General features: G+C 71.2%; 52 protein-coding genes and 1 pseudogene (1 of these 53 running past the window's edge). 24 read left to right on the top strand and 29 right to left on the bottom strand.

The window, feature by feature from the left end; translation table 11 throughout:
* Positions 1 to 1626 carry the 3' portion of a 2-oxoacid:acceptor oxidoreductase subunit alpha gene (locus tag IF09_RS0121410; protein WP_030298095.1) on the top strand. 318 nt of this gene lie to the left of the window's left edge, so the window shows 1626 of its 1944 coding nt (coding positions 319-1944); the start codon falls outside the window, past its left edge; the stop codon is at positions 1624 to 1626.
* Positions 1619 to 2686, top strand: coding sequence for a 2-oxoacid:ferredoxin oxidoreductase subunit beta (locus IF09_RS0121405; protein WP_030298093.1), 1068 nt, complete (start codon positions 1619 to 1621; stop codon positions 2684 to 2686). The genes IF09_RS0121410 and IF09_RS0121405 overlap by 8 nt, the downstream gene beginning before the upstream one ends.
* 41 nt (positions 2687 to 2727) lie before the next feature.
* Here the strand turns inward: IF09_RS0121405 and IF09_RS0121400 are convergent, their stop codons facing one another.
* Positions 2728 to 3090: a winged helix-turn-helix transcriptional regulator gene (locus IF09_RS0121400; protein WP_030298092.1), complete on the bottom strand. Its 363-nt coding sequence runs from the start codon at positions 3088 to 3090 to the stop codon at positions 2728 to 2730.
* A 125-nt stretch (positions 3091 to 3215) separates the two neighbouring features.
* Here IF09_RS0121400 and IF09_RS0121395 point away from each other — a divergent pair, with 125 nt between their 5' ends.
* The 3 genes from IF09_RS0121395 (at position 3216) to IF09_RS0121385 (ending at position 6684) form a co-directional block, all read left to right on the top strand.
* Positions 3216 to 4070, top strand: coding sequence for an SDR family oxidoreductase (locus tag IF09_RS0121395; RefSeq protein WP_030298091.1), 855 nt, complete (start codon positions 3216 to 3218; stop codon positions 4068 to 4070).
* Positions 4071 to 4194: 124 nt separating this feature from the next.
* Positions 4195 to 5145: an EamA family transporter RarD gene (rarD, locus tag IF09_RS0121390; RefSeq protein WP_030298089.1), complete on the top strand. Its 951-nt coding sequence runs from the start codon at positions 4195 to 4197 to the stop codon at positions 5143 to 5145.
* A 222-nt stretch (positions 5146 to 5367) separates the two neighbouring features.
* The gene (locus tag IF09_RS0121385; protein WP_030298083.1) at positions 5368 to 6684 is read left to right on the top strand and encodes a M28 family metallopeptidase; all 1317 of its coding nucleotides are present in this window, start codon (positions 5368 to 5370) and stop codon (positions 6682 to 6684) included.
* A 24-nt stretch (positions 6685 to 6708) separates the two neighbouring features.
* Here IF09_RS0121385 and IF09_RS0121380 read toward each other — a convergent pair whose 3' ends face one another.
* From IF09_RS0121380 to IF09_RS0121365, 4 genes are all read right to left on the bottom strand, one after another.
* Positions 6709 to 7128, bottom strand: a complete 420-nt coding sequence (locus IF09_RS0121380) for a hypothetical protein (RefSeq protein ID WP_234321106.1) — start codon at positions 7126 to 7128, stop codon at positions 6709 to 6711.
* Entirely contained in the window at positions 7125 to 7328 is a 204-nt protein-coding gene (locus IF09_RS0121375; RefSeq protein WP_225884906.1) for a ribbon-helix-helix domain-containing protein, read from the bottom strand. Before IF09_RS0121375 ends, IF09_RS0121380 begins: the two co-directional genes overlap by 4 nt.
* Before the next feature lie 105 nt (positions 7329 to 7433).
* A complete protein-coding gene (locus IF09_RS0121370; protein ID WP_030298080.1) occupies positions 7434 to 8660 on the bottom strand; it encodes a LolA family protein in 1227 nt (408 codons plus the stop codon).
* Positions 8661 to 8838: 178 nt separating this feature from the next.
* Positions 8839 to 9849, bottom strand: a complete 1011-nt coding sequence (locus tag IF09_RS0121365; protein ID WP_030298078.1) for a polyprenyl synthetase family protein — start codon at positions 9847 to 9849, stop codon at positions 8839 to 8841.
* Positions 9850 to 10166: 317 nt separating this feature from the next.
* Between IF09_RS0121365 and IF09_RS0121360 the strand changes: the two are divergent.
* The 3 genes and pseudogenes from IF09_RS0121360 to IF09_RS0121350 form a co-directional block, all read left to right on the top strand.
* Positions 10167 to 10589 (top strand): annotated as a pseudogene (locus IF09_RS0121360) (MFS transporter); the annotation flags it as partial.
* Positions 10590 to 10636: 47 nt separating this feature from the next.
* A complete protein-coding gene (locus tag IF09_RS48505) occupies positions 10637 to 10768 on the top strand; it encodes a hypothetical protein (RefSeq protein WP_418953067.1) in 132 nt (43 codons plus the stop codon).
* 21 nt (positions 10769 to 10789) lie between these two features.
* Positions 10790 to 12787 (top strand): CocE/NonD family hydrolase, encoded by a 1998-nt coding sequence (locus tag IF09_RS0121350; protein WP_030298074.1) that lies wholly within the window; start codon positions 10790 to 10792, stop codon positions 12785 to 12787.
* Positions 12788 to 12923: 136 nt separating this feature from the next.
* On the opposite strand, the gene IF09_RS0121345 is transcribed toward IF09_RS0121350, so the two are convergent.
* Positions 12924 to 13745, bottom strand: a complete 822-nt coding sequence (locus IF09_RS0121345) for a Cof-type HAD-IIB family hydrolase (RefSeq protein ID WP_030298072.1) — start codon at positions 13743 to 13745, stop codon at positions 12924 to 12926.
* A 141-nt stretch (positions 13746 to 13886) separates the two neighbouring features.
* Between IF09_RS0121345 and fahA the strand changes: the two genes are divergently transcribed.
* The 8 genes from fahA (at position 13887) to IF09_RS0121305 (ending at position 22989) form a co-directional block, all read left to right on the top strand.
* Entirely contained in the window at positions 13887 to 15110 is a 1224-nt protein-coding gene (gene fahA / locus IF09_RS0121340) for a fumarylacetoacetase (RefSeq protein WP_030298066.1), read from the top strand.
* A gap of 151 nt (positions 15111 to 15261) precedes the next feature.
* Positions 15262 to 16032, top strand: a complete 771-nt coding sequence (locus tag IF09_RS0121335) for a GntR family transcriptional regulator (RefSeq protein ID WP_199920461.1) — start codon at positions 15262 to 15264, stop codon at positions 16030 to 16032.
* A 36-nt stretch (positions 16033 to 16068) separates the two neighbouring features.
* Complete coding sequence (locus IF09_RS0121330; RefSeq protein WP_030298062.1) at positions 16069 to 16296, top strand: 4Fe-4S dicluster domain-containing protein; 228 nt, start codon at positions 16069 to 16071, stop codon at positions 16294 to 16296.
* 14 nt (positions 16297 to 16310) lie between these two features.
* Positions 16311 to 17663 carry an ABC transporter substrate-binding protein gene (locus IF09_RS0121325; RefSeq protein ID WP_030298060.1) on the top strand — a complete coding sequence of 451 codons (1353 nt, stop codon included), beginning with the start codon at positions 16311 to 16313 and terminating at the stop codon, positions 17661 to 17663.
* Positions 17660 to 18499 (top strand): ABC transporter permease, encoded by an 840-nt coding sequence (locus IF09_RS0121320; protein WP_030298058.1) that lies wholly within the window; start codon positions 17660 to 17662, stop codon positions 18497 to 18499. The genes IF09_RS0121325 and IF09_RS0121320 overlap by 4 nt, the downstream gene beginning before the upstream one ends.
* A gap of 66 nt (positions 18500 to 18565) precedes the next feature.
* Positions 18566 to 19324 (top strand): ABC transporter ATP-binding protein, encoded by a 759-nt coding sequence (locus IF09_RS0121315; RefSeq protein WP_030298056.1) that lies wholly within the window; start codon positions 18566 to 18568, stop codon positions 19322 to 19324.
* Positions 19325 to 19368: 44 nt separating this feature from the next.
* Complete coding sequence (locus tag IF09_RS0121310) at positions 19369 to 22290, top strand: fumarate reductase/succinate dehydrogenase flavoprotein subunit (RefSeq protein WP_030298054.1); 2922 nt, start codon at positions 19369 to 19371, stop codon at positions 22288 to 22290.
* 99 nt (positions 22291 to 22389) lie between these two features.
* Positions 22390 to 22989 carry a Uma2 family endonuclease gene (locus IF09_RS0121305; RefSeq protein ID WP_106975107.1) on the top strand — a complete coding sequence of 200 codons (600 nt, stop codon included), beginning with the start codon at positions 22390 to 22392 and terminating at the stop codon, positions 22987 to 22989.
* Between the two features lie 60 nt (positions 22990 to 23049).
* Here the strand turns inward: IF09_RS0121305 and nuoN are convergent, their stop codons facing one another.
* From nuoN to IF09_RS0121235, 14 genes are read right to left on the bottom strand one after another with little or no spacing between them, the layout of a single operon-like run.
* Positions 23050 to 24696, bottom strand: a complete 1647-nt coding sequence (nuoN, locus tag IF09_RS0121300) for an NADH-quinone oxidoreductase subunit NuoN (RefSeq protein ID WP_030298051.1) — start codon at positions 24694 to 24696, stop codon at positions 23050 to 23052.
* A 5-nt stretch (positions 24697 to 24701) separates the two neighbouring features.
* A complete protein-coding gene (locus IF09_RS0121295; protein ID WP_030298049.1) occupies positions 24702 to 26303 on the bottom strand; it encodes an NADH-quinone oxidoreductase subunit M in 1602 nt (533 codons plus the stop codon).
* A gap of 1 nt (position 26304) precedes the next feature.
* Entirely contained in the window at positions 26305 to 28245 is a 1941-nt protein-coding gene (gene nuoL, locus IF09_RS0121290; RefSeq protein ID WP_030298047.1) for an NADH-quinone oxidoreductase subunit L, read from the bottom strand.
* 12 nt (positions 28246 to 28257) lie between these two features.
* Entirely contained in the window at positions 28258 to 28557 is a 300-nt protein-coding gene (gene nuoK, locus IF09_RS0121285; RefSeq protein WP_030161991.1) for an NADH-quinone oxidoreductase subunit NuoK, read from the bottom strand.
* Positions 28554 to 29363, bottom strand: a complete 810-nt coding sequence (locus IF09_RS0121280) for an NADH-quinone oxidoreductase subunit J (RefSeq protein ID WP_030298044.1) — start codon at positions 29361 to 29363, stop codon at positions 28554 to 28556. Before IF09_RS0121280 ends, nuoK begins: the two co-directional genes overlap by 4 nt.
* Positions 29360 to 29968 carry an NADH-quinone oxidoreductase subunit NuoI gene (gene nuoI, locus IF09_RS0121275; RefSeq protein ID WP_030298043.1) on the bottom strand — a complete coding sequence of 203 codons (609 nt, stop codon included), beginning with the start codon at positions 29966 to 29968 and terminating at the stop codon, positions 29360 to 29362. The genes IF09_RS0121280 and nuoI overlap by 4 nt, the downstream gene beginning before the upstream one ends.
* On the bottom strand, positions 29961 to 31331 hold the full coding sequence (gene nuoH / locus IF09_RS0121270) for an NADH-quinone oxidoreductase subunit NuoH (RefSeq protein WP_030298040.1): 1371 nt from the start codon (positions 31329 to 31331) through the stop codon (positions 29961 to 29963). The genes nuoI and nuoH overlap by 8 nt, the downstream gene beginning before the upstream one ends.
* Entirely contained in the window at positions 31328 to 33844 is a 2517-nt protein-coding gene (locus IF09_RS0121265) for an NADH-quinone oxidoreductase subunit G (protein WP_030298039.1), read from the bottom strand. Before IF09_RS0121265 ends, nuoH begins: the two co-directional genes overlap by 4 nt.
* Entirely contained in the window at positions 33841 to 35205 is a 1365-nt protein-coding gene (nuoF, locus tag IF09_RS0121260; RefSeq protein WP_030298036.1) for an NADH-quinone oxidoreductase subunit NuoF, read from the bottom strand. The genes IF09_RS0121265 and nuoF overlap by 4 nt, the downstream gene beginning before the upstream one ends.
* Positions 35205 to 35930 (bottom strand): NADH-quinone oxidoreductase subunit NuoE, encoded by a 726-nt coding sequence (nuoE, locus tag IF09_RS0121255; RefSeq protein ID WP_037635623.1) that lies wholly within the window; start codon positions 35928 to 35930, stop codon positions 35205 to 35207. Before nuoE ends, nuoF begins: the two co-directional genes overlap by 1 nt.
* Positions 35931 to 35980: 50 nt before the next feature.
* Positions 35981 to 37336 carry an NADH-quinone oxidoreductase subunit D gene (locus IF09_RS0121250; protein WP_030298034.1) on the bottom strand — a complete coding sequence of 452 codons (1356 nt, stop codon included), beginning with the start codon at positions 37334 to 37336 and terminating at the stop codon, positions 35981 to 35983.
* Complete coding sequence (locus IF09_RS0121245) at positions 37336 to 38082, bottom strand: NADH-quinone oxidoreductase subunit C (protein WP_030298032.1); 747 nt, start codon at positions 38080 to 38082, stop codon at positions 37336 to 37338. The genes IF09_RS0121250 and IF09_RS0121245 overlap by 1 nt, the downstream gene beginning before the upstream one ends.
* Positions 38079 to 38633, bottom strand: a complete 555-nt coding sequence (locus IF09_RS0121240) for a NuoB/complex I 20 kDa subunit family protein (RefSeq protein WP_030298030.1) — start codon at positions 38631 to 38633, stop codon at positions 38079 to 38081. Before IF09_RS0121240 ends, IF09_RS0121245 begins: the two co-directional genes overlap by 4 nt.
* A gap of 15 nt (positions 38634 to 38648) precedes the next feature.
* Positions 38649 to 39008: an NADH-quinone oxidoreductase subunit A gene (locus IF09_RS0121235; RefSeq protein WP_030028256.1), complete on the bottom strand. Its 360-nt coding sequence runs from the start codon at positions 39006 to 39008 to the stop codon at positions 38649 to 38651.
* A 759-nt stretch (positions 39009 to 39767) separates the two neighbouring features.
* Between IF09_RS0121235 and IF09_RS0121230 the strand changes: the two genes are divergently transcribed.
* Both IF09_RS0121230 and IF09_RS0121225 read left to right on the top strand, forming a co-directional pair.
* Complete coding sequence (locus IF09_RS0121230) at positions 39768 to 40601, top strand: C40 family peptidase (RefSeq protein ID WP_030298027.1); 834 nt, start codon at positions 39768 to 39770, stop codon at positions 40599 to 40601.
* A 195-nt stretch (positions 40602 to 40796) separates the two neighbouring features.
* Positions 40797 to 41090, top strand: coding sequence for a hypothetical protein (locus IF09_RS0121225; RefSeq protein WP_030298025.1), 294 nt, complete (start codon positions 40797 to 40799; stop codon positions 41088 to 41090).
* 228 nt (positions 41091 to 41318) lie between these two features.
* On the opposite strand, the gene IF09_RS0121220 is transcribed toward IF09_RS0121225, so the two are convergent.
* A complete protein-coding gene (locus tag IF09_RS0121220; protein WP_030298023.1) occupies positions 41319 to 42602 on the bottom strand; it encodes a geranylgeranyl reductase family protein in 1284 nt (427 codons plus the stop codon).
* 100 nt (positions 42603 to 42702) lie between these two features.
* Between IF09_RS0121220 and IF09_RS0121215 the strand changes: the two genes are divergently transcribed.
* Entirely contained in the window at positions 42703 to 43233 is a 531-nt protein-coding gene (locus tag IF09_RS0121215; protein WP_030298021.1) for a GNAT family N-acetyltransferase, read from the top strand.
* A 45-nt stretch (positions 43234 to 43278) separates the two neighbouring features.
* On the opposite strand, the gene IF09_RS0121210 is transcribed toward IF09_RS0121215, so the two are convergent.
* Together IF09_RS0121210 and IF09_RS0121205 are read right to left on the bottom strand one after the other, a co-directional pair.
* Positions 43279 to 44190, bottom strand: a complete 912-nt coding sequence (locus tag IF09_RS0121210) for a glutaminase (RefSeq protein WP_030298020.1) — start codon at positions 44188 to 44190, stop codon at positions 43279 to 43281.
* A gap of 5 nt (positions 44191 to 44195) precedes the next feature.
* Positions 44196 to 44888, bottom strand: coding sequence for a demethylmenaquinone methyltransferase (locus tag IF09_RS0121205; RefSeq protein ID WP_030298018.1), 693 nt, complete (start codon positions 44886 to 44888; stop codon positions 44196 to 44198).
* A gap of 242 nt (positions 44889 to 45130) precedes the next feature.
* Here IF09_RS0121205 and IF09_RS0121195 point away from each other — a divergent pair, with 242 nt between their 5' ends.
* Entirely contained in the window at positions 45131 to 46039 is a 909-nt protein-coding gene (locus IF09_RS0121195; protein ID WP_051832721.1) for a DUF3152 domain-containing protein, read from the top strand.
* Positions 46040 to 46101: 62 nt separating this feature from the next.
* Positions 46102 to 46371, top strand: a complete 270-nt coding sequence (locus IF09_RS0121190) for a response regulator transcription factor (RefSeq protein ID WP_030298013.1) — start codon at positions 46102 to 46104, stop codon at positions 46369 to 46371.
* Positions 46372 to 46392: 21 nt separating this feature from the next.
* On the opposite strand, the gene IF09_RS0121185 is transcribed toward IF09_RS0121190, so the two are convergent.
* From IF09_RS0121185 to IF09_RS0121165, 5 genes are all read right to left on the bottom strand, one after another.
* On the bottom strand, positions 46393 to 47043 hold the full coding sequence (locus IF09_RS0121185; protein ID WP_030298012.1) for an imidazolonepropionase-like domain-containing protein: 651 nt from the start codon (positions 47041 to 47043) through the stop codon (positions 46393 to 46395).
* 45 nt (positions 47044 to 47088) lie between these two features.
* A complete protein-coding gene (mqnC, locus tag IF09_RS0121180) occupies positions 47089 to 48288 on the bottom strand; it encodes a cyclic dehypoxanthinyl futalosine synthase (protein ID WP_030298011.1) in 1200 nt (399 codons plus the stop codon).
* Positions 48289 to 48382: 94 nt separating this feature from the next.
* Positions 48383 to 50170: a serine/threonine-protein kinase gene (locus IF09_RS0121175; protein ID WP_030298009.1), complete on the bottom strand. Its 1788-nt coding sequence runs from the start codon at positions 50168 to 50170 to the stop codon at positions 48383 to 48385.
* Between the two features lie 79 nt (positions 50171 to 50249).
* Positions 50250 to 51098, bottom strand: coding sequence for an MBL fold metallo-hydrolase (locus tag IF09_RS0121170; protein WP_037635622.1), 849 nt, complete (start codon positions 51096 to 51098; stop codon positions 50250 to 50252).
* Between the two features lie 278 nt (positions 51099 to 51376).
* Positions 51377 to 52240 (bottom strand): menaquinone biosynthetic enzyme MqnA/MqnD family protein, encoded by an 864-nt coding sequence (locus IF09_RS0121165; protein ID WP_030298005.1) that lies wholly within the window; start codon positions 52238 to 52240, stop codon positions 51377 to 51379.
* Between the two features lie 237 nt (positions 52241 to 52477).
* On the opposite strand from IF09_RS0121165, the gene IF09_RS0121160 reads away from it, so the two are divergent.
* Positions 52478 to 52681, top strand: a complete 204-nt coding sequence (locus IF09_RS0121160; RefSeq protein ID WP_030162033.1) for a cold-shock protein — start codon at positions 52478 to 52480, stop codon at positions 52679 to 52681.
* A 224-nt stretch (positions 52682 to 52905) separates the two neighbouring features.
* Here the strand turns inward: IF09_RS0121160 and IF09_RS0121155 are convergent, their stop codons facing one another.
* Positions 52906 to 54591, bottom strand: coding sequence for a lytic transglycosylase domain-containing protein (locus IF09_RS0121155; protein ID WP_234321105.1), 1686 nt, complete (start codon positions 54589 to 54591; stop codon positions 52906 to 52908).
* A 291-nt stretch (positions 54592 to 54882) separates the two neighbouring features.
* Here IF09_RS0121155 and IF09_RS0121150 point away from each other — a divergent pair, with 291 nt between their 5' ends.
* Both IF09_RS0121150 and IF09_RS0121145 read left to right on the top strand, forming a co-directional pair.
* Positions 54883 to 55278, top strand: coding sequence for a hypothetical protein (locus IF09_RS0121150; protein WP_030298002.1), 396 nt, complete (start codon positions 54883 to 54885; stop codon positions 55276 to 55278).
* Between the two features lie 279 nt (positions 55279 to 55557).
* Positions 55558 to 56034 carry an SRPBCC family protein gene (locus tag IF09_RS0121145; protein WP_030298000.1) on the top strand — a complete coding sequence of 159 codons (477 nt, stop codon included), beginning with the start codon at positions 55558 to 55560 and terminating at the stop codon, positions 56032 to 56034.
* The last annotated feature ends 665 nt before the right edge of the window (positions 56035 to 56699 follow it).

The following is a 56699-nucleotide window of genomic DNA, read 5'->3' as shown; positions in this document are numbered from 1 at the left end:
GACGCCCCGAACGTACTGGTGGCGATGAATCCGGCGGCGCTGAAGGCGAACATCGGGGACGTCCCGCGCGGCGCCGAGATCATCATCAACACCGATGAATTCACGAAGCGCCCGATGGCCAAGGTGGGCTACGAGACGTCACCGCTGGAAGACGGCTCGCTGGGCGCCTACAACATCCACCCGGTGCCGCTGACGACCCTCACGGTCGAGGCCCTGAAGGACTTCGGGCTCTCGCGCAAGGAGGCCGAGCGCAGCAAGAACATGTTCGCGCTGGGCCTGCTGTCCTGGATGTACCACCGGCCCACCGAGGGCACGGAGAACTTCCTGCGGCAGAAGTTCGCGAAGAAGCCCGACATCGCCGAGGCGAACGTGGCCGCCTTCCGGGCGGGCTGGAACTTCGGCGAGACCACGGAGGACTTCGCGGTCTCCTACGAGGTCGCCCCGGCGACCCGGGCCTTCCCGACCGGCACGTACCGCAACATCTCCGGGAACCTGGCCCTCGCCTACGGGCTGATCGCGGCGGGCCGGCAGGCCGACCTGCCGCTCTACCTGGGCTCGTACCCGATCACCCCGGCCTCGGACATCCTGCACGAGCTGAGCAAGCACAAGAACTTCGGCGTGCGGACGTTCCAGGCCGAGGACGAGATCGCCGGCATCGGCGCGGCGCTCGGCGCGGCCTTCGGCGGCGCCCTCGGCGTGACCACCACCTCCGGCCCCGGAGTCGCGCTCAAGTCCGAGACGATCGGGCTCGCGGTCTCGCTCGAGCTGCCGCTGCTGATCGTGGACATCCAGCGCGGCGGCCCCTCCACGGGCCTGCCGACCAAGACCGAGCAGGCGGACCTGCTCCAGGCCATGTACGGGCGCAACGGCGAGGCCCCGGTCCCGATCGTGGCCCCGAAGACCCCGGCGGACTGCTTCGACGCGGCCCTGGACGCGGCGCGGATCGCGCTGACGTACCGGACGCCGGTGTTCCTGCTCTCCGACGGGTACCTCGCGAACGGCTCCGAGCCCTGGCGGATCCCGGACATCGCGGACCTCCCGGACCTGAAGACGCCCTTCGCGACGGGCCCCAACCAGGAGCTCGCGGACGGCACCGAGGTCTTCTGGCCGTACAAGCGCGACCCGCAGACGCTGGCCCGCCCGTGGGCGGTCCCCGGGACGCCCGGTCTGGAGCACCGGATCGGCGGCATCGAGAAGCAGGACGGTACGGGCAACATCTCGTACGACCCGGCCAACCACGACTTCATGGTCCGCACCCGCCAGGCCAAGATCGACGGTATCGAGGTCCCCGACCTGGAGGTCGACGACCCCGACCGGGCCCGCACCCTCGTCATCGGCTGGGGCTCGACCTACGGGCCGATCACCGCCGCCGTCCGCCGCCTGCGCTCCGCCGGGACCCCGGTCGCACAGGCCCACCTGCGCCATCTCAACCCCTTCCCGAGGAATCTCGGGGAGGTCCTGAAGCGTTACGACAAGGTAGTGGTTCCGGAGATGAACCTCGGGCAGCTCGCCACCCTGATCCGGGCGAAGTACCTGGTGGACGCCCAGTCGTACAACCAGGTCAACGGAATGCCGTTCAAGGCTGAGCAGCTCGCGAAGGTTCTCGAGGAGGCCATCAATGACTGAGGTGACCGACGCCCCCCACCTGCTCTCGCTGGTCCCCAAGGCCGAGGCCAAGCAGTCCATGAAGGACTTCAAGTCGGACCAGGAGGTCCGCTGGTGCCCCGGCTGCGGCGACTACGCGGTGCTCGCAGCCGTCCAGGGCTTCATGCCCGAGCTCGGACTGGCGAAGGAGAACATCGTCTTCGTCTCCGGGATCGGCTGCTCCTCCCGCTTCCCGTACTACATGAACACGTACGGGATGCACTCCATCCACGGCCGCGCCCCGGCGATCGCCACCGGCCTGGCCACCTCGCGCCGCGACCTGTCGGTGTGGGTGGTCACGGGTGACGGCGACGCGCTGTCCATCGGCGGAAACCACCTGATCCACGCGCTGCGCCGCAACGTCAACCTCAAGATCCTGCTCTTCAACAACCGGATCTACGGGCTGACCAAGGGCCAGTACTCGCCGACCTCCGAGGTCGGCAAGATCACGAAGTCCACTCCGATGGGCTCGCTGGACGCGCCCTTCAACCCGGTGTCCCTGGCGCTCGGCGCCGAGGCCTCCTTCGTGGCCCGGACCGTCGACTCCGACCGCAAGCACCTCACCGAGGTGCTGCGGGCGGCCGCGGACCACCAGGGCACCGCACTGGTGGAGATCTACCAGAACTGCAACATCTTCAACGACGGCGCCTTCGAGGTCCTGAAGGACAGCACGCAGGCGCAGGAGGCGGTGATCCGGCTGGAGCACGGGCAGCCGATCCGCTTCGGCGTCGACGGGCACAAGGGCGTCGTGCGCAACCAGGCCACCGGGGAGCTGGAGGTCGTCGCGGTGACCCCGGAGAACGAGTCCCGGATCCTGGTCCACGACGCGCACACCGCCGGCTCGACCACCGCGTTCGCGCTGTCCCGGCTGGCGGACCCCGACACCCTGCACCAGACGCCCATCGGGGTGTTCCGCAGCGTGGAGCGGCCGGTCTACGACACGCTGATGGCCGAGCAGCTCGACACGGCGATCGACAACAAGGGCAAGGGCGACCTCAGCACCCTGCTCGCCGGCAACGACACGTGGACGGTCGTCGGCTGATCCCTGCGGCCGGCACGTCCTTACGACAGCCCGGAGCTCCCTCAGGAGCTCCGGGCTTCGTCGTACGCGGCGCGCGCCGCCTGGACGTCGGCCGTGCGCCGCTCGGTCCAGCGGGCGAGGGCCCACACCTGCTCGGCGGCCTCGCGCCCCAGCTCGGTGAGCGAGTAGTCCACCCGGGGCGGGATCACCGGCTTGGCGTCGCGGAGCAGGAATCCGTCGCGCTCCAGCGTCTGCAGGGTCTGGGCCAGCATCTTCTCGCTGACGCCGCCCACCTCCCGGCGCAGTTCGCTGAACCGGTACGAGCGCTCGACGAGGGCGGCCAGGACCAGCACGCCCCAGCGGCTGGTGACGTGCTCCAGCACTCCGCGGGACGGGCACATCGGGGCCTTCACGCTTACCTTCATACCAGTACCTTACTTTGAAGTGGGTACTTTCAAAAGGTTAGCGCTACCTTTTAGGGTGGTGTCGTACCGCGCAGCAGGACAGGCCCCCACGCGGTGACACCACCCCAACGCAAGGAGCGCACACCATGAGCATCGTCGTCACCGGAGCCACCGGAGCCCTCGGCCGTCTGGTCGTCGAGGAGCTGCTGAACCGGGTCCCCGCCGAGCGCGTCGCCGTCGTCGTCCGCAGCAAGGAGAAGGCCGCCGACCTGGCCGGGCGCGGCGTCGAGGTGCGCGTCGCGGACTACGACGCCCCCGAGACCCTGGCCGCCGCGTTCCGCTCCGGCGACCGCGTCCTGCTGATCTCCGGCAACGAGGTCGGCCGCCGGGTTCCGCAGCACACCGCGGTGATCGGGGCCGCGCAGGCCGCCGGCGTCGCCCAGCTCGCGTACACCGGGGTCCTCGGCGGCCCCGAGGCCGACTTCGACCTGGCCGCCGAGCACAAGGTCACCGAGCAGGCGATCCTCGACTCCGGCCTCCCGTACACCTTCCTGCGCAACGGCTGGTACCACGAGAACTACACGCACCACCTCGCCGCCGTCCTGGAGCACGGCGCGGTCGTGGGCAGCGCGGGCGAGGGCCGGATCGCCTCCGCCGCGCGGGCGGACTACGCGGCCGCGGCGGCCGCCGTACTGACCGGCGAGGGCCACCTGAACCAGGTGTACGAGCTTTCCGGCGACACCGCGTGGAGCCTGGCGGAGTACGCGGCCGAGATCGCGGCGCAGTCCGGCAAGGAGGTCGCGTACACCGAGGTCCCGGCCGACGCGCACCTGTCGATCCTGACCGGCGCCGGGGTTCCCGAGGGCTTCGCGGCGATCCTCGTCGACGTGGACGCGGCGATCTCCCGCGGCCGGCTGGCCCACACCGGCGGGGACCTGTCCCGGCTCATCGGCCGCCCGACGACCCCGGTGGCCCACGCGATCACCTCCGCCCTGGCCTGAGCCCGGGCCGCCCCGGCCGCACAAGACCTCGGAGGTGTCATGAGTATCTCCCGTAAACGGGCATGACATCCGGCTCGTCCGGCGCTACCTTCGTGAAGTTGGCTGGAATGTGACTGGAGGCCCCGTGAAGGCGGAGAACGAGCAGCGCACGGGTTTGCTCTACGGATTCAGCGCATACGGAATGTGGGGGCTGGTCCCCCTCTTCTGGCCGCTGCTCAAGCCCTCCGGGGCCATCGAGATCCTCGCCCACCGCATGGTGTGGTCACTGGGCGTCGTCGGGATCCTGCTGCTGGCCATGCGCCGTTGGGGCTGGATACGCGAGCTGCTCCGGCAGCCCCGCAAGCTCGGCCTGACCGCGCTGGCCGCCTCGGTGATCTCCGTGAACTGGGGCCTGTACATCTGGGCCGTGAACAACGGCGCGGTCGTCGAGGCCAGCCTCGGCTACTTCATCAACCCGCTCGTCACCATCGCGATCGGCGTGCTGGTCCTCGACGAGCGGCTGCGCCGGGCACAGTGGGCCGCCGTCGGCATCGGCGTCGCCGCGGTGGTCGTGCTCGCCGTCGGATACGGGCGGCCGCCGTGGATCTCCCTGGTACTGGCCTTCTCCTTCGCGGCCTACGGACTGATCAAGAAGAAGCTCAACATGGGCGGGGTCGAGTCGCTCGCCGCCGAGACCGCGCTGCTGTTCCTGCCCGCCCTCGGCTACCTGCTGTGGCTCGGCGCGCAGGGCCGGTCGAGCTTCGCTGCAGAGGGCCTCGGGCACGGGGCGCTGCTCGCCGCGACCGGGCTGGTCACCGCGCTCCCGCTGGTCTGCTTCGGGGCGGCCGCGATCCGGGTCCCGCTGTCCACGCTCGGGCTGCTCCAGTACCTGGCCCCGGTGTTCCAGTTCGGGCTCGGCGTCGTGTACTTCCACGAGGCGATGCCGCCCGAGCGCTGGGCCGGGTTCTCCCTGGTCTGGGCCGCGCTCGCGCTGCTGACCTGGGATGCGCTGCGCACGGCGGGCAAGACCCGGGCCCGGCTCGAGGCCGCCCGTGCGGCCCGGCCGGCGACGGCCCCGGAGCCGGAGCACGCGTAGCACCGCGCAGTACCGGGCGTCCCGCCCACATACCCCCACGATCCCCGCTGCGGAACTCCCGTAGCGGGGATCGTCCGTTTTCCGAACCACCCTGACCGAATCTCGGTCTTGACGGACAGTCACACTTCCACTGAACATCAGGCTCGCACTGACGCACGATCGCTCACTTGCGCCACCCCGCACGTTCCGTTCAATCCCCAACGGAATCCCGGAGTCCCCCACATGAGCCTGTCCGTCTCCCGGCGCCTCGCCGCCGTGACCGCGATCGCGGTCGCCGGCCTGTTCGCCTCCACCGCCCCCGCCGCACTCGCCGCCCCCACGCAGGCCGCCGCGGCGCCGACACCGCCCGACATCCCGGTGGCCAACGTCAAGGCACACCTGGCGCAGCTCCAGTCCATAGCCACCGCCAACGGCGGCAACCGGGCCCACGGCAGGGCCGGCTACAAGGCCTCGATCGACTACGTGAAGGCCAAGCTCGACGCGGCCGGCTTCACCACCACCCTGCAGACCTTCACCAGCAGCGGCGCGACGGGCTACAACCTGATCGCCGACTGGCCGGGCGGCGACCCGAACTCGGTGCTGATGTCCGGCTCGCACCTGGACTCGGTCTCCGCCGGCCCCGGCATCAACGACAACGGGTCCGGCTCGGCCGCCATCCTGGAGACGGCCCTGGCCGTCTCGCGCGCCCAGCTCCAGCCCACCAAGCACCTGCGGTTCGGCTGGTGGGGCGCCGAGGAGCTCGGCATGATCGGGTCGAAGTACTACGTGAACAGCCTGCCGGCCGCCGAGAAGTCGAAGATCTCCGGCTACCTGAACTTCGACATGATCGGCTCGCCGAACCCGGGCTACTTCGTCTACGACGACGACCCGACCATCGAGCAGACCTTCAAGAACTACTACGCGGGCATCGGCGTCGCGACGGAGATCGAGACCGAGGGCGACGGCCGCTCCGACCACGCCCCGTTCAAGAACGCGGGCATCCCGGTCGGCGGCCTGTTCTCCGGCGCCGACTACACCAAGACGGCAGCGCAGGCGCAGAAGTGGGGCGGCACCTCCGGGCAGGCCTTCGACCGCTGCTACCACTCCGCGTGCGACACCACGGCCAACCTCAACGACACCGCCCTGGACCGCAACTCCGACGCCATCGCCTACGCGATCTGGAACCTCGGGGCGGCCACCCCGGTCCCGCCGGGCCCGTCGTTCGAGAACACGGCGGACGTGAACATCCCGGACTCCCCCGGTGCCGCGGTGACCTCGCCGATCACGGTCTCCGGCGTCACGGGCAACGCCCCGGCCACCACCAAGGTCGAGGTGAACATCGTCCACACCTACCGCGGTGACCTGGTGGTCGACCTGGTGGCCCCCGACGGCACCGTCTACAACCTCCACAACCGCAGTGGCGGCAGCGCCGACAACCTCGTCCAGGCGTACACCGTCAACGCCTCGAGCGAGGTGGCGAACGGCGTCTGGAAGCTCCAGGCCAAGGACGTGGCGGCGCAGGACGTCGGCTACATCAACAGCTGGAAGATCACCTTCTAGCGCTCGCCCCGGGGGCGCGCCCGCTCAGGGCGCGTCCTCCGTACGGTCCTGCGGCGGGACCGTCAGCGGCTCCTGTATCAGCGCGCGGAGCTCCTGGGCCACGGCGCCGATGTCCGCGCGGCCCAGTTTGGCCGCTTCCACCAGGTCGCCGAGGTCCTCCGGCGAGGGCAGCTGCTTGGCTCCCGCCACCCGCAGGTACGAGCGGGTGGCGGCGGCCGCGTAGAACTCGTTCATCGGCGATTCCAGCGCCGGGCACACCGCGAGGGTGTGCAGAAACGCGGCGGCCCGCCACGCGGTGTCCGGGGCGGGCTGTTCGGGCACCAGGACGAGGTCGTTCTGGTGCCGGGCGACCGCGGCAGCCACCCCGGAGGGGTCCCACACGGCGGGGTCCGACGGGAGATGGTGGGCCAGAGCGGTCCAGGCCCACTCCATGGTGATCTTCAATTGCCGAACCGCTCCTGGAAGTAGCCCCAGTGGTCGGCGAACTCCTCGATCCCGGAAAGGAAGTTCTTCCGGTCCTCGTCGAGTTCGCGTTCCGTCACCTCGGTGATCAGCGCGGTGACCGTCGTCCCCAGTGCCGCCGCGCGCGCCTTGAGGCGCTCGTGGAACTCTTCGTCCAGGCGGATGGTGACGTGTCTCGACATGCTTTTCACGGTACAGCGGGCCTGCTGTACACAGGGCCGGAACGGCCGAAGGGTGGGCAGGGACACAGTCCCCGCCCACCCTTCGGGCCCACCCCTCAGACGGGGTTACTTGTTGGCGTCGGCCGCCTTCACCAGCGCGTCCTTGGTGACCGCGCCGACGTAGACCTTGCCGTCGTCGGTGATCAGGGCGTTGACCAGGCGGGTCTTGAAGACCCGGCCCTCGCCGAACTTGCCGGTGACCTTGCCCCCGAGGGAGTCGAGGAACTGCTTGGCCTCCTTGGGCGCGTTCTTGTCGTTCTCGATGTCCTTCAGACTCTTGCCGGCGCCCGTGTCGATCCGGGCGATGGTCGACCAGCCCTCGCCGAGCACCTTCGTCTCGCCGCCCTTGCCTCCGTCGAGGCCCGCGCCGCCGGTCAGGGCGTCGAGGCCGGGGAAGGACTCGAGGCCCTTGAACTCCTTGCCGCGCCCGCCCGGGGCGTGGTCGGAGCCCTCGGACACCTTGGCGCCCTTGGGCGCGGTGAACGCGAAGGTGTCGGCGGACGGCTTGGCGAAGTCCACCTTGGTGAACCCGGCGTCCACGATCGGCTTGCCGCCCTCGGCCGCCAGGAGCTGCACCCGCAGCGGCACGCCGTTCTTGGCATCCACCGCGATCTTGACCGAACCGACCGTGGATCCGCCGTGCTTGGGCTTCAGCACCAGCTGGTAGGCGTCCCGGCCGGCCACCTGCGCGGTGTCGCCCACGCTGACGTCCGTGGTCGGGCCGGCGGCCTTCAGGATGTCCTGGGCCAGCTGCTGGGGCGAGGCGCCGCCCCTCCGGTCGGCCGTCTTCTTGTGGTCCTTGCCCTGCTGGTCCTTGCCCTGCGCCGCGCCCTCGGTGTCCTTCTCGTGCCAGACCTCGTTGGCCTTGCTGTCGTACCCCCAGACGTCGGCGCCGTTGTGGATGAGGCTGTACTCGTCCTTGCCGTCCACGAACGTGAGCTTCTGGCGGTCCGGGCCGTCGGCCGCGACGCGCACGGTGTGCGTGCCGTTCGCCAGCTGCGCGATCTTGTCCTCGGGGTTGGCCGAGCCGCCCGCGATGCCCCCGCCGCCGAGCAGGCCGCTCGCCAGGGCCGGCAGACCGAGGTCGGTGCTGATCTTCGCGCTGCCGGACAGCTGCTGCACGTCCGAGGCGGCGACCTTCTCGATGAGCTGCTGTGCCGTCACCTTCGGCAGGTCCGGGCTGCCGGAGTTCGCGAAGGCCGGGACCATCGCCACGGTCGCGGCGGCCACACCCGCCACCGCGACCGGTACGGCGTACCGGGCGGCCTTGCGGGTCTTTGCGTTCGTTGCCATGTCTGCCCTACCTCTTCGTCACCCGTTCTGGTGTGTCTCCATCTGACCAAAGGGGCGGGGGCCGGGGCGTCACTCCCCGGGGCCAACTCCGCGTACGCCCCTGGGATGACACGACGAGGGCCCGGCATCCCCCACCCGTAGGGGATGCCGGGCCCTCGCCCCTGCCGAACGGCCGGTATCAGCCGGCGCGGTGCACCACCGCGTCGCACAGCTCCTCGAGCGCCGACTTCGCGAAGCACTCCGGCAGCGGTGCGAGCGTGGCCCGCGCGTCCTGCGCGTACCGGATGGTGTCGCGGCGGGCCTTCTCCAGCGCGGGGTGCACCCGCAGCCGGGCGAGTACCTCGGCGTGCAGGGCGTCGTCGCTCAGGTCCCCGTCGAGGAGTCCCACGAGTTCCAGGTCGTCGGGGGCGCCGCCCTGGGCCGCCATCTCGCGCAGCCGCAGTACGGGCAGCGTCGGGATCCCCTCGCGCAGGTCCGTCCCCGGGGTCTTGCCGGACTCGTGCGAGTCGGAGGCGATGTCGAGGACGTCGTCGGCGAGCTGGAAGGCGGTGCCGAGGCGCTCGCCGTACTGGGTCAGGATGTCGACGACCGACTCGTCGGCGCCGGACATCAGCGCGCCGAACCGGCCGGAGACCGCGATCAGCGAGCCGGTCTTGCCGGCGATGACGTCGAGGTAGTGGGCGACCGGGTCGCGGCCGTCGCGCGGGCCGGCCGTCTCCAGGATCTGGCCCGTCACCAGCCGCTCGAAGGCCTCGGCCTGGATGCGTACGGCCTCCGGTCCGAGGTCGGCCAGGATGTGCGAGGCGCGGGCGAACAGGAAGTCACCCGTCAGGACGGCCACCGAGTTGCCCCAGCGGGCGTTGGCGCTGGCCACACCGCGGCGCACGTCCGCCTCGTCCATGACGTCGTCGTGGTAGAGCGTGGCCAGGTGGGTGAGCTCGACGACCACCGCGGACGGCACGATCCCGGGCGCATAGGGATCGCCGAACCGCGAGGCGAGCATCACCAGCAGCGGCCGGAACCGCTTGCCGCCGGCCTTGACCAGATGCTGTGCGGCCTCGGTGATGAAGGGGACTTCGCTCTTGGTGGCCTCCAGCAGACCCGCCTCGACGGCGGCCAGTCCGGCCTGGACATCGGTCTCAAGAGCCTGGTCCCGCACGCTCAGTCCGAACGGCCCGACGACGGTCACGAGGGGTACTCCTGTCTGCTGACGATCACGCTGACGATCACCTGGATTGTCGATGTGTCGCTGCCATCACTCAAGCCAGCGTATCCGGTCTGTTTTCGATCACCGAGAGCGCCCGCCATGTCGCCACCCGCGCATCGCCCGATGCGCACCGGTATGTTCTTCAGAAGCCGAAACAACCGGAGAATGCGTTTTGTCCAAAACTGCCACCGCAACAGAGGAGCCGGTCGACCCGCAGGCGGACCAGCCGCCGCCCTCCGGCGACCACGCCTTCCTCCGGCGCCCCCGGGCCTCGCCACGCTGTCCGGACCGGGAGGTCCGGCCACCGGGCCATGGCGGTGCCGACGGCCGCCATGACCTGGACCGGTGTCGGCCTGATCAGCGCGGGCACCGGCCTGCTCAGGCCCGAGGTGGCCGGCATGGCCGGCAAGCTGTACCGGGCGGACGACGACCGGCGCGACGCCGGCTTCGCGCTCTACTCCATGGGCATCGGCATCGGCGCCTTCGCCGGCCCCCTGGGCGCCCGCTGGCTCGGCGAGCGCCAGGGCCGGCACGGGGGCTTCTCCGCCGCCGCCTTCGGCATGACCGCGGGCCTCGTCCAGTACGTACTCGGCCGCCGCCATCTGGCCGGACGAAAGCACTCGGCCGAGTACGCCCTCGCGCCCGACGCGATGCGCCGCACCGTCGCCGGGCTCCTCGCCGCGGGCGCGCTCGCCACCCTTCCGGCCGCCGTCGGGTGGCTGATGCACGGGCCGGTTCGCCGGCCCTCGCCAACGGCATCCGGGCACAGGTGGTGAGGCTGTACGGCCAGGTGTCCACGCCCGTGCACTTCGGCGTCAACGGCGGCGTCGCGGTGGCGGCGGGCCTGGCCGTGACCGCCCTGGCGCCGTGGCCGCGGCGCACGACGCACCCCGTCCACTGAGGCGAACGAGGTGGTTCCCGCATGATCATCCGTACCGAGTTCCCGTATGAGTCGACGCACGAGGACGTCCGGATCCCGATGGCCGACGGCGTGGAGCTGTACGCCCGGATCTGGCGCCCCGTGACGGACGAGCCGGTTCCGGCCCTGCTGGAGTACCTGCCGTACCGGCTGACGGACTGGACCGCCCCGCGGGACCGGCAGCGCCACCCCTGGTACGCGGGCCACGGCTACGCCTCGGTCCGGGTGGACGTCCGGGGCCACGGCTGCAGCGGCGGGAACCCGGGCGACGAGTACGACGCGCGGGAGCTGGCCGACGGGGTCGCGGTGGTGGAGTGGCTGGCGGCCCAGCCGTGGTGCACGGGGTCGGTGGGGATGTTCGGGATCTCGTGGGGCGGGTTCAACTCGCTCCAGATCGCGGCGCTGGCGCCGGAGGCCCTGAAGGCGGTCGTCACGGTCTGCTCGACGGACGACCGGTACGACAACGACGTCCATTACATGGGCGGCTCGGTGCTGGCCGTGGACATGCACGCATGGGCGGCGACCATGCTGGCCTTCGCGGCGCGCCCGCCGGACCCGCTGTTCGTCGGCGACGGCTGGCGCGAGCAGTGGCTGGCCCGGCTGGAAGCCGTCGAACCCCTGATCCACACCTGGCTGGCCCACCAGACGCGGGACGACTACTGGCGCCACGGCAGCGTCCGCGAGGACTACGGGGCGATCGGCGCGGCCGTCCTCGCGGTGGGCGGCTGGCACGACCCGTACCGGGACGCGGTACTGCGGCTGGTCTCCCATCTGCCCGCCGAGCGGGTACGGGGGCTGATCGGCCCGTGGTCGCACCAGTACCCGGACCGGGGCCTGCCGCCGGGACCTGCGATCGGGTTCCTCCAGGAGACCCTGCGGTGGTGGGACCACTGGCTGAAGGGCGCGGACAACGGGGTGATGGACGAGCCCCTGCTGCGGTCCTGGATCTCGGAGTCCCATCCGCCGGCGACCACGTACGAGGTGCTGCCGGGCCGCTGGGTCGGGGACGCCGAGTGGCCCTCCCCCGCCGTCACCCCCGTCACGTACGCGCTCCAGGGCGCGCCCGTGAACGTGGCCTCCCCGCAGCACACGGGGCTGGACGCCGGGCGGTTCTTCCCGTTCGGCAACGCCGCGGACCTGCCGCCGGACCAGCGGGAGGAGGACGCGAAGTCGGCCTGCTTCGAGTTCCCCGTGGGGCGCGAGCCGGTGGAGGTCCTGGGCCGCGCGCAGGTGACGGCCCGGCTGCGGATGGACGTCCCGTACGGGCAGGTGGTGGCCCGGCTGTGCGACGTGGCGCCGGACGGGTCGTCGACGCTGGTGACGCGCGGTGCGCTGAATCTGTCGGCGCGGCTGGGCCGGGAGAAGGCGGTGCCGTGGCCGGTGGGCGCGTACGAGGACGTGGTGTTCGAGCTGAACGGCATCGGGCACCGCTTCGCGGCGGGGCACCGGATCCGGCTCGCGCTGTCCTCGGCGTACTGGCCGTGGATCTGGCCGCGGGCCGGGTCTGAGGCGGGCTGGACGCTGGATCCGGCGGGGAGTGCGGTGGTCCTGCCGGTCAGGGCTGCGGCATCGGAACCGGCTGTGGTGTTCGAGCCGCCCGAGCAGGCGGAACCGCTGGGTGTGATCGTCCCGGCCACGCTGGACGAGCCGCGGCCGGAGCGTTTGGTCGTACGGGACGTCGCGCGCGGGCGGTGGCGGCTGGAGGTGGACCCCCGGTACGGGGGGACGCGGGTGTATCCGGACGGGCTGGAGTACGGGGAGGACGCGGAGGAGGTCTACGAGATCGACTCGGCGGATCCGTTGTCGGCCCGGACCCGGTCGGAGTGGCGGATCCGGTTGCACCGGCCGGAGTCGGGATGGGACGTGCGGGTGGAGACGCGGTCGGAGGTCTCGTGCGACGCGGGTGGTTTCGTGGCGTCGAACGAGGTGGTGTGCCGGGAGGGGGAGGAGGTGGTCTTCCACCGGACGTGGGAGCGGCGGTTGCCGCGGGCGGCGGGTTGACGGCCCTGCCGGGCTCGGCCCCTGCCCGCCCTTCCGCCTCGCCCGGACTCCGTCCGGGAGGGACCCCCGCCCGGGGCTGCGCCCCGGACCCCGCGCCTCGAACGCCGACGGGGACGGTCCGGCCGGCGGGGACGGATCAGTTGGGGTAGAGGCGTTCCAGGACTACCGCGATGCCGTCCTGTTCGTTCGAGAGGGTCAGTTCGTCGGCCACGGCCATCAGTTCGCGGTGGGCGTTGGCCATGGCCACGCCGTGCGCCGCCCACGCGAACATCGGGATGTCGTTCGGCATGTCGCCGAAGGCGATCGTCGACGACGGGCCGACGCCCAGTACCTCCGCGGCCAGCGCCAGCCCGCTCGCCTTGCTGACGCCCGGCGGCTGGAGCTCCACCGTGTGCTCCCCCGCCATCGTCACGTTCACCAGGTCCCCGACCACCGAACGGGCGACCCGCGTCAGCTCGTCGTCGTCCAGCTCCGGGTGCTGGAGCAGCACCTTGTTGATCGGCGCGGCCCACAGGTCGCCGCGCCTGTGCACCCGGACGGTCGGGAGGTGCGGGTGCCACATCCGGTAGCCCGGCCCTATCAGCATCTCGGCGTCCACCCCCTCCTGGTTGACCGCCGCGTACACCTCGCCGATCTCCGCCTCGATCTTCCCGAGCGCCACCTCCGCCAGGTCCCGGTCCAGCGGAACGGAGTGCAGCAGACGCGCGCACGCCGTGTCGTACACCTGCGCGCCCTGCCCGCACACCGCGAGCCCTGTATAGCCGAGGTCGTCCAGGACGTGCCGGACCTGTGGGACGGGGCGCCCGGTGACGATGATGTGCTGGGCGCCGGCGGCGCGCGCCGTCGCGAGCGCCGCGTACGACCGCGCGGAGACGGTGTCTCCGGCGCGCAGCAGGGTCCCGTCCAGGTCAGTGGCGATCAAGGCGTAGGGGAGGGCCGAAAGCGGGGCGGAAGTCACGGCGCAAGGATACGGACCCCTTTGGACAAGTCCTACAAATAGAGCCCGAATCCGGCCTCCCGCAGGCCCCACAGGCCACGTAACGTATCAACCAGCCCACCGGGACACCCCCGGACCGCGTCGAAAGCGAGGCAGTACCCCATGCCCCAGCAGAGCCCCCTCGATGTGCCCGAGGGCGACCCGTTCGGGCCGCACAACCTCCCGTACGGCGTTTTCTCCACCTCCGGGGACACCCGCCGCCGCATCGGTGTGCGCATCGGCGGACACGTGCTCGACGCGGGGGCGGCCGCCGTCGCGCTCGGTTCCCCGTACGCCGCACTGCTCGGGCAGTCCTCACTCAACCCGCTGCTGGCCGCCGGGCGCACCGCCTGGCGCGACGTGCGCCGCGCGCTGACCGCGTGGGTGACCGATCCCGGCCACCGCGTGACGGTCGAGCCGCACCTCGTCCCGCTGGACGCCGTCACCCTGCACCTGCCGTACGAGGTCGCCGACTACGTCGACTTCTACGCGAGCGAGCACCACGCCACCAACGTCGGCAAGATGTTCCGCCCGGACGGGGACGCGCTCACGCCCAACTGGAAGCACCTGCCGATCGGTTACCACGGCCGCTCCGGCACGATCGTGGTCTCCGGCACCGACGTCGTCCGCCCGTCCGGGCAGCGCAAGGCGCCCGCCGACCCGGCGCCCGTCTTCGGCCCGTCCGTCAAGCTCGACATCGAGGCCGAGGTCGGCTTCGTCGTCGGCACCCCGTCCGAGCTGGGCAGCCCGGTGCCGCTGGGCGCCTTCGAGGACCACGTGTTCGGGCTGTTCCTGCTCAACGACTGGTCGGCGCGCGACATCCAGGCCTGGGAGTACGTGCCGCTGGGTCCCTTCCTCGGCAAGTCCTTCGCCACCTCCGTCTCCGCCTGGGTGACCCCGCTGGAGGCCCTGGAGGCGGCCCGGGTCGCCCCGCCGGCCCGCGACTTCCCGCTCCTGCCCTACCTCGACGACGCCGACGCCGACCGGCCCGGCGGCTTCGACCTGCACATCACCGTGTCCATCAACGGGCAGGAGGTCGCGCAGCCGCCGTTCGCGACGATGTACTGGACCGCCGCCCAGCAGCTCGCGCACATGACCGTCAACGGCGCCTCCCTGCGCACCGGTGACGTCTTCGGCTCGGGCACGGTCAGCGGCCCCGCGGTCGGGCAGCGCGGCTCGCTTCTGGAGCTGACGTGGAACGGGCGCGACGCCATCGAGCTCGCCGACGGCAAGCGCACCTTCCTCGAGGACGGCGACACGGTCACCATGACCGCCTGGGCCCCGGGCCCCGAGGGCACCCGCGTGGGCCTCGGCGAGGTCACCGGCCGCATTGTGGGATCCCGCTAGTCCGCCCCTCGGGACGAACAGCCTCACCGGGGTGGCGGATCTTTCCGCCGCCCCGGCGTCGTAGCAGGTCACAGCCCTGCCGCTGAGTGCTCGCGGTGGCGCAACACTGCGGCAACACCACCGGCCGGGGCCCGTCGGTATGTTCCGTGCCATGCCAGCCGAACGCACCCGTGAGCACACCGTCCCGGTCGCCGCCGCGCGTCGGCGGCGACTGCGCGCGGACCAGGCGCGGCAGCTCGCCGACCTGCTGCGCCACCAGATCCTGGCCGGCGGCTACCCCGGCGGGGTCCTCCCCCTGGAGGACGCCCTCGCCGCCGACTACGGAGCCGGCCGCAACACCGTCCGCCAGGCCCTCGACCTGCTGCGCGGCGAGCGGCTCGTCGAACGCCGCCCGGGCGTCGGCACCGTCGTCGTCTGCGAGAAGTACCCCCACGGCCTGGACCGCCTCCAGGGCCTGGCCGAAACCCTGCACGAGCACGGCCGGGTGACCAACGAGGTCCGCACCGTCGGCCCGGTGCGCGCCCCCGCCCCGGTCGCCGGTCGGCTGCGGCTTCCCGAGCACGCCGACGTGCTCTACATCGAGCGGCTGCGGAGCCTGAACGGGCTCCCGCTCTCCCTCGACCTCACGTACGTCCCCCTGGACATCGGAGCCGAACTGCTCGGCTGCGACCTGGAGAACACCGACGTCTTCCGGCTCCTGGAGTCCCTGACCGGGCAGCCCCTCGGCCATGCCGAGATCACCCTCGAAGCCGTCAACGCCGACGCGCACTCCGCCGCCGTCCTGCAGGCACCGCGCGGGGCCGCCGTGCTGATGCTGGAGCGGCTCACCCATCTGGGTGACGGCCGGCCCGTGGACCTGGAGTTCATCCGCTTCCGCGGCGACCGGATCACCATGAGCGGCCTGCTCCGCCGCTCCCTCTGACCCGCCCCCTGCGTACTCACCATCCTGGAGACAGCCATGCCTCTGGTCCCCCAGCGCGGCGACGTGCCCGTGACCATCGACGAGTCCCTGTGCATCGACGGCTGCACCCTCTGCGTCGACATGTGCCCGCTCGACTCCCTCGCGATCCACCAGGACAGCGGCAAGGCGTACATGCACGTGGACGAGTGCTGGTACTGCGGCCCGTGCGCCGCCCGCTGCCCCACGGGCGCGGTGACCGTCAACATGCCGTACCTGCTCCGGTGAAAGGCCCTGTTCCGATGCGCATCCCGCGACTGTCCCTCACCCTCGCCGTACTCCTCGTCCCGCTGGCCAGTGGGTGCGGTGGGGAGGCGTCCGGGGCCGACGGCCCCAAGACCCTGACCGTGACCGTCGGCTACCAGTCCAAGACCATCAACACCGTCACCGCCGGCACCCTGCTGCGCTCCCTCGGCTACTTCGAGCAGGAGCTCGCGGCGCGCGGCAGGAAGGACGGCATCACGTACAAGGTCGACTGGCAGGACTACGCCACGGGCGCGCCGATCACGGCCCAGATGACCGCCGGGAAGATCGACATCGGCTCGATGGGCGACTTTCCGCTCCTGATCAACGCGGCGCGCGGCAAGGAGCTGAAGCAGCCGACCCGCCTCGTGTCCGTGACCGGCTACAACCTGCGCGGCGGCCTCAACACCGTCGTCACCGCGCCGAACGCGAAGTTCGAGTCGCTGGCCGACCTGCGCGGCAAGAAGGTGTCGACCTCGGTCGGCTCCGCCGCGGACGGGACCCTCGTACGGGCCCTGCAACGCGCCGGGATCGATCCTTCGAGCGGTATCCAAAAGCTCAACCAGCAGCCCAGCGTGGGGGCTTCGGCCCTCCAGGCGGGCAGTGCGGACGCGCTGTCGCAGTTCGTGGCCTGGCCGGGGCAGCTCGCGTACGAGGGGAAGGCCAAGGCGCTGTACGACGGCGCCGAGCTGAACCTGCCGACGTTCCACGGTGTCACGGTGCGGCAGGAGTTCGCGGCCGAACGGCCCGGCGTACTGGACGACTTCCTGCGGGCGCAGCGAAAGGCGACCGAGTACCTGCGGACGCGGCCGGTCGCGGCGGCCGAGTCGGTGGCGAAGGAGACCGGGCTGCCGGCGGAGGTCGTGTACCTGTACAACGGCGCGAACGGGATCGCGACCTTCGACCCGGCGCTGCGGCCGGAGCTGCTGGCGGCGCTGAAGGAGGACGTTCCGGTCCTGCGGGACGCGAAGCTGGTGGCCGATGTGGACGTGGAGGGGTTCGTCGATCGGGAGCCGCTGAAGCGGGCGGTTCCGGAGGCGGACTACCCGGTGGCCGGACCCGCCCGGCCCGAGCTGTGGCTGCGGAACGAGCCGGCGACGCGGACGTTCGACACCCCGGCAGCCCTGCTGAAGGCCCTGAAGGACGCGGGCGCGGCCGCGGTCCGGGCGGCGTACGTGCCGGACGCGGTGACCGGGACCCCGTGGTTCGCCGACAAGGCGGTGTGGGTGGCGGAGGGATCCGAACTGCGGGCGTTCGTCACCCCGGCGGGCGCCAGGTCGTACGTCGACCGGCACAGCGGATCCGGGGCGCGCATCGTGGGCTTCGCCGAGGCCGGAGGCATCGCTTCATGACCCCGGGGCGCCGGCTGCTGCGGCTGGCTTCGCTCGGGGCGGCCCTGCTGGCATGGCAGCTGCTGACTTCGCTGGACGTCGAACTCTGGCTCCGGTTCGGCCAGTTCCCGACGGCGACGGAGGTGGCGTCGAAGCTGGCGGAGCGGGCGTCGACCGGCCCGTACTGGCAGGACCTCGTCTCCAGCCTGAGCCGGATCGTGTCGGGCTTCGCGCTGGCGGCGGTGCTGGGGGTGGCGGTGGGCACGGCGATCGCCCGCTCGCGGGTGGCGGCGGACGTGCTGGGTCCGGTCCTGGAGGTGGTCCGCCCGGTCCCGGCGATCGCGCTGGTACCCGTCGCCATCCTGCTCTTCCCCTCCAACGAGCAGGGGATCGTGTTCATCACGTGCGCGGCGGCGTTCTTCCCGGTGCTGGTCTCGACGCGCCACGCGGTGGCGGCGTTGTCACCGGTCTGGGAGGAGGCGGTCCTGACGATGGGCGGGGGCCGGGGCCGAATCCTGCTGTCGGTGATCGTCCCCGGCGCGCTGCCCGGCATCTTCGGCGGCCTGTCGGTCGGCATCGGCGTCGGATGGATCTGCGTGATCTCGGCGGAGATGATCTCGGGCGAGTACGGGGTGGGCTACCGCACCTGGCAGGACTACACGGTGGTGGACTACCCGGGGGTCTTCGTCGGCATGGCCACCATCGGCGCGCTGGGCTGGCTGACCTCGACGGCGGTGGAACGCCTGGGCCGCCGGCTGACCCACTGGCTCCCGCCCCGCCCGCGGCGCCCCGCGGCGGCCGCGGCCCCGGGGGCAGCCCCCCGCCGCCGCCCCTCCGCTGAACCGGCACTCCCCTGACCCGCCGCCGGTGGTTGCCCCTGCGCCACCGGCCACCGGAACCCGACTACGCACAGGAGGCCCCCCGTGTCCGCATCCGCGACGGCGGCGCCAGCCACCACCAGCGCCCCGGAACCCCCCGGCTCCGCCCTCCGCCTCCAGGCCGTCCGGCTCGGCCGGTCCGGCGGCCCGGCCGTCCTCGACCGGCTCGACCTCGACGTCCGGCCCGGCGAGGTGCTGGCCGTCGTAGGGCCCTCCGGATGCGGGAAGTCGACCCTGCTCCGCACCCTGGCCGGGCTGCTGCCCCCGCTGTCCGGCACCGTCACGCAGGACGGAACCCCCGTCACCCGCCCCGACGCCGACCGGGCGCTCGTCTTCCAGGACGACGCCCTGCTGCCTTGGCGCACCGTCCGCGGGAACGTCGAACTGCCCCTCGCCATCCGGCGCGTGCCCCGCGCCGAGCGGCGGCGGACCGCCGGCGAATGGCTGGCCCGCGTCGGCCTCGCGGAGCATGCGCACAGGCTCCCGCACCAGCTCTCCGGCGGCCAGCGCCAGCGCGTCCAGCTGGCCCGCGCCCTCGCCCCGGGCCCCCGCGCCGTCCTCATGGACGAGCCCTTCGGCGCGCTCGACGCCCAGACCCGCGCCGGCATGCAGGACCTCCTGGTCGACGTCCTCGCCGACACCGGCGCGACCGTCGTCTTCGTCACCCACGACGTGGACGAGGCACTGTTCGTCGGCGACCGCATCGCCCTGCTCCACACCAACTCGGTGCTGGACGTGCCGGCCCCGCGCGAGCGGTCCGCCGATCATTCCGCCCTCCGTCGCCGGATCCTCTGCTCCCTCTGACCACCGACCCCGACCCGACCCCGATTCGAAGGACAGCCCCCACCATGGACATCCCCGCGATCGCCGACGCCGAGGAACTCTCCTGCGACGTCCTCGTCATCGGCGGCGGCACCGCCGGCACCATGGCGGCGCTGACCGCCGCCGGCCGCGGCGCGCGGGTCCTGCTGCTGGAGAAGGCGCACGTACGCCACTCCGGCGCCCTCGCCATGGGCATGGACGGGGTCAACAACGCGGTCGTCCCCGGCCGCGCCGAGCCCGACGACTACGTCGCCGAGATCACCCGTGCCAACGACGGCGTCGTCGACCAGTCCACCGTCCGCCAGACCGCCACCCGCGGCTTCGCGATGGTCCGGCGCCTGGAGTCGTACGGCGTGAAGTTCGAGAAGGACGAGCACGGCGAGTACGCGGTCCGCCGGGTCCACCGCTCCGGCTCGTACGTGCTGCCCATGCCCGAGGGCAAGGACATCAAGAAGGTCCTCTACCGGCAGCTGCGCCGCCGCGAGATGCGCGAGCGGATCCGGATCGAGAACCGGGTGATGCCGGTACGGGTCCTCACCTCGCCCGAGGACGGCCGGGCCATCGGCGCGGCCGCCTTCGACACCCGTACCGGCGCGTTCGTGACGGTCCGCGCGGGCGCGGTCGTCCTCGCGACCGGACCCTGCGGCCGGCTCGGACTCCCCGCCTCCGGATACCTCTACGGGACGTACGAGAACCCGACCAACGCGGGCGACGGCTATGCCATGGCCTACCACGCGGGCGCGGCCCTCACCGGGATCGAGTGCTTCCAGATCAACCCGCTGATCAAGGACTACAACGGCCCGGCGTGCGCGTACGTCGCGAACCCCTTCGGCGGCTACCAGGTCAACCGCCACGGCGAGCGGTTCGTCGACTCCGACTACTGGTCGGGGCAGATGATGTCCGAGTTCGCGGCCGAACTCGCCTCGGACCGGGGGCCGGTGTACCTGAAGCTCAGCCACCTCCCGGAGGAGACCGTCTCCGCTGTCGAATCGATCCTGCACACCACGGAGCGGCCGACCCGCGGCACCTTCCACGCGGGCCGGGGCCACGACTACCGCACGCACGACATCGAGATGCACATCTCGGAGATAGGACTGTGCGGAGGCCACTCGGCATCGGGCGTGCGCGTCGACGACCACGCCCGCACCACCGTGCCGCGGCTGTACGCGGCCGGGGACCTGGCCTCCGTACCGCACAACTACATGATCGGGGCGTTCGTCTTCGGCGACCTGGCGGGCGAGGACGCGGCGCAGTACACGGCGTACGAGGGCCCGCTCCCGGCGGACCAGGTGGCGGCGGCGCACGAGCTGGTCTACCGTCCGCTGCGCCGGCCGGACGGGCCGCCGCAGCCGCAGGTGGAGTACAAGCTGCGGCGCTTCGTCAACGACTACGTGGCCCCGCCGAAGACGGGCGCGAAGCTCTCCCTCGCCGTGGAGGCCTTCACCCGGATGAGCGGCGAGATCGAGGAGATGGGGGCGCGGACCCCGCACGAGCTGATGCGGTGCGCGGAGGTGTCCTTCATCCGGGACTGCGCGGAGATGGCGGCCCGGGCCTCGCTGGCGCGGACGGAGTCCCGCTGGGGCCTGTACCACGAGCGGCTCGACCACCCGGGGCGCGACGACGCGGGCTGGCTGCACCACCTGGACCTGCGCAAATCGGCTTCGGGGGCGATGGAGTTCACGGCCCGGCCGGTGGAGCCGTACGTGGTCCCCGTCCCCGAATTCACGCCGACCGGCGGCCCCTCCCGCCACCTGGGCGAGGTCGAACTGGTCGGCGTGGCGACGGCGGGCCCGCACGGGGCCGCGCCCCGGCCGGGCCGGACCGGACCCTTCGCGGCAGCGGAGCCCGTGGCCGAAGGGACCCCGGGCCGGGGTGCCCGGTCCGGGGCGGACACGGATCCCGCAGCGCCGCCCGGGGCCCGCCCCGCCGACGCCGGTACCGCCTCCGACGCCGGTACCGCCTCCGGCGCGGGGACCGCCTCCGGCACCGCCCCGGACCCGCTGACCGCTGCAGGCACCGCCGGGGCAGGGGCCGGGACCACGTCCACGGCTGCGGCCACGCCCTGGGCGGTCGGTGGCGCCTCGCCCCGGGTCCTCGAACTCCTGGCCCTGGCCGAGGAGTCCCCTGACCTGGCGGCCCTGCGCCCGTACCTCACCGACCCCGAACCTGCCGTACGGGCCGCATGCGTGGCCGTGATCGGCGAGACCGTCCCGGCCGGTGCGGGCCCGGAGCTGGCGGCCCGCCTCGGCGACGCCGATCCCGCGGTACGGGCAGCGGCCGCGGCCGCGCTGCGGGAGCTGCTCGAGGTCTTGCCGGCCGACCCGGAACTCGGGACCGCCCTGCGCGCGGCACTCGCCGCACCGGACCCGGTGGTGCGCGCCGCCGCTCTGGAGGCCCTGCGCGCGCTGCGCCTCGGCGAGGCCGGCCTGTACGCGGAGTCCCTGGCGGACCCCGACCGGGAGGTCCGTATCCACGCGGTACGGGCGCTGGTCTCGGTGGACGCCGTCGAGGCCTTGGCCCGCGCGGCGCTGGACCCGGCCCGCGAGGTCCGGGTCGCGGTGGCCAAGGGCCTGGCGGCGGTGCACGTCCCGGCACCCGCCCCGCTGGACCCCCTCCTCGCGGACCCGGACCCGCTGGTCCGCGCCGCGGCCCTGGCGGCGTTGGCGGCCACGGGCTGCCCGGACGGCTACGCGGCCGGGGCGGTGGCAGCCCTGGCCGACCCGGCCTGGCAGGTCCGTGCGGGCGCGGCCACGGCCCTCTCGGCGGCCGAGCCCGCCACGGCCGTCGCCCCCCTGGCGCACGCCCTGAAGGACGACAACGCGGACGTCCGCAAGGCCGCTGTCCTCTCCCTCCGCACCCACCGCACCGTCCCGGAGGCCCGCACGGCCCTGTCCACGGCGGCCTCGGACCCGGACGCGGACGTCCGCGCATATGCCGTTCGTCTGTGACTCCGACACATGGTCAACAGTCGACCGTGCGCTCACACGTGTGGGCGGTCCGGAGCCGATGTCCGGCGATACGCTGAACGGACTGGCGAGACTCGGCTCATGGGAGCACTGATGAACCCGGAACACAGCTGGCCGATCCCGCCCGCGGGCGGCTGGACTGCCGATGACCTGGACACGCTTCCGAATCTGCCTCCGCACACGGAGCTGATCGACGGGAGCCTGATCTTCGTGAGTCCGCAGACCCTCTTCCACTCGCGGGCGGTCACCTTCTTCGAGAGGCAGATCGAGTCGCTGGTCCCGGAAGGCCTTGAGGTCCTCCGCGAGTTCACCATCGACATCGATCGGCATAACCGCCCCGAGCCTGATGTCATCGTGTGCCGTGAGGACGTCGTCAACGACCTGGCCCAGACCCGCCTTCCGGCCGAAGCGGTCCTGCTGGCGATCGAGGTTGTGTCTCCGGAGTCCATCGACCGTGACCGCGAGACCAAACCGGTGAAGTACGCCCGAGCCGGCATCCCGCACTACTGGCGCGTCGAGAACAAGGACGGCCGAGCCGTTGTCTATGTGTGCGAACGCGAGCCGGTGACGGGCTCCTACGTCGCGGCCGGCATTTTCCACGACCGGCTGAAGGTCTCCGACCCCTTTCCCATCGACCTGGATCTCACCGGGATCATGCCGAAGCGGCGGCGGCCGGAGTAGTCCCGCACACGACGCAGGGCCCGACCCCGGAGGGGTCGGGCCCTGCGTCGTGAATGACGGTCACCGCACGAACGTGCTCGCCTGTCCCGCCAGGTCCAGGAAGTACTGCGGCGCCAGGCCCAGGACCAGCGTCACCGCCACGCCCACCGCGATGGTGGTCATCGTCAGCGGCGACGGAACGGCCACCGTCGGGCCGTCCGGCTTCGGCTCGCTGAAGAACATCAGGACGATCACCCGGATGTAGAAGAACGCGGCGATCGCGGACGAGATGACACCGACCACGACCAGCGCCCCCGCGCCGCCCTCCGCCGCCGCCGTGAACACGGCGAACTTCCCGGTGAAGCCGGACGTCAGCGGGATGCCGGCGAAGGCCAGCAGGAACACCGCGAAGACCGCCGCCGTCAGCGGGGAACGGCGGCCCAGGCCCGCCCACTTGGACAGGTGCGTCGCCTCGCCGCCCGCATCGCGCACCAGCGTGACCACCGCGAACGCGCCGATCGTCACGAAGGAGTACGCCCCCAGGTAGAAGAGGACGGACTGGACGCCCTCCGCCGAGGTCGCGATCACACCCGCCAGGATGAAGCCGGCGTGGGCGATCGAGGAGTACGCCAGCAGCCGCTTGACGTCGGTCTGGGTCACCGCGATCACCGCGCCGGCCAGCATCGTCACGATGGCGATGCCCCACATCACCGGCCGCCAGTCCCACCGCAGGCCCGGCAGGACGACGTACAGCAGGCGCAGCATCGCACCGAAGGCGGCCACCTTCGTCGCCGCCGCCATGAAGCCGGTGACCGGGGTCGGGGCGCCCTGGTACACGTCCGGGGTCCACATGTGGAACGGGACGGCGCCGACCTTGAAGAGCAGGCCCATCAGGATCAGCGCCCCGCCGATCAGCAGCAGCGCGTCGTTGCCCATGGTGTCGGCCAGCGCCGGGTCGATCTTCGTGACGGTGCCGTCGACCACGTCGGCGATGGCCGCGTACGAGACCGAGCCCGCGTACCCGTAGACCAGCGCGATGCCGAAGAGGAGGAAGGCCGAGGAGAAGGCCCCGAGCAGGAAGTACTTGACCGCCGCCTCCTGCGACATCAGCCGCTGGCGGCGGGCGACGGCGCAGAGCAGGTACAGCGGGAGGGAGAAGACCTCCAAGGCCACGAACAGCGTCAGCAGGTCGTTGGCTGCCGGGAAGATCAGCATCCCGGAGATCGCGAACAGCACCAGCGGGAAGACCTCGGTGGTGGTGAAGCCCGCCTTGACGGCGGCCTTCTCGCTGTCGCTGCCCGGTACGGACGCCGCCTGCGCGGCGAACGAGTCCACCCGGTTGCCGTGCGCGGCCGGGTCCAGGCGCCGCTCGGCGAAGGTGAAGACCGCGACGATCGAGGCCAGCAGGATGGTGCCCTGCAGGAACAGCGCCGGGCCGTCCACGGCCACGGCGCCCATCGCCGCGATGTGCGCCTTGTCGCCGCCGTACCCGCCGGCGGCGAGGCCGACGACCGCCGCGAAGGCCGAGGCCAGCGCGGCGACGGCCAGGAACACCTGGACGTAGTAGCGGGACTTGCGCGGTACGAAGGCCTCGACGAGGACCCCGATGATCGCCGCGCCCACCACGATCAGCGTGGGCGCGAGCTGCGCGTACTCGATGTGCGGGGCCGGGATCCGGTCGACCGGATCCGCGGCCGCCAGCGTCAGCAGCCCTTGGGCAGCAGCCATGGTGCTCACTTCGCCGCCTCCCCGTTCTTGGCCTCGACGGCCACCTGTGGCTTCGGGTCCTTCTGGTGTACGTCGGACATGGTGTGCTCCACCGCCGGGTTGACGATCTCGGTGAGCGGCTTCGGGTACACGCCGAGCGCGATCAGCAGCGCGATCAGCGGCGCGACCACCAGCACCTCCCGCAGGCGCAGGTCCTTCATCGGACGGACCTCCTCCTTCACGGGGCCGGTCATCGTGCGCTGGTAGAGCACCAGGGTGTAGAGCGCGGCCAGCACGATGCCGATGGTGGCGATGATGCCGATGACCGGGTACCGGGCGAACGTGCCGACCAGGACCAGGAATTCACTGACGAACGGGGCCAGGCCGGGCAGCGACAGCGTGGCGAGGCCGCCGATCAGGAAGGTGCCGGCCAGGACCGGGGCCACCTTCTGCACACCGCCGTAGTCGGCGATGAGCCGGGAGCCGCGCCGCGAGATCAGGAAGCCGGCCACCAGCATCAGCGCGGCCGTCGAGAGCCCGTGGTTGACCATGTAGAGCGTGGCGCCCGACTGCCCCTGGGAGGTCATCGCGAAGATGCCCATGATGATGAACCCGAAGTGCGAGATCGAGGCGTACGCGACCAGCCGCTTGATGTCCCGCTGCCCGACCGCGACCAGCGCGCCGTAGACGATGCTGATCAGGGCCAGGACGAGGATCACCGGCGTGGCCCACTTGCTGGCGTCGGGGAACAGCCCGAGGCAGAAGCGGAGCATCGCGAAGGTGCCGACCTTGTCGACGACCGCGGTGATCAGTACGGCGACCGGGGCGGTGGACTCGCCCATCGCGTTCGGCAGCCAGGTGTGCAGCGGCCACAGCGGAGCCTTCACCGCGAAGGCGAAGAAGAAGCCGAGGAACAGCAGCCGCTCGGTGTTGGTCGCCATGTCGAGCGTGCCCGCGGCGCGGGCGGCGGCGATCTCCTGGAGCGAGAAGTTCCCGGCGACCACGTACAGCCCGATGACCGCGGCCAGCATGATGAGGCCGCCGACCAGGTTGTAGAGGAGGAACTTGACCGCTGCGTACGAGCGCTGCGCGGCCGCGTTCTCGTCGGACCCGGCATGGGCCCGGTCCCCGAAGCCGCCGATGAGGAAGTACATCGGGATGAGCATGGCTTCGAAGAAGATGTAGAAGAGGAAGACGTCGGTGGCCTCGAAGGAGATGATCACCATCGCTTCGACCAGCAGGATCAGGGCGAAGAAGCCCTGCGTCGGCCGCCAGCGCGAGTTCGCCGGGGATTCGGTCTCGAGCGGGTCGGCGTCGTGCCAGCCGGCCCCGATGACGAAGGGGATCAGCAGCGCGGTGAGCGCGATCAGCGCCACGCCGATGCCGTCGACGCCCAGTGCGTAGCGGACGCCGAAGTCGGCGATCCAGGCATGTGATTCGGTGAGCTGGTAGCGGGCGCCACCGGGCTCGAAGCGGACCGCGACGAGCACGGCCAGGGCCAGCGTTGCCAGCGAGAACAGCAGCGCGAGCCACTTGGCCGCGGTCCTGCGGGCGGCCGGGACGGCCGCCGTCAGGACGGCGCCGACCGCGGGGACCGCGGCCGTCACCGTCAGAAGCGGGAAACTCATCTCACACCGCCCTCATCAGCAGGGTCGCGGCGATGAGGATCGCCGTGCCCCCGAACATCGAGACCGCGTAGCTGCGGGCGTAGCCGTTCTGCAGCTTGCGCAGCCGGCCCGACGCACCGCCCACCGAGGCGGCCGTCCCGTTGACCACCCCGTCGACCAGGCTGTGGTCGACGTACACGAGCGAGCGGGTCAGGTGTTCCCCGCCGCGCACCAGCACGACGTGGTTGAAGTCGTCCTGGAGCAGGTCCCGGCGGGCCGCCCGGGTGACCCAGCTGCCGCGCGGGGCGACCACCGGGACGGGCCTGCGGCCGTACATCGACCAGGCGATGCCGACGCCGACGACCAGGACGACCATGGTGGACGCGGTCACCGTCATGGCGCTGACCGGCGAGTTGCCGTGCTCGTAACCGGTTACGGGCTCCAGCCACTTCAGGAAGCGTTCGCCGATCTCGAAGAACGCGCCGGCGAAGACCGACCCGAACGCCAGGATGATCATCGGGATGGTCATGGACTTCGGGGACTCGTGCGGGTGCGGCATCTCCCCGGCCCGGTGCTCGGCGGCGGGTTCGGCGCTGGGAACGGTGTCCGCGGCCGGCGCCGGCTGCCAGCGCTTCTCACCGAAGAAGGTGAGGAGCATGACCCGGGTCATGTAGAAGGCGGTGATGCCGGCGCCCAGCAGGGCGACCCCGCCGAGGATCCAGCCCTGGGTGCCGCCCTTGGCGAAGGCCGCCTCGATGATCATGTCCTTGGAGAAGAAGCCGGACAGACCGGGGAAGCCGATGATCGCCAGGTAGCCGAGGCCGAAGGTGACGAAGGTGACCGGCATGTACTTCCGCAGGGCGCCGTACTTGCGCATGTCCACCTCGTCGTTCATCCCGTGCATGACGGAACCCGCGCCGAGGAAGAGGCCTGCCTTGAAGAACCCGTGCGTCACCAGGTGCATGATCGCGAAGACGTACCCGATGGGGCCGAGGCCCGCCGCCAGGATCATGTAGCCGATCTGCGACATCGTCGACCCTGCGAGGGCCTTCTTGATGTCGTCCTTCGCGCAACCGACGATCGCACCGAAGAGGAGCGTGACCGCGCCCACGATGGTGACCACCAGCTGGGCGTCCGGCGCCCCGTTGAAAACGGCGGCCGAGCGGACGATCAGGTACACGCCCGCCGTCACCATCGTCGCCGCGTGGATGAGGGCCGAGACCGGGGTCGGGCCCTCCATCGCGTCGCCGAGCCAGGACTGCAGCGGCACCTGGGCCGACTTGCCGCACGCGGCGAGCAGCAGCATCAGGGCGATCGCCGTCAGCTTGCCCTCGGTCGCGTTGCCCACGGAGGCGAACACCGGCCCGAAGGCGAAGGTCCCGAAGGTGGTGAACAGCAGCATGATCGCGATCGACAGGCCCATGTCGCCGACCCGGTTGACCAGGAAGGCCTTCTTCGCGGCGGTCGCCGCGCTGGGCTTGTGCTGCCAGAAGCCGATGAGCAGGTACGAGGCGAGGCCGACGCCCTCCCACCCGACGTACAGCAGCAGGTAGTTGTCGGCGAGGACCAGCAGCAGCATCGCCGCGAGGAACAGGTTGAGGTAGCCGAAGAAGCGGCGGCGGCGCTCATCGTGCTCCATGTACCCGATCGAGTACACGTGGATGAGCGTGCCGACCCCGGTGATCAGCAGGACGAACGTCATCGACAGCTGGTCGAGCTGGAAGGCGACGTCCGCCTGGAAGCCCTCGACGGGGATCCATGTGTACAGCTTCTCGTACAGGGTCCGGTCCTCGGCGCCGCGCCCGAGCAGGTCGGCGAACAGGACCACGCCGATCGCGAAGGAGGCGGCGGCGAACAGGGTGCCGAGCCAGTGGCCGGCCTTGTCGAGGCGGCGGCCGCCGCAGAGCAGCACCGCCGCTCCGAGCAGGGGCGCCGCGATCAGCAGCCCAATCAGATTCTCCACTGTGAGCGCCCCTTACAGCTTCATCAGGCTGGCGTCGTCGACCGAGGCCGAGTGGCGGGTACGGAACAGCGACACGATGATCGCGAGGCCCACCACGACCTCCGCGGCGGCGACGACCATCGTGAAGAAGGCGATGATCTGGCCGTCGAGGTTGCCGTGCATCCGGGAGAAGGCGACGAACGCGAGGTTGCAGGCGTTGAGCATCAGCTCGATGCACATGAACAGCACGATCGCGTTCTTCCGGATGAGCACTCCGGCCGCGCCGATGGTGAACAGCAGGGCGGCCAGGTACAGGTAGTTGACCGGGTTCACTTCGAGGCCTCCTCACGGCCGAGCCGCTCGGCCGACGCCTGCTCCAGCGCCTTCAGGTCGTTCAGCGCCTCGCTGGAGACGTCCCGGATCTGGCCGCGGGCGCGCAGCGTCTTGTTGACGGTCAGCTCGGACGGGGTGCCGTCCGGCAGCAGACCGGCGACGTCGACCGCGTTGTGCCGGGCGTACACGCCGGGCGCGGGCAGCGGCGGGAGCTGGACACCCTCGCGGACGCGGCGCTCGGCGAGCTCGCGCTGCGTGGCGGCCCGCTCGGTGCGCTCGCGGTGGGTGAGGACCATCGCGCCGACGGCGGCCGTGATCAGCAGCGCGCCGGTGATCTCGAAGGCGAACACGTACTTGGTGAAGATCAGCGTGGCCAGCCCCTCCACGTGCCCGGCGGAGTTGACCCGGCCGAGCCCGTTGAAGTGGCTGAGCCCGGCATTGCCGATGCCGGCGATCAGCAGGACGCCGAAGCCGAGCCCGCACAGGGCGGCCAGCCAGCGCTGCCCCTTGAGGGTCTCCTTCAGCGAGTCGGCGGCGGTGACGCCGACGAGCATGACCACGAAGAGGAAGAGCATCATGATCGCGCCGGTGTAGACGATGACCTGGACCACTCCCAGGAAGTACGCCCCGTTGGCGAGGTAGAAGACCGCCAGGATGATCATCGTCCCGGCCAGGCTCAGCGCGCTGTGCACGGCCTTCTTCATCAGGATCGTGGACAGCGCGCCGATGACGGCGACGGTGCCGAGGACCCAGAACTGGACCGCCTCGCCCGTGGAGGTCAGGGTGGCCGCTGCGAGGGCGCTCATGCCTGCACCTCCTCGGAGGGCGCCGCCTGCTCGCCCTTCGAGACCGCCACCTGCCGCTCCGTACCGGGAGCCGCCCCGGTCACCAGCCCGCGGTAGTAGTCCTGCTCGTCCATGCCCGGGAAGATCGAGTGCGGCGACTCCACCATGCCCTCGGTCAGGCCGGCAAGCAGCTGCTCCTTGGTGTAGATGAGCGATTCGCGGCTGGCGTCGGCCAGTTCGAACTCGTTCGTCATCGTGAGCGCCCGCGTCGGGCAGGCCTCGATGCACAGCCCGCACAGGATGCAGCGGGCGTAGTTGATCTGGTAGACCCGCCCGTACCGCTCACCCGGGGAGTACCGCTCCTCCTCGGTGTTGTCCGCGCCCTCCACGTAGATGGCGTCGGCGGGACAGGCCCAGGCGCACAGCTCGCACCCGATGCACTTCTCCAGACCGTCCGGGTGCCGGTTCAGCTGGTGCCGTCCGTGGAAGCGCGGAGCGGGGGTCTTCTGCTGCTCCGGGTACTGCTCGGTGAGGCGCTTCTTGAACATGGCCTTGAAGGTCACGCCGAAGCCGGCCACCGGGTTCTGCCACTTCTCGCCCTGCTCGGCGTCAGACTTGTCAGACATTCTCAGCACCCTCCTCTCGGTCACTGTCAGTATTCGTCCCGCCACTGACAATCAGCTCCCGCTCACTGCGAGGCCGCCTGCGCGGTACGGGTGCCAGGTGCTGGCCGGGCTTGGGCGGTACGGGGAACCCGCCCGCCAACGGGTCGAAGGGCTCGGCCCCGGCGGCCGCGCCGGCCTGCTCGGCGGCCGCCTTCTCCTTCTTGTCCCGGAAGAGGTCCGCGACGAAGGACAGCAGCAGGATCGCGACGACCGCGCCGCCGACGTACAGGACGATCTCCGAGAAGTCGTACTGCTCGTTGCGCAGCGCCCGGACGGTCGCGACCAGCATCAGCCAGAGCACGGAGACCGGGATCAGGACCTTCCAGCCGAGCTTCATCAGCTGGTCGTAGCGCACGCGGGGCAGCGTTCCGCGCAGCCAGATGAAGAAGAACAGCAGCAGCTGGACCTTGATGACGAACCAGAGCATCGGCCACCAGCCGTGGTTCGCGCCCTCCCAGTACGTGGAGATCGGCGCGGGGGCCCGCCAGCCGCCGAGGAAGAGGGTGACCGAGACCGCCGAGACGGTGACCATGTTGACGTACTCCGCCAGCATGAACAGCGCGAACTTGATGGAGGAGTACTCGGTGTTGAAGCCGCCGACGAGGTCGCCCTCGGACTCCGGCATGTCGAACGGCGCGCGGTTCGTCTCACCGACCATCGTGATGACGTAGATGATGAACGAGACCGGCAGCAGCACGATGTACCAGCGGTCCGCCTGCGCCTCCACGATCGCCGAGGTCGACATCGACCCGGAATAGAGGAAGACGGAGGCGAAGGCCGCGCCCATCGCGATCTCGTACGAGATCATCTGCGCGCAGGAGCGCAGGCCGCCGAGCAGCGGGTACGTCGAGCCCGAGGACCAGCCGGCCAGGACGATGCCGTAGATGCCGACCGAGGCGACCGCGAGGATGTAGAGCATCGCGATCGGGAGGTCGGTCAGCTGCATCGTGGTGCGCTGGCCGAAGATCGAGACCTCGTCGCCGGGCGGACCGAAGGGGATCACCGCGATGGCCATGAAGGCCGGGATCGCCGCGATGATCGGGGCCAGGACGTACACCACCTTGTCGGCCCGCTTGACGATGATGTCTTCCTTGAGCATCAGCTTCACGCCGTCGGCGAGCGACTGGAGCATGCCCCAGGGCCCGTGCCGGTTGGGGCCGATGCGCAGCTGCATCCAGGCGACGACCTTGCGCTCCCAGACGATGGAGAAGAGCACGGTCACCATCAGGAAGGCGAAGCAGAACACAGCCTTGACGACGACCAGCCACCAGACGTCCCTGCCGAACAGGGAGAGGTCCTCCGCAGCGAGCTGTACCGCGTTCACGCGCCCACCTCCGCAGGGGTGCCGCTGCTGTCGGCCGGGGTCGCCGGACCGATCCGTACGAGGGTGCCCGGGTGGGCCCCGGTGTCGGCGAGGACGCCGTGGCCGGTGGAGTTCAGCGGGAGCCAGACCACGCGGTCGGGCATCTCGGTGATCCGCAGCGGCAGTTCCACGGAGCCGGCCGGGCCGGTCACCGCGAGGACGTCGCCGTCCTTGACGCCCGTCTCGGCGGCCGTGGCGGCCGAGAGCCGGGCGCTCGCCTCGTGCCGGGTGCCGGCCAGGGCGTCGTCGCCCTCCTGGAGCCGGCCCTGGTCGAGGAGGAGCCGGTGGCCCGCCAGGACCGCTTCGCCCGCCCCGGGGCGGGGCAGCGGCACGGTGTCCGCGGACTGCCCGGCCGCCCGCTCCCCGGTCCACGGGCCGAGCGCGTCGATCTCGCGGCGCACGGCGTGTACGTCGGGCAGCGCGATCGGCCGGTCGGCCGCGTCGGCCAGCATGTGCAGCACGCGGGCGTCGGCGGGGGCGAGGGGGCGGGTCATCTGGTCGGGCTTGAGCGCGGCCTCGAACGGCCGGACCCTGCCCTCCCAGTTGATGAACGCCCCGGCCTTCTCGGCGGCGGCGGCGACCGGGAAGACGACGTCCGCGTGGTCGGTGACCTGGCCGGGCCGCAGTTCCAGCGAGACCACGAAGACCTCCTGGAGGGCGACCAGCGCCCGGGCCGGATCCGGCAGGTCGGCGATCTCGACGCCGGCGACCAGCAGGGCGGCGAGCTCCCCGCCCGCCGCGGCCTCGACGATCTGGCCGGTGTCGCGGCCGTAACGGTGCGGGAGCTCGTCCAGCCGCCAGGCGGTGGCGACCTCGTCGCGGGCCCGCGGGTCGGTGGCCGGACGGGCCCCCGGCAGCAGGGACGGCAGCGCGCCCGCCTCGACGGCGGCCCGCTCCCCGGCCCGGCGCGGGATCCACACCAGCTGCGCGCCGGTGGCCGCGGCGGCCCGTACGGCGGCGGTCAGCGCGCCGGGCACCCCGGCGAGCCGCTCCCCGACGACGATGACCGCGCCGGACCGGCGCAGCGCGTCGGCGGCCTCGGCCCCGCCGGTCTCCAGGCCGGTCCGGGAGGCGAGTGCATCGAGCCACTCGGGCTCGGTCCCGGGGGCGGCGGCCAGCAGCGTGCCGCCCGCCTTCTCCAGGCCGCGGGTGGCGAACGGGGCGAGGGCGAAGGTCCGCTGCTTGTGCTTGCGGTGGGCCTTGCGCAGCCTCAGGAAGACGCCGGGGGCCTCCTCCTCGGACTCGATGCCGGCGAGCAGGACGGCGGGCGCCGCCTCCAGCTTCGCGTACGTCACCCCGGTGCCGTCGAGGTCCTTGCCGGTGCCGGCGACGGTGGCGGCCAGGAACTCGGCCTCCTCAGCGCTGTGGATCCGGGCCCGGAAGTCGATGTCGTTGGTGTCGAGGACGACCCGGGCGAACTTGGCGTACGCGTACGCGTCCTCGACGGTGAGCCGACCGCCGGTCAGCACCCCGGCCCGGCCGCGCGCGGCGGCGAGCCCGGCGGCCGCGGCCTCCAGGGCCTCGGGCCAGCTGGCCGGGGCGAGGACCCCGTCCGTGCCGCGCACCAGCGGGGTGGTGAGCCGGTCCGGGCGCTGCGCGTAGCGGAACCCGAAGCGGCCCTTGTCGCAGATCCACTCCTCGTTGACCTCGGGGTCCTCGGCGGCCATCCGGCGCAGCACCTTGCCGCGGCGGTGGTCGGTCCGGGTCGCGCAGCCGCCCGCGCAGTGCTCGCACACGCTCGGGGAGGAGACGAGGTCGAACGGGCGGGAGCGGAACCGGTACGCGGCCGAGGTGAGGGCGCCGACGGGGCAGATCTGGATGGTGTTGCCGGAGAAGTACGACTCGAAGGGGTCGCCCTCGCCGATGCCGACCTGCTGGAGCGCGCCGCGCTCGAGCAGCTCGATCATCGGGTCGCCGGCCACCTGCGTGGAGAACCGGGTGCAGCGCGCGCACAGCACGCACCGCTCGCGGTCCAGCAGCACCTGCGTGGAGATCGGGACCGGCTTCTCGTACGTGCGCTTCCTGCCCTCGAAACGCGAGTCGCTCTGCCCGTGGGACATCGCCTGGTTCTGCAGCGGGCACTCGCCGCCCTTGTCGCAGACCGGGCAGTCCAGCGGGTGGTTGATGAGCAGCAGCTCCATCACGCCGCGCTGGGACTTCTCGGCGACCGGGGAGGTGAGCTGCGTCTTGACGACCATGCCGTCGGTGCAGGTGATGGTGCAGGAGGCCATCGGCTTGCGCTGGCCCTCGACCTCGACGATGCACTGGCGGCAGGCGCCGACCGGGTCGAGGAGGGGGTGGTCGCAGAACCGGGGGATCTCGATGCCGATCTGCTCGGCGGCCCGGATGACCAGGGTCCCCTTGGGCACCGACAGTTCGACGCCGTCGATGGTCAGGGAGACGGTGTCTTCGGCGGCCTTCGGCCGCCCCGCAGCCTCGCCGCCACCGGCGGGGGAGTTAGTGGTGACGGTCACGCGTTCACCTCCGTGTCAGCCCAGAGGGTCGACTTCCTGGGGTCGAAGGGGCAGCCCTTGCCCGTGATGTGCTGCTCGTACTCCTCGCGGAAGTACTTGAGCGAGGAGAAGATCGGGCTGGCGGCGCCGTCGCCGAGCGCGCAGAACGACTTGCCGTTGATGTTGTCGGCGATGTCGTTCAGCTTGTCGAGGTCGGACATGACGCCCTTGCCGGCCTCGATGTCGCGGAGCAACTGGACCAGCCAGTAGGTGCCTTCGCGACAGGGGGTGCACTTGCCGCAGGACTCGTGGGCGTAGAACTCGGTCCAGCGGGTGACGGCCCGCACCACGCAGGTCGTCTCGTCGAAGCACTGGAGCGCCTTGGTGCCGAGCATGGAGCCGGCCGCGCCGACGCCCTCGTAGTCCAGGGGGACGTCGAGGTGCTCGTCCGTGAACATCGGGGTGGACGAGCCGCCCGGGGTCCAGAACTTCAGCCGGTGCCCGGGCCGCATCCCGCCGCTCATGCCGAGGAGCTGGCGCAGGGTGATGCCGAGCGGGGCCTCGTACTGGCCGGGGCCTGCGACGTGTCCGGAGAGCGAGTACAGGGTGAAGCCGGGGGACTTCTCGGTCCCCATCGACTTGAACCAGTCCTTGCCCTTGTCCAGGATCGCGGGAACCGAGGCGATGGACTCCACGTTGTTGACGACAGTGGGGCACGCGTAGAGCCCCTCGACGGCAGGGAAGGGGGGACGCAGCCGGGGCTGACCGCGCCGGCCTTCGAGGGAGTCGAGGAGTGCCGTCTCCTCACCGCAGATGTACGCGCCCGCCCCCGCGTGCACCGTGATGTCGAGCTTCAGCCCGCTCCCGAGACCGCTCTTTTGACGATCTTCCGCCTCTCCGAGGTAGCCGGCCTCGTACGCCTCGCGCACCGCCTCGTGCAGGCGTCGCAGCACCGGCACGGCCTCGCCGCGCAGGTAGATGAAGGCGTGCTCCGACCGGATCGCGTAGCAGGCAATGATCATTCCCTCGATGAGGGAGTGCGGGTTGGCGAAGAGAAGGGGGATGTCCTTGCAGGTTCCCGGCTCCGACTCGTCCGCGTTCACGACGAGGTAGTGCGGCTTTCCGTCGCCCTGCGGGATGAACTGCCACTTCATTCCGGTGGGGAAGCCCGCGCCGCCGCGCCCGCGCAGACCGGAGTCCTTGACGTAGGCGATGACCTCGTCGGGCGACATCGCAAGTGCCTTGCGAAGTCCCTCGTAGCCGCCGTGCCGCCGGTAGGTGTCCAGCGTCCACGACTGCGGCTCGTCCCAGAACGCCGACAGCACGGGCGCCAGCAGTTTCTCCGGGGCGCCGTTCTCATGCATTTCGGCAGTCACCGTCATCACTCCCCCTCCTCGGTGGCAGCCGGAGCCTCACCACGCGGGTGCACGACCTTGCCGAGCTGGGTGCTTTCGCCGCGCGCGATGCGCAGGCCGATCAGGGAGGCGGGGCCGGCCCCGCCGGTCGCCTCGACCGCGCCCTCGCGCTCGTCCGGGAAGCCGGCCAGGATCCGGGCGGTCTCCTTGTACGTGCACAGCGGCGCGCCCCGGGTCGGGGAGACCTCGCGGCCGGCGATCAGGTCGTCGACGATGGCCTTGGCGGACTCGGGGGTCTGGTTGTCGAAGAACTCCCAGTTGACCATCACCACGGGGGCGTAGTCGCAGGCCGCGTTGCACTCGATGTGTTCGAGGGTCACCTTGCCGTCGGGGGTGGTCTCGTTGTTGCCGACCCCGAGGTGCTGCTTGAGCTCGTCGAAGATGGCGTCGCCGCCCATGACCGCGCACAGGGTGTTCGTGCAGACGCCGACCTGGTAGTCGCCCGAGGGCTTGCGCCGGTACATCGTGTAGAAGGTGGCCACGGCGGTGACCTCGGCGGTGGTCAGGCCCAGCACCTCGGCGCAGAACCGGATGCCGGTGCGCGAGACGAAACCCTCCTCCGCCTGGGTCAGGTGCAGCAGCGGCAGCAGCGCGGAGCGGCTGTCGGGGTAGCGGGCGATGACGTCCTTGGCGTCCGCTTCGAGCCGGGCGCGTACGTCGGCCGGGAAGTCGGGGGCCGGCAGCTGGGGCATGCCCAGAGACAGGGGGGCCTGGGGGGTGTCCCCTCCAGAAAACGCAGTGGTCATCGGTCGACGCCTCCCATCACGGGGTCGATGGAGGCGACGGCGACGATGACGTCGGCGACCTGGCCGCCCTCGCACATCGCTGCCATGGCCTGCAGGTTGGTGAAGGACGGGTCCCTGAAGTGGACCCGGTAGGGGCGGGTGCCGCCGTCGGAGACGACGTGGACTCCGAGTTCGCCCTTCGGCGACTCGACGGCCGCGTACGCCTGCCCGGCCGGCACCCGGAAGCCCTCGGTCACCAGCTTGAAGTGGTGGATGAGGGCCTCCATGGAGGTGCCCATGATGTTCTTGATGTGGTCGAGCGAGTTGCCGAGGCCGTCCGGGCCCATCGCGAGCTGCGCCGGCCAGGCGATCTTCTTGTCGGCGACCATGACCGGGCCCGGCTCGAGCCGTTCCAGGCACTGCTCGACGATCCGCAGGGACTGGCGCATCTCCTCCAGGCGGACCAGGAACCGCCCGTACGAGTCGCAGGTCTCGGTGGTCGGGACGTCGAACTCGTAGGTCTCGTAGCCGCAGTACGGATCCGCCTTGCGCAGGTCGTGCGGCAGGCCGGCGGAGCGCAGGATCGGACCGGTGGCGCCGAGTGCCATGCAGCCGGTGAGGTCGAGGTAGCCGACGTCCTGCATGCGGGCCTTGAAGATGGGGTTGCCGGTGGCGAGCTTGTCGTACTCCGGCAGGTTCTTCTTCATGGTCTTGAGGAAGTCGCGCAGCTGGTCGACGGCGCCGGGGGGCAGGTCCTGCGCGAGGCCGCCGGGGCGGATGAACGCGTGGTTCATGCGCAGGCCGGTGATCAGCTCGAAGATGTCGAGGATCAGCTCGCGGTCGCGGAAGCCGTAGATCATGATCGTGGTCGCGCCCAGCTCCATGCCGCCGGTGGCGATGCACACCAGGTGGGAGGAGAGCCGGTTGAGCTCCATCAGCAGGACGCGGATGACGGTGGCGCGGTCCGGGATCTGGTCGGTGATGCCGAGCAGCTTCTCGACGCCGAGGCAGTACGCCGTCTCGTTGAAGAACGGCGTCAGGTAGTCCATGCGCGTCACGAAGGTGGTGCCCTGCGTCCAGTTCCGGAATTCGAGGTTCTTCTCGATGCCGGTGTGCAGGTAGCCGATGCCGCAGCGGGCCTCGGTGACCGTTTCGCCGTCGATCTCCAGGATCAGCCGGAGCACTCCGTGGGTGGACGGGTGCTGTGGACCCATGTTGACGACGATGCGCTCGTCGTCGGCCTTGGCCGCCGACCGGACGATCTCGTCCCAGTCGCCGCCCGTGACGGTGTAGACGGTGCCCTCGGTGGTCTCCCGGGAGGCCGCGGGGTCCGAGGAGGTGTGGTTCGAGGAGGCGTGGTTCGACGTGGACATCAGCTGTACGACCTCCGCTGGTCGGGAGCCGGGATCTGGGCGCCCTTGTACTCGATGGGGATGCCGCCGAGCGGGTAGTCCTTGCGCTGCGGGAAGCCCTGCCAGTCGTCCGGCATCATGATCCGGGTGAGCGCCGGGTGCCCGTCGAAGACCAGGCCGAAGAAGTCGTACGTCTCGCGCTCGTGCCAGTCGTTCGTCGGGTAGACGGAGACGAGCGACGGGATGTGCGGATCGGCGTCCGGGGCGGTCACCTCCAGGCGCACCACCCGGCCGTGGGTGACGGAGCGCAGGTGGTACACGGCGTGCAGCTCGCGGCTCTTGTCGTCGGGGAAGTGCACCCCGCAGACGCCGGTGCAGAGCTCGAAGCGCAGCGCCGGGTCGTCGCGGAGGGTCTTCGCGACGCGGGGCAGGTGCTCGCGGGCGATGTGGAGCGTCAGCTCGCCCCGGTCGACGACGACCTTCTCGATCGCGTTCTCCGGGAGCAGGTCCTGCTCCTCCAGCGCCCCTTCGAGCTCGTCGACGATCTCGTCGAAGTAGGAGCCGTACGGGCGGTGGCTGGCGCCGGGCATGGCCACGGTGCGGACGAGGCCGCCGTAGCCGCTGGTGTCGCCGCCGCCCCGTGCTCCGAACATGCCCTTGCGGACGCCGATGACCTCGGGGCCCCCGGCGGAGCCCCTCGGGGCAGGAACGTTGTTCCCGTTGCCCTGGTCGCCGGTGCCCGGGGTGGTGTCGCTCGTGTCGCTCACCGGAGCAGCCCCTTCATCTCGATCGTGGGAAGGGCCTTGAGGGCCGCCGCCTCCGCCTCGCGGGCCGCCTCTTCCCGGTTCACGCCGAGCTTTCCGCCCTGGATCTTCTGGTGGAGCTTGAGGATCGCGTCGATCAGCATCTCGGGGCGGGGCGGGCAGCCGGGCAGATAGATGTCCACGGGGACGATGTGGTCTACGCCCTGGACGATCGCGTAGTTGTTGAACATTCCGCCTGAAGATGCACAAACCCCCATGGAGATGACCCATTTGGGAGCGGGCATCTGGTCGTACACCTGCCGCAGCACCGGCGCCATCTTCTGGCTGACCCGGCCGGCCACGATCATCAGATCGGCCTGGCGCGGTGAGCCGCGGAAGACCTCCATGCCGAAGCGGGCCAGGTCGTACCGGCCCGCTCCGGTGGTCATCATCTCGATGGCGCAGCAGGCCAGGCCGAAGGTCGCGGGGAAGACGGATGACTTGCGCACCCAGCCCGCGGCCTGTTCGACGGTGGTCAGCAGAAAGCCGCTCGGCAGCTTCTCTTCCAGTCCCATGGGAAATTCAGCCCCTCAGTCCCATTCCAGGCCGCCGCGGCGCCACACGTAGGCGTAGGCGACGAAGACGGTGAGCACGAAGAGCAGCATCTCGACGAGCCCGAAGATCCCCAGGGAGTCGAAGGTGACGGCCCAGGGGTAGAGGAAGACAACTTCGATGTCGAAGACGATGAAGAGCATCGCCGTCAGGTAGTACTTGATGGGGAAGCGACCGCCGCCGGCCGGCGTGGGCGTCGGCTCGATGCCGCACTCGTACGCCTCGAGCTTCGCCCGGTTGTACCGTTTTGGGCCGATCAGCGTGGCCATGACCACGGAGAAGATCGCAAACCCTGCGCCGAGGGCGCCGAGCACGAGGATGGGCGCGTACGCATTCACGCTCCTCGCTCCTTCCAGTCGTCCTTGACCGTTGGACCGCTGTGCCGGCGCCGAGCGAGCCGCCTCGCGAAGATCACCCCGCGATCGGGCATTTGCATGTGAGGCAGTTCACAAGCCGGACTGCTGCGCATCTTATGCCCGTCGGTCTGTGATCTGCGACACGGGTAACAACAACGAGTTTGTGATCTCCACCACCTGACGAACGATCATGAAGTCCGATGAGCCGTGATCTTCATACGCGAAGCATCCACATGATCACCAAAGGTGACATCCGACCCCGTTACCGCAGGTAGAAGGCGGATGGCACTATCAAACGATGTCCAGTGCAGGCAAATTTGCGCCGTCAAGCCTTGCAGGGTAAAGGGAGCCGCGTCGCCCGGTCGGGGGAGCCCCCGGGGACGGGAGTGGACGCGTGCACACGTTCACGAGCGCCGGGGTCCCCCCACACGGCAACTTCACGGCTGGGTCACGGACGGACCACAGCGCCCCCACAGTGAGACATTCCTGTGACCTGCGCCACGCCGAATTCTTGGTTCCGAAAGAGGGCTTGGCCAACTGTGCGCGGGGATGGTAGGCCGCAGATCAATTCGGACTTATTACAGAAACCCCTTGATCACAGCCTTGTGAAGGCGTGTCCGATACGTCCGTTACGGCGTCAATAAGACGCGCGACGCGCCCGGTTAGCCCGCTTCGCGCGCAACTGTGGCGCAGACCACGTTTCTTGAAGGGAACCCGGACGCCCTGATAGCGGTTGTCCTCATGTCCCACACCGCTCACATACCCAGCCACCGGAAGCCCCGTCGCAGCGCCTCGAAGCTCGCGGTCCGCGCCGGAGTTGCCGGTGGCGTCCTCAGCACCCTGGCGATGGCCGGCACGGCGAGCGCGTCCCCGTCCGAGCCCGTGACCGAGACGACGCTCGAAATGCCGGTCCTGAACCTGGACCTGGCCGCCGACGTCTCCTCCGCCGTCACCACCGCCGCCGAGAACACGGCTGCCGCCGCCGTCACCGGCGAGCTGCGCTCCCAGGAGGAGCAGGCGCGCACCGGCGCCGCCGCCGAGGCGAAGAAGGCCAAGGAAGACGCCGAGAAGGCCGACGCCGAGAAGAAGGCGAAGGAGGAGGCGGACCGCAAGGCCGCGGCCGAGCGCGCCACCCGCAGCTCCTCCCGCGCCTCGCTGCAGAGCACTTCCGCGTCCGACTCCGGCGAGCAGGGCTCGGGCACCGTCACCGCCCCGGCGACCGGCTCCGCCGCCGCCATCGTGAACTTCGCCCGCGCTCAGGTCGGCAAGGCGTACGTCATGGGCGGCACCGGTCCCTCCTCGTTCGACTGCTCCGGCCTCGTCCAGGCCGCGTACCGCCAGGCCGGCATCTCCCTGCCGCGCATGTCGCAGGACCAGTCCTCGAAGGGCTCTTCGGTCTCCCTGAGCGCCCTTCAGCCGGGCGACATCCTGTACTGGGGCTCCCGCGGCAACGCCTACCACGTCGCCATCTACGTCGGCGGCGGCAAGTTCGTGGGCGCGCAGAACCCCAGCACGGGCATCGTCGAGCGCTCCCTGAGCTACGACAAGCCGACGGGCGCCGTCCGCGTCCTCTGAGGTCCCGGGCGTCCCTGAGGTTCCCCAGGGGCTCCTGAGCCCCTCTCAGCGCGCGTCTCGGCACGTCTCAGCACGGCCCGAGGGCCGGCACTCCCCCGCTCGGGGGCGGAGTGCCGGCCCTTTCCGCGTACGCCGGCGCCCTGAGAGGATGGCGGTGCGCAGCGCCCGATTCAGGCCAGGAGGTGTCGGACCGCGATGACCGACGCGTACGAGGAACACGGCTCCGGCGGGGAGAGCGCCGACCCCGCGGCCGACCCGACCCCCGTACCTGCCGCCGCCGGGCTCTTCCTGCTCGCCATCGGCGGCTGGCTGCTCAACACCACCCGCCCGTGGCACAAACCCGGACATCCCGTCATCCTGGGACTCGGCTGGACCGTTGCCCTCGCGCTGCTGCTCTGGGGCACGGTGCTGGTGGCCCGCTGCGTACGGACGGTCCACGGCCCGCGGCAGGGGACGTACGGGGACCGGACCCGGCGGAGCCATGAGTGACGAAGCGGGCCGAACCGGTGGAACCCCGGCCCGACCCGCTCCCTAAGGGCTGTCCCGTAATCCCCGGTGGATCAGCGCGCGGCGTCGGATGCGGTGCATCGCAAGGCGGAGGAGCGTCCGCATACTGGGCGTATTCGGGTGTTCCGACAACGCGGCGAGGCGGCGTAGCCGGCGTCGTGCGCCCGCCGGGGATTGCGGGACAGCCCTTAGGGGGTGTCGTCGCGCGACTCAGGCCTTGGGGGCCACCTTCGAGAGGCCGTTGATGATGCGGTCCATCGCATCGCCGCCCGCCGGGTCGGTCAGGTTGGCGAGCATCTTCAGCGTGAACTTCATCAGCACCGGGTGCGTCAGGCCGCGCTGGGTGGCGACCTTCATGACCTTCGGGTTGCCGATCAGCTTCACGAAGGCGCGGCCGAGCGTGTAGTAGCCGCCGTAGGTCTCCTTGAGCACCTTCGGGTAGCTGTGCAGCGTCAGTTCGCGCAGTGCGGGGGTGGCGCGGGAGTGCGCCTGGACGATGACGTCGGCGGCGATCTGCCCCGACTCCATCGCATAGGCGATGCCCTCGCCGTTGAACGGGTTGACGAGCCCGCCCGCGTCACCGACCAGCAGCAGCCCCTTGGTGTAGTGCGGCTGGCGGTTGAAGGCCATCGGCAGGGCCGCGCCGCGGATCGGCTGCGTCATGTTCTCGGGGGTGTAGCCCCAGTCCTCCGGCATGGACGCGCACCAGGCCTTGAGGACCTCGCGCCAGTCCAGCTCCTTGAAGGCGGAGGAGGAGTTGAGGATGCCGAGGCCGACGTTGGACGTGCCGTCGCCCATGCCGAAGATCCAGCCGTAGCCGGGCAGCAGCCGGTCCTGCGGACCGCGCCGGTCCCACAGCTCCAGCCAGGACTCGAGGTAGTCGTCGTCGTGCCGCGGCGAGGTGAAGTACGTACGGACCGCGACGCCCATCGGGCGGTCCTCGCGCCGGTGCAGGCCCATCGCCAGGGAGAGGCGGGAGGAGTTGCCGTCGGCGGCCACGACGAGCGGCGCGCTGAAGGTGACGGGGGTCTTGTCCTCGCCCAGCTTCGCGTGCACGCCGGTGATGTGGCCGGTGCGGGGGTCGCGGACGGGCTCGCCGACGGTGCAGCGCTCGTACAGGCGGGCGCCGGCCTTCTGGGCCTGGCGGGCCAGGGTCTCGTCGAAGTCGTCCCGCTTGCGGACGAGTCCGTAGTCCGGGAAGGACGCGAGTTCCGGCCAGTCCAGCTGGAGCCGCTGGCCGCCGCCGATGATCCGCAGGCCCTTGTTGCGGAGCCAGCCGGCCTCTTCGGAGATGTCGATGCCCATCGCCACCAGCTGCTTGGTGGCGCGCGGGGTCAGGCCGTCACCGCAGACCTTCTCGCGCGGGAAGGCCGTCTTCTCCAGCAGCAGGACGTCCAGTCCGGCCTTGGCGAGGTAGTAGGCGGTGGTCGAGCCGGCGGGCCCGGCTCCGACGACGATCACATCCGCGGAGTGTTCGGAGAGGGGCTCGGTCACTGCGGGGTCTCCCGAAGGCTCGATAAGGGGTGCCCAACGGCACAGGACATGTGCAGTCTATGCAGCGAGAGAGATCACGAACCCGAAGGGCTGCCCCCCGATGACCACCTCGCCTGCTTCGCCCGCCTCGCTCCCCGTCGTACAGCTGCGCGTGCCCACCGATGAGGACGCGCGGGCCTGGCACGGGGTCTTCGACGACCCCGATGTGATGGAGTTCCTCGGCGGTCCCGCCGAGCTGTCCCTGTACGAGGAGTTCACGGCGCGGCAGCGCCTGCACGACGCCCGGCTCGGCTACTGCCTGTGGACGCTGCTGGACGCGGAGGGGGCGGTGATCGGGTTCACCGGCGCGCAGCCGTGGCCGCAGGAGGAGTGGGGGCCCGTCGGGGAGATCGAGATCGGCTGGCGCCTGGCCCGCTCCGCCTGGGGCCAGGGCTACGCGTACGCCGCGGCGCTGGCCACCCTCGACCGGCTCCGGGAGGCGGGGGTGCCGCACGTGGTCGCGATGATCCACGCCCGGAACACCCGCTCGGTGGCGGTCGCGGAGCGCCTCGGGATGGACCTGGCCGCGGAGTTCATCACTCCGGGCGGCAACCCGGGCCGCCGCTACGAACTGTCCCTCGCCCCCGAGTGACCCCCGCCGGCCCCGAGACGCGGAGGGGGTCGGAAACGGGAGGGGTCAAAAGACGGAAAGGCCCGTCAGGGTCGTGAAGCGGTCGAGGGCGGCTGCCGCTGCGACGGAGTTGCCGTGGAGGTCGAGGCCCGGGCTCCACGCGGCCAGCGTGCAGCGGCCCGGGACGACCGCGACGATCCCGCCGCCCACCCCGCTCTTGCCCGGCAGGCCGACGCGGTAGGCGAACTCCCCCGCCGCGTCGTACGTCCCGCACGTCAGCATCACCGCGTTGACCTGCTTGGCCTCGCTGCGCGTGAGGAGGCGGGAGCCGTCCGCGCGCAGCCCGTGGCGGGCCAGGAAGCGGCCCGCCCGCGCCAGGTCCGCACAGGTCATCTCGATCGAACACTGCCAGAAGTAGTGGTCCAGCAGCGTCGGCACGGGGTTGTCGATGTTGCCGTACGAGGCCATGAAATGAGCCAGCGCGGCATTGCGGTCCCCGTGCTCGTGCTCCGAGGCCGCGACCTCCGCGTCGAAGCCGAGCTCCGGGTTCCCGCTCTCCTCCTGGAGGAACTTCAGGAGCTCGCTGCTCGCGTCGCCCGTCAGGGTCTGCAGCCGGTCGGTGACGACGAGCGCGCCCGCGTTGATGAACGGATTGCGAGGAATGCCGTTCTCGTACTCCAGCTGCACGAGGGAGTTGAACGGGTTGCCCGACGGCTCCCGGCCGACCCGCTCCCACAGGCTGTCGCCGCCCTCGGCCAGCGCCAGGGCCAGGGCGAAGACCTTGGTGATGGACTGGGCGGAGAACGGAACCTCCCAGTCCCCGACCCCGAAGACGTTCCCGTCGAGGTCGGCGACGGCCATCCCGAACTGCCGGGGGTCCACCGATGCGAGGGCCGGGATGTACTCGGCGGGTGTGCCGCTGCCCACCAACGGGGCGACGTCCGCCGCGATCTGCTCCAGGAGGGCCTGGTAATCCACGCTTCCTACGCCTTGGAACCGCGGTGCAGCGCGACGATCCCGCCGCTCAGGTTGCGCCAGGCGACCTTGGACCAGCCTGCCTTCTGCAGCAGCGCGGCCAGCGCCGGCTGGTCCGGCCACTCCCGGATCGACTCGGCGAGGTAGACGTACGCGTCGGGGTTGGAGGACACGGCGCGGGCCACCGGCGGCAGGGCCCGCATCAGGTACTCCACGTACACCGTCCGCAACGGCGCCCACGTCGGCTGCGAGAACTCGCAGATGACGACCTGGCCGCCGGGCTTGGTCACCCGGTACAGCTCGCGCAGCGCGGCGTCGGTGTCCTGCACGTTGCGCAGCCCGAAGGAGATCGTCACGGTGTCGAAGACGTCGTCCTTGAACGGCAGCTTCGTCGCGTCGCCCGCGGTCAGCGGCAGCCAGGCGTGGCGCTTCTTGCCCTCGCGGAGCATGCCGAGGGAGAAGTCGCAGGGGACGACGTACGCGCCGGTCGCGGCGAACGGCAGCGAGGAGGTCGCGGTTCCGGCGGCCAGGTCCAGCACCTTGTGCCCGGGGCGCGCACCGACCGCCTTGGCCACCTCCTTGCGCCACAGGCGGGCCTGCCCGAAGGAGAGGACGTCGTTGGTGAGGTCGTAGTTCGCCGCCACACCGTCGAACATGGAGGCGACTTCGTGCGGCTGCTTGTCCAGGGAAGCGCGGGTCACTGGCGTTGGCCCCTCAGGTGCGGTGCGGTGCGGGTGGGCTGATACCGGGCCATTCTCGCAGGCGCCCCCACGCCGCACCGCCGGGGGCACAACTGGCCCGAAGGACAGTTACGCGGAGCCCGCGCGTCCGCGTTGACTGGCTGGTACGGCCCGACAAGGCCTACCGAAACACGACATACACGAGCATCTTCACGAACACGTTCGTGAAGATCACGAAGATATTGCCGAACAAAGGGTTCACGATGCCGGCAGGCCATTCCACCGGTCGACGCTCCGCTCTCGGTCCGCGCGCCAAGCGCCGGGCCGAGCGGCGCAGGCGGCTGCGCCGTACGGTCCTCGGCTCGGCCGCGGTGGTCGCCGTCTCGGCGACCGCGTACGCGATCGTGCCGCTGGACGACGCCGCCTCCGTCTCCGACAGCGTGGCCGCGCCTGCTGCCGTGGCGCCCGACCAGGATCCCGGCGCCGCTCCGTCCCCGTCGGTCTCGTCCGGCTCGCCCGCGCCCGGGCAGTCCTCCGCCGCCCCGCCGAACCCCGGCGCCGCATCGTCGAAACCGGGCGGCGGCAGCTCGGCCGCCGCCCCGGTGGCGCAGTCCGGGCCGGGGGTGTTCGCGGCCTCCTCGCGTTCGGGGCAGCCGCAGGGCAAGGGGCCCGCCCGCCGCTGGCGGATCGAGGTCGAGGAGGGCAGCGGGGTCGACCCCGACGCCGCCGCCCAGTCGGTGGAGGCGATCCTCGGGGACCCGCGCGGCTGGATCCGGGATCCGGCGTACGGCTTCCAGCTCGTCGGGGCCGGCCAGCCGGTGGACTTCACGGTGAAGATCGCGACGCCCACGACCACCGACCGGCTGTGCGAGGTGGTCACCCCCGAGCTCGTCGGCGAGACCAACTGCCGGGCCGGCCACACGGTCGTGGTGAACCTCAAGCGCTGGCAGGAGGGGTCTCCCCAGTTCAAGGGCCCCGTGGAGGAGTACCGGGCGCTGATCGTCAACCACGAGGTGGGCCACGAGATAGGCCGCGGCCACGAGACCTGCCCGGGCCCCGGCAAGCCCGCTCCGGCCATGATGCAGCAGATCAAGGGGCTGCTCGGCTGCCAGGCCAATGCCTGGCCGTTCGACGGGAAGGGAACCTACCTGTCGGGCCCGAACGTCCCTTAGAGCACAGGGAGAGCCGATGGGTTGACCACAGGGGCATCGGCCGGGGGCGAGGAGTGGTAACCGTGCGCGTCGTCAGCTTCAGCGTCCCGGCCTGGTTTCCGCCGCGGACCGGGGAGGAGGTGCGGCGCGAGGTCCAGCTCACCGAGCAGGAGTCGGCCGTGTTCCTGTGCCTGGCGACCGGCGCCTCCAACGCGGAACTCGCCGGCGAGCTGCAACTGTCCGTCAGCACCGTCAAGTTCCACGTCCACAACATACGGGCGAAACTGGGCGGAATCAGCCGTCTCCAGGCCTGTCTCCTGGCCGCCCTGGCCCGCGAGGGCGTCAGAACCTAGCGCCGCGACTGACGACACCCCCTAGCGGCGGCGGTGCAGAAGGCGGCCGGTGATGACCGTGGCCACGCAGGTGGTGGCTCCCTGGTCCAGCAGCGCCTCGGGGTCGGGGGCCGCGAACGCCGCGAAGCGGGCCGGGGCGCCCGGTTCCAGGGTGCCGAAGAAGGCCTGCTCGGCCGCGTCCCGGCCGGCGAACGGGTCCAGCGACGGCGGATCCGGGGACACTGCGGCCGTCGGCGGGAGGAGCGTCAGCCCCGAGCGGACCACCGCCGTCCGTACCGCCGGGACCGTGAGCCGCCCGGCGACCGCCACCACCCCGCGGGCCAGCAGCCTCTGCGTGGCCCGGCGGGCGCTGTTGCCCCAGCGGGACTCGGTCAGCTTGAGGGAGTCGAGCGCCTCGGCGCCGGTGATCGGGTCGGCGCCGAGCTCGGTGACCTCGTACGGGTCGTCCGGGTAGTACGTGCGCTCCAGCAGCACGTCCGCGCCGCGTACGAGCAGCCCCGGGGTCAGCACCCCGGGCCAGCGCCGGACCCGCGCGTGCGGGAACTCCGCGGCGAGTTCCTCGTACGCCCCGACGCGGGTGATCAGGTCGCCGTCGACGAGGACCGCGCCGCCGGGCAGCGCGGCGGAACCCGCCCCCGGGACGAGGAGTTCAGCGGTGTGGAGGGTCAGCACGGGCGTGTCGGTCCGTCGTCAGTCCGTCGTCAGATCGTCGGGTCGTCAGTTCGTCGAGATGAGCTTCAGCTCGGGGTGCGCCGTGCCGCCCTCGATGGCGGTGGACGAGATGTGCGAGACCACGCGGTCGTCGACCGGGTCGTTCGCCGGGTCGTCGTGCACGAGCAGGTGCTCGTACGTCGTCGCGCGCTGCGCGGGGACGCGGCCCGCCTTGCGGATCAGGTCGATGATCTCCTGGCGGTTGGAGCGGTGCTTGGCTCCGGCCGAGGAGACCACGTTCTCCTCGAGCATGATCGAGCCGAGGTCGTCCGCGCCGTAGTGCAGCGAGAGCTGGCCCGCCTCCTTGCCCACGGTGAGCCAGGAGCCCTGGATGTGGGCGATGTTGTCGAGGAAGAGGCGCGCGATGGCGATCATCCGCAGGTACTCGAAGACCGTCGCCTGGGTCCGGCCCTTGAGGTGGTTGTTCTCGGGCTGGTACGTGTACGGGATGAACGCGCGGAAGCCGCCCGTCCGGTCCTGCGTGTCACGGATCATCGCGATGTGTTCGATGCGCTCGGCGTTGGTCTCGCCGGTGCCCATCAGCATCGTGGAGGTGGACTCCACGCCCAGCTCGTGGGCGATCTCCATGATCTCCAGCCAGCGCTCGCCGGACTCCTTCAGCGGGGCGATCGCCTTGCGCGGCCGCTCCGGCAGGAGTTCGGCGCCGGCGCCCGCGAACGAGTCGAGGCCGGCCGCGTGGATGCGGCGGATGGCCTCCTCGGCGGAGACACCGGAGATACGGGCCATGTGGTCGACCTCGGACGCGCCGAGGGAGTGGATGACCAGCTGCGGGAACGCCTTCTTGATGGCGGAGAAGTGCTCCTCGTAGTACTCCACGCCGTAGTCCGGGTGGTGCCCGCCCTGGAACATGATCTGCGTGCCGCCGAGCTCCACGGTCTCCGCGCAGCGGCGCAGGATGTCGTCGAGGTCGCGGGACCAGCCCTTCTTGGTGTCCTTCGGGGCCGCGTAGAAGGCGCAGAACTTGCACGCCGTGACGCACACGTTGGTGTAGTTGATGTTGCGCTCGATGATGTACGTCGCGATGTGCTCGATGCCGGCGTAGCGGCGGCGGCGCACCGCGTCGGCTGCCTGGCCGAGCGCGTGCAGGGGGGCGTGCCGGTAGAGGTCGAGCGCCTCTTCCTTGGTGATCCGGCCCCCTGCGGCGGCGCGGTCGAGGACAGACTGGAGAGCGGCCTGGTCGGTCACCGGTGCGTCACCTTTCGGCGGTGTGTCAAGAGGGTCAGGAGATCCGGACCGATCCAGCCTACGCCAGGCCCGCCCACCGGAGTCCGGCGGGATCTCACGGGACGCGGGTCAGGTCGCCCTCGGGGTACCCGGCGGGCCGGTCGCCCGACTTGTAGTGGAGCGTCCCGTTCGGGTTGAGGGTGAAGCGCTCGTCGGCGGAGCCGTTGGAGCAGATGCCGGGGGCCGGGTTGGGGCCGCCCGCGGTGTCCAGGACGAGGGAGCGGTCGGTGGCGGAGGCGAGCTTCCAGTCACCGCTGCAGTCGGTGCCGAGGATCGGGAGGATCGACTTGTCCCGGGCGACGACCTCGCCGACCTTGCCGCCCTTGATGGTGATCTCGAACTCGCTGGAGACCCCGGCGCGGGCGGTGGTGACCGTGCCCTTCCAGGTGCCGGTGAGCTCCTTGGGGACATCGCCCCGGGTGCCCTGGGGCGGAGCCGAGCTGTTGGTTCCGCTCGGGGTCGGGTCGCCCTTCGACGCCGCCGGCGGCTTGGCGGTGGAGTCGCCGGACGCGTGCTGGTCGGAGTCGCCGCCCGTGCCCGGCAGCAACCCCAGCCCGTAGAGCCCGCCGCCCGACAGCACGGCCAGTACGGCCGTCGCCGCGAGGACCAGGGAGCAGCTGAACCGCCGCCCGGCCGCGCTGAAGGTGACCTGGCGCGTCGGGTCGGGTGCGGTCCGCGGCTTCGGCACACCCCCGCCCGCGGTCTCGGTGGGACTCCCGTGGTCGGCGGCGGGCGGCGGACCGTAGGGGCCGTGCACCGCGTTCGCGGGCGGACCGTACGGGCCGTACGAGCTGCCGGCCGAGCCGGCGCCGGACACCGCCGCGCTGCCGTACGAGGGGTCCGGCGCCCCGAAACCGACCGCCGGACCCCCGTACGAGGAGGCCGTGAACGGCACCGGCCCCGAAGCGGGTTCGGCGGCGGGCGCCGGGGCGGCCTCCTCTACGGGACCGGCCGGTGCGGCCTCCAGGTCGAGCAGGGCCACCGCCGCGCGGCTGGCCTCCTCCACCAGGGGCGCGGGAAGCCACCCGGGGGCGCTCAGGGAGCCGGCGAGCGCCTCCGCCATCGCCTCCGGCGCGGGCCGGTCGGCGGCCGCCTTGGCCAGGCAGGCGGCGATCAGTTCGCGCAGCCCGCCGGCCGGGACCGCGTCGAGGTCCGGCGGTTCGTGGACCACCTTGTAGAGCAGGGTCGCCGAGTTGTCCCCGGTGAACGGCGGTTGACCGGTCGCCGCGAAGGCCAGCACGGCGCCGAGCGAGAACACGTCGGCCGCCCCGGTGACCCCCTTGCCGAGGATCTGCTCGGGGGACATGTAGCCGGGTGAGCCGATGGAGACGCCGGTGGAGGTGAGCGAGGCCGTGCCGTCCGTGGCGCGGGCGATCCCGAAGTCGATCAGCCGGGGGCCGTCGAGGGTCAGCATCACGTTCGACGGCTTCACGTCCCGGTGGACGAGCCCCAGCCCGTGGACGGCCACCAGCGCGCGCGCCAGACCTTCGCCGACGGCCCGTACGGAGGCCTCGGGAAGGGGTCCGTGCGTGGCCACCGCACCGCCAAGGGAGGGGCCCGCCACGTACCCGGTGGCCACCCACGGGACCGGCGCCTGCGGGTCGGCGTCCAGGACGGGCGCGGTCCACTCGCCGCCGACCCGCCGGGCGGCCTCGACCTCGCGGCGGAACCGGGCGCGGAACTCCTCGTCGGAGGCGAAGTGCGGGTGCACGATCTTGACGGCCACCGTCCGGCCGCCCGTACTGCGCCCCAGGTAGACCCGCCCCATGCCACCCGAGCCGAGCCGGCCGAGCAGCCGGTACGCACCGATGGTCCGCGGTTCGCCGGCTTCGAGCGGCTGCATCGCGTCCCCCTCCCCCGTTCGGTCCCTGATCGCCAAGAGCACCTTAGGGGGTGTCATCCCCCTATGGCCGGGCTCGCACTCAGGTCGGCGCGACGGGCATCGCCCCTTCGGGCGCGGGGGCGGTCGCTCCTCCGGGCTCGAACCCGGCGAGCATCTGCTCGAGGGCCTGCTGGTCGGGGCCGACGAACGGGTCGATGCCCGCCGCGAGGCTGACCGTCTCGACCATGCGCGCGGTGATCCCCGCGGCGGGCGGCAGGTGCGTGGAGACCACGATCTCCGGGTCCATCTCCCGCAGCGGCGCCACCGAGGCGAGGTAGCGGTCGCGGTCCACGACGTGCACCCACGGGCTGTCCACCGAGGCCCACAGCAGCTGCGCCGCCCGCAGGTCCTCGGCTGCGACGGCCCCGGCATCGCCGCCGTCGGCGGCTTCCGCACTCGGCATGGGCGCGCCGAAGCAGTCGGAGCTGAAGCAGGCCCGTGAGCGGTCGTCGTAGAAGCCGACGGTCGCCGGGTTGTCGAAGAGCGGCGGCCGGAAGGCGGCGAGCGAGCGGTCGCCGACGTCCAGGGACTGCCCGGGATTGAGCAGGAAGATCCGGTCCATGGGCAGCGGCCGTTCGCAGGACATGATCCCGGCGGCCAGGAAGGTGGTCACGAGCTTCGCCTTCGGGGCCGCCTCCAGCAGGGCGAAGATCCCGCCGGTGTGGTCCCGGTCGGGGTGGGTCAGCCAGATCCACCGGATGTCGGCGGGGTCGACGGCCGTGCCCAGCACCTCGAGGAAGTCCCGGTCGGGCAGGCCGAGCCCGGTGTCGACGACGACGGGCTCCCTGGCGTGCAGGACGTACGCGTTGACCGGGAGGAAGCCGATCCCGGGCACTTCGATGCTGTCTCCGAGGACCGTGATGTCCGCGGCGATCTTGCGATTGGTCATGGCGCGCTCCCATGGCCCCCTGGCATGAGAACGAACGCGGCCGCCCGAGGAGGTGGTGCCTCCCCTCTCTGTCCATGGTGTCCCGCGCGGCCCGGCCCCGCATGTGCGCGGGCACCGCGGGTCGGGCACGCCGCACCGGGATCCGTGCATTCCGGTGGGGCGGACGGGAAGCGGACAGGAAAGCGAAAAGAGGAAGAATTCCCGGGAAACGGCATATCCCCCTACCGGAACCCGGGCTACCGCCCGGTAATTCGATCAGCAGAAGGGGTCGGCAGCGATCAGAGGCGGGCGTCGTCACCGCTCAGCAGCTCCACCGCGACATCCGCGGGATAGCCCGTGGTCGGTCCCGTACGACGGGCGAATTCCCTTACACCGGCCAACTGTTCGGGTCCGAAGCGGAAGTCGAGCGTCGTGAAGTACCGCTGGAGCAGATCGGCGTCGAAGGCCTCCCAGCGGGCCGCCTGCTCGGCGACCTTGGCGACCTCCTCCAGGGAGAGGTCGCGGGAGTCGAGGAAGGCCTCGTGGACCTTGCGCACGACGAGCGGCTCGCGGGCGAGGTAGTCCTTGCGGGCGGCCCAGACGGCGAAGACGAACGGCAGTCCGGTCCACTCCTTCCACATCAGTCCCAGGTCGTGCACGTCGAGGCCGAGCCGGGGCGCATCGTGCAGCGAGGCGCGCAACGCGGCGTCGCCGATCAGCACGGCCGCGTCGGCCTCCTGCATCATCAGGCCCAGGTCGGGGGGGCAGGTGTAGTAGTCCGGCCGGACCCCGTACCGCTCGGAAAGCAGCAGTTGGGCGAGGCGTACAGAGGTACGGGAGGTCGAGCCGAGGGCGACCCGCGCCCCGTCCAGCTGCTCCAGCGGCACCTGCGAAACGATCACGCAGGACATGACCGGGCCGTCGCAGCCGACCGCCAGATCGGGGAACGCGACGAGCTGGTCGGCGTTGCGGAGGAACTCCACGAGAGTGATCGGACCCATGTCCAGGTCCCCCTGGACGAGCCGCTCACTGAGCTTCTCGGGGGTGTCCTTGGTCAGCTCCAGGTCCAGCAGCGTGCCGGTTCTTGCCAGTCCCCAGTAGAGGGGAAGGCAGTTCAGGAACTGAATGTGGCCGACGCGGGGCCGGCTGCGATAGACGTCCACATCGCGAGACTAGCCCCCGGGTCTCCGTCAGCCTTCGGGCGGGCCTCAAACGTCCGGGTGACGTGATCTTTCCCTCTGGTCTCTGCCGCAGGGTGCGTGCTAGGCTCGACGCAAGTTGCAGTTTGGTTTCCCTTGCAGTACGAGGCCTGCGGAGAATGTGACCCGCAGGCTTTTGTAGTTTTCAGACTTCTTAGCAGGTTCTGGAGCAGGGCGACCCTTTGGCCCATAGGAGGGCTCATGGCTACCGGAACCGTGAAGTGGTTCAACGCTGAAAAGGGCTTCGGCTTCATCGCCCAGGACGGCGGCGGCCCGGATGTCTTCGTCCACTACTCCGCGATCAACGCCTCTGGCTTCCGCTCCCTCGAGGAGAACCAGATGGTGAACTTCGACGTCACGCAGGGTCCGAAGGGCCCGCAGGCGGAGAACGTCACCCCGGCCTAGTCGCCTGGGCCAACCTAATCGCGGTTGGATAGCAGTACCCAAGGAGCCCTGCCTCCCCCGTTCCGACGGAGGTCGCGGGGCTCCTGCCTTTTCCTCCCGGGCGGGGGACGGGGCGAACAGGACCGCCCCTGGTCACCGTTGCACGGTGACCAGGGGCGGTCGGCGTTTTTTGCGGGCGGGCCCGCGGGCACGGATTCCGGAACGCGGTCCCGGGGCCCGGCTCGTTACTGCTTGGCGGCCGGCGTCACCGGAGGCGCCGTCGGGGCTGCCGTGATCTTCAGGTCCAGGACCAGGACCACGTTGTCCTTCGTGATCAGGCGGAGGTGGTACGTGCCCGGGGCGACGTCCGTGGTGAACAGCTCGGGCAGCGCGATCTTGCCGTCCGCGCCGGTCGGGGCCAGCAGCAGGCTGGTCACCTTCGTGCCGTCCTTGTCCTTGAACCACGGGCCCTTGGACTTCGCCGGGTCCACCGGGACCCACGCACTGCCGTCCTGGTTCTTCTCCACCAGTCCGGCCGTGACCTGCGTACCCTCCGCCGCCTTGTCCTGGGCGGTGGCCGTGACCTGCACGCCCGTGAAGCTGGTCCCCGCCACGACCTCCAGCGGCTGCGCCGCACCGGCGTCGGTACGGGTCAGCTTGTCCGCGACGGGGGCCGGCTTCGCCGTGACCGTACCGGTGAAGTTCACCGTGAGCTGGGCCTCGGTGTTGTAGGCCGCCACCCGCAGGGTGAACCCGCCCGTCTTGGCCCCGGCCTTCAGGCCGGGCAGGGCCGCGATGCCCTCGGCGTCGGTCTCCACCACGAGGAAGGTCTTGCCCTCGGCGCCGATGAAGCTGCCCGTGGTGTCGCCCTTGAGCTCGAACAGGATGGGCTTCGCGGCGGCCGGCTTGCCGTCGCTGAGCACCGCCTTGATCCGCGGGACCACGCCGAACGCGGACCCGGCCTCGGCCTTGAGCTCCGGGCTGCCGAGCAGCTCCAGCTTGGCCAGGGTCGGGGCCGGCGTGGGCTTCTGCGGCTCGGCCGGCTTCGACGGCGTGGGCGTCGGGGTCGGGGTCGGCGTGGGCTTCGACGTGCTCGGAGTGCTCGGCTTCGTCTGCGACGGCGTCGGCAGCGTCGTCACGGGCGGCGTCGGGTAGTTCCCGACGGGCGGGTTCGGCACCCCGGCGGCACCGTTCTGGTACTGGTGCATGTACCCGACCACGGTGTTCACGTACTCGCGGGAGTTGTTGTAGCTGAGGATCGCCCGGTCGAGCTGCGCCTGGTCCGAGAGGTTCCGGTCGCCCGCGCACAGGTAGAGGCCCGCGCCCAGCGCCGCGTCGTAGATGTTGTTCGGGTCGCGCTTGGAGTCGCCGTTGCCGTCGGCGCCCCACGTGGCCCAGGTGGAGGGGATGAACTGCATCGGGCCGACGGCGCGGTCGTAGACGGCGTCCCCGTCGAACTCGCCCTTGTCGGTGTCCTTGACCTCGGCGAAGCCGTTGCCGTCGAGGCGGGGGCCGCGGATCGGCTTCTCGGTGTAACCGTCGGCCTTGAGCCCGTAGCCGGAGGCGTGCACCGACTCGACCCGGCCTATGCCGGCGAGCAGTTGCCAGGGCAGCTTGCAGCCGGGGAGCGCAGCGGCGACGGAGACCTCGGCGCGCCGGTACGCGTCGAGGGCGGTCGCGGGAATGCCGCTGGCCCCCTCGGCCCCAGTGCCGGCGGGCGGTACGGCCGGGTCGGCGAGCGGGTCGGGCAGGTCGAGGCGGGCGTCGCCGCGATCGTTGGCCTGGGGGCTGTCCGGGGTGGGCTCGGACTCGCCCGCGTCTGCGGTCGGCGTGTTGGTCACCACGGCGGCGGTCGTCAGGCTGGCCGCGAGCGCGGCCGTGCACAGGACCTTGCGCGAGGTGTTGACGAGGTGACGGTGAAGCGGCTTCACGGTGCGGCGATCCCCCCAAGGCGGCCGACAAGGTATACGGCGGGTCGAGCCGTGGATATCCACTGTCTATCAGGTATTCGGATACGACTCGCCGCCGCCCCGGGATATGTGGCACACCATTCGTCTCGGCTTCACCGGGCCCTCACAGCCGAACGAACAAAGGATCTAGGATCGCGCCGGAAACACCCCAATACTCCCTGTTTTGACCGTCCTTGGCTCGTGGGCGCGCAGCACCGCGCGCGAAGGAAAGGATCCGGAGCAGGCCGCCGGCCTCGGCTAGATTCGACGCCCATGACTGCTGAGGCGTACGAGACGAACTTCCGCGAGCGGGCGGAGCGCAAGCGGACCGTGGGGGTCTTCCTGTTCATCGCGACGGGTGGCATCTGGCTCTGGCTCGCCTACCAGCTGTTCGCACCCTTCAGCCTCGGCTACGGCTCGAGCAGCAGCCGGACGTGCGCCTCCCGCGTCTTCTACGACGAGGGGGACTCCGGGAAGCGCAGTTACGCCGATGCCGAGGGCGACCGCTGCGCGGCCGCACGGGACTCCGCCGACCTGCTCGCCACGCTCGTGGTCTCCCTGCCGCTCGCGGCCGTCGGCCTCTTCCAGTACACCTCGGGCACCGTCAGCCTGGCCATGCGCCGCCACACCGAGGAACTCGCCGTACTCCGGGCCCTGCCCAAGCGCTGAGTCACCGGCGCGCCGCGTGGACGTGCACGCGCAGCAGAAGCGCGTGCAGGGGTGGCCCGTTCGGCCTCGTCGAGAGGGGCCAGCAGGCCGTCGCGGACGGCCGCGACCTCTGCGGCCAGCTCGTCCAGGAGCCGCCGGCCCGCCGGCCGACCGCGCGGATTGGGGGCCGACCCTGCGCAGCGCCCATGTCCGCGATCCCGAGGGCAACCTGTGGGAGCTCCAGTCGTACTGAGCGTCGCACCCGGGCGCCGGGTTCCCCGCTCACTACGGTGAGGTGCCATGACCGACACCGCACCGATCCGCGTCCCCGACCTGACGGAGCGCCCCCACCGGCTGACCGTCGAACGCGCGATGATCGCCTCCGAGCACACCCTGTACACGGCGTGGACCGAGGAGTTCGACCGCTGGTTCGCCGCGCCGGGCTCGGTGGTGATGACGGCCGAGGTGAACGCGCCGTTCTTCTTCGAGACGGAGTTCGCGAAGGAGCCGGGGGCTCCGCGGACCAGGCATCCGCACTACGGGCGCTTCCTGCGCCTGGTGCCCGACCGGCTGGTGGAGCTGACCTGGGTGACGGGCCGGGCCGGCACGGCCGGCGCCGAGACGGTGGTCACCGTCGAGCTCAGCCCCCACCCGATCGGCACACGGCTGCACCTCACGCACGCCGGCTTCTACGACGAAGCGGCCCGCGACGCCCACGAGTCGGCCTGGCACCAGGTCCTGGCGGCCCAGGACGAGGCCCTGACGGAGCGGGAGTGAGGGCGGGGCGGGGCGGGGGGCGGAAGCGGTGGCGGGGCGGAAGCGGCGGCGGGGTGACGGCCGGGCCGGCCGTTGGGCTGACGGCCTGGGCTGCGTTGCCGGGGGCGGGATCCCCGGGGGGCGGGGTGCGCTCATCCGGCATCAGAGGGAGTCCGGGGGTTTCCCGCCAGTCCACTGTCCTTCCGTGTCGTGCCGGTCCCTCAAGGGCGCTCCTCCTTCGTCGTCGCGTCGCTACGCGATGGCCTTCGGCCACCCTTGACCGACCGACCCGCCCCGGAATGCCATAAGACTGCCGGGAAGCCCCAGAAGGAACGGTCAGGGGGACAGATACCCACACGGGTTCGTCAGAGATGTCCGGCCTCGTCCCCCGTCCATCCGCACCCAGCCCCCCAGGACCCGGCCGGGACGGCCGATGGCACCGCGGGGAGGGCCACACCTCCCCCGAGGGCCCATAGGCACCCTTTCCGGGTCTGGGTGCGGTCAACCCGCACCAGACAGCGACCAGATGCCCATGTCGGTAGGGGTGGGCCCGCGGACGCAGCAATTCGCTACGCGCTCCGCCCGGTTCGGCGTCCGACGGCCGTCTGGGGCTGGGCAAGGCCGCCCACGACCGGCACAAGCCGGCCTGGGATGCGACTGCGGGTCGTTTGTACCGTTTTGGCGCC

The sequence above is a fragment of the Streptomyces katrae genome (assembly GCF_000717655.1).
GTDB classification, from domain to species: domain Bacteria; phylum Actinomycetota; class Actinomycetes; order Streptomycetales; family Streptomycetaceae; genus Streptomyces; species Streptomyces katrae_B.
Note: the sequence above shows the minus strand (reverse complement) of the source record. Positions and strands in the feature narration are given on the sequence as shown.

What these genes read in the sequence shown, in the direction of transcription:
- IF09_RS0121375 (WP_225884906.1), bottom strand. Translation starts at nt 7,328, where the DNA reads ATGTCGAGACACGTCACCATCCGCCTGGACGAAGAGTTCCACGAGCGC.
- IF09_RS0121370 (WP_030298080.1), bottom strand. Translation starts at nt 8,660, where the DNA reads ATGGCAACGAACGCAAAGACCCGCAAGGCCGCCCGGTACGCCGTACCG.
- IF09_RS0121175 (WP_030298009.1), bottom strand. Translation starts at nt 50,170, where the DNA reads ATGCAGCCGCTCGAAGCCGGCGAACCGCGGACCATCGGTGCGTACCGG.
- IF09_RS0121150 (WP_030298002.1), top strand. Translation starts at nt 54,883, where the DNA reads ATGACTGCTGAGGCGTACGAGACGAACTTCCGCGAGCGGGCGGAGCGC.
- IF09_RS0121325 (WP_030298060.1), top strand. Translation starts at nt 16,311, where the DNA reads ATGCGCATCCCGCGACTGTCCCTCACCCTCGCCGTACTCCTCGTCCCG.
- IF09_RS0121395 (WP_030298091.1), top strand. Translation starts at nt 3,216, where the DNA reads ATGAGCATCGTCGTCACCGGAGCCACCGGAGCCCTCGGCCGTCTGGTC.
- IF09_RS0121400 (WP_030298092.1), bottom strand. Translation starts at nt 3,090, where the DNA reads ATGAAGGTAAGCGTGAAGGCCCCGATGTGCCCGTCCCGCGGAGTGCTG.
- nuoF (WP_030298036.1), bottom strand. Translation starts at nt 35,205, where the DNA reads ATGACGGTGACTGCCGAAATGCATGAGAACGGCGCCCCGGAGAAACTG.
- IF09_RS0121405 (WP_030298093.1), top strand. Translation starts at nt 1,619, where the DNA reads ATGACTGAGGTGACCGACGCCCCCCACCTGCTCTCGCTGGTCCCCAAG.
- IF09_RS0121330 (WP_030298062.1), top strand. Translation starts at nt 16,069, where the DNA reads ATGCCTCTGGTCCCCCAGCGCGGCGACGTGCCCGTGACCATCGACGAG.
- IF09_RS0121320 (WP_030298058.1), top strand. Translation starts at nt 17,660, where the DNA reads ATGACCCCGGGGCGCCGGCTGCTGCGGCTGGCTTCGCTCGGGGCGGCC.
- IF09_RS0121250 (WP_030298034.1), bottom strand. Translation starts at nt 37,336, where the DNA reads ATGTCCACGTCGAACCACGCCTCCTCGAACCACACCTCCTCGGACCCC.
- IF09_RS0121240 (WP_030298030.1), bottom strand. Translation starts at nt 38,633, where the DNA reads ATGGGACTGGAAGAGAAGCTGCCGAGCGGCTTTCTGCTGACCACCGTC.
- IF09_RS0121335 (WP_199920461.1), top strand. Translation starts at nt 15,262, where the DNA reads ATGCCAGCCGAACGCACCCGTGAGCACACCGTCCCGGTCGCCGCCGCG.
- IF09_RS0121145 (WP_030298000.1), top strand. Translation starts at nt 55,558, where the DNA reads ATGACCGACACCGCACCGATCCGCGTCCCCGACCTGACGGAGCGCCCC.
- IF09_RS0121215 (WP_030298021.1), top strand. Translation starts at nt 42,703, where the DNA reads ATGACCACCTCGCCTGCTTCGCCCGCCTCGCTCCCCGTCGTACAGCTG.
- nuoN (WP_030298051.1), bottom strand. Translation starts at nt 24,696, where the DNA reads ATGGCTGCTGCCCAAGGGCTGCTGACGCTGGCGGCCGCGGATCCGGTC.
- IF09_RS0121230 (WP_030298027.1), top strand. Translation starts at nt 39,768, where the DNA reads ATGTCCCACACCGCTCACATACCCAGCCACCGGAAGCCCCGTCGCAGC.
- nuoE (WP_037635623.1), bottom strand. Translation starts at nt 35,930, where the DNA reads ATGCCCCAGCTGCCGGCCCCCGACTTCCCGGCCGACGTACGCGCCCGG.
- IF09_RS0121350 (WP_030298074.1), top strand. Translation starts at nt 10,790, where the DNA reads ATGATCATCCGTACCGAGTTCCCGTATGAGTCGACGCACGAGGACGTC.
- IF09_RS0121305 (WP_106975107.1), top strand. Translation starts at nt 22,390, where the DNA reads ATGGGAGCACTGATGAACCCGGAACACAGCTGGCCGATCCCGCCCGCG.
- IF09_RS0121195 (WP_051832721.1), top strand. Translation starts at nt 45,131, where the DNA reads ATGCCGGCAGGCCATTCCACCGGTCGACGCTCCGCTCTCGGTCCGCGC.
- IF09_RS0121160 (WP_030162033.1), top strand. Translation starts at nt 52,478, where the DNA reads ATGGCTACCGGAACCGTGAAGTGGTTCAACGCTGAAAAGGGCTTCGGC.
- fahA (WP_030298066.1), top strand. Translation starts at nt 13,887, where the DNA reads ATGCCCCAGCAGAGCCCCCTCGATGTGCCCGAGGGCGACCCGTTCGGG.
- nuoI (WP_030298043.1), bottom strand. Translation starts at nt 29,968, where the DNA reads ATGTCTGACAAGTCTGACGCCGAGCAGGGCGAGAAGTGGCAGAACCCG.
- IF09_RS0121170 (WP_037635622.1), bottom strand. Translation starts at nt 51,098, where the DNA reads ATGACCAATCGCAAGATCGCCGCGGACATCACGGTCCTCGGAGACAGC.
- IF09_RS0121280 (WP_030298044.1), bottom strand. Translation starts at nt 29,363, where the DNA reads ATGAGCGCCCTCGCAGCGGCCACCCTGACCTCCACGGGCGAGGCGGTC.
- IF09_RS0121295 (WP_030298049.1), bottom strand. Translation starts at nt 26,303, where the DNA reads ATGAGTTTCCCGCTTCTGACGGTGACGGCCGCGGTCCCCGCGGTCGGC.
- IF09_RS0121225 (WP_030298025.1), top strand. Translation starts at nt 40,797, where the DNA reads ATGACCGACGCGTACGAGGAACACGGCTCCGGCGGGGAGAGCGCCGAC.
- IF09_RS0121310 (WP_030298054.1), top strand. Translation starts at nt 19,369, where the DNA reads ATGGACATCCCCGCGATCGCCGACGCCGAGGAACTCTCCTGCGACGTC.
- IF09_RS0121385 (WP_030298083.1), top strand. Translation starts at nt 5,368, where the DNA reads ATGAGCCTGTCCGTCTCCCGGCGCCTCGCCGCCGTGACCGCGATCGCG.